Annotated in this window: 48 protein-coding genes (1 of these 48 running past the window's edge); 23 read left to right on the forward strand and 25 right to left on the reverse strand. The window is 61.8% G+C overall.

The features are described from left to right. Both mprF and AB7E19_RS04210 read left to right on the forward strand, forming a co-directional pair. Positions 1 to 1,211, forward strand: partial view of a bifunctional lysylphosphatidylglycerol flippase/synthetase MprF gene (gene mprF / locus AB7E19_RS04205; RefSeq protein WP_427934659.1) — the 3' end only. The gene continues 1,345 nt to the left of window position 1, outside the view; 1,211 of the gene's 2,556 nt are visible here — the last part of the coding sequence; its start codon lies beyond the left edge, outside the window; it ends in the stop codon at positions 1,209 to 1,211. A gap of 10 nt (positions 1,212 to 1,221) precedes the next feature. Next, the gene (locus tag AB7E19_RS04210) at positions 1,222 to 1,935 is read left to right on the forward strand and encodes an AcvB/VirJ family lysyl-phosphatidylglycerol hydrolase (RefSeq protein ID WP_322131938.1); all 714 of its coding nucleotides are present in this window, start codon (positions 1,222 to 1,224) and stop codon (positions 1,933 to 1,935) included. A 92-nt stretch (positions 1,936 to 2,027) separates the two neighbouring features. Here the strand turns inward: AB7E19_RS04210 and AB7E19_RS04215 are convergent, their stop codons facing one another. From AB7E19_RS04215 to AB7E19_RS04225, 3 genes are read right to left on the reverse strand one after another with little or no spacing between them, the layout of a single operon-like run. Beyond that, positions 2,028 to 2,798 carry an ABC transporter substrate-binding protein gene (locus AB7E19_RS04215; RefSeq protein WP_322131937.1) on the reverse strand — a complete coding sequence of 257 codons (771 nt, stop codon included), beginning with the start codon at positions 2,796 to 2,798 and terminating at the stop codon, positions 2,028 to 2,030. A 53-nt stretch (positions 2,799 to 2,851) separates the two neighbouring features. After that, the gene (locus AB7E19_RS04220; RefSeq protein ID WP_323886697.1) at positions 2,852 to 3,667 is read right to left on the reverse strand and encodes a carbon-nitrogen hydrolase family protein; all 816 of its coding nucleotides are present in this window, start codon (positions 3,665 to 3,667) and stop codon (positions 2,852 to 2,854) included. 8 nt (positions 3,668 to 3,675) lie between these two features. Further along, entirely contained in the window at positions 3,676 to 4,827 is a 1,152-nt protein-coding gene (locus AB7E19_RS04225) for a methionine aminotransferase (RefSeq protein ID WP_322131935.1), read from the reverse strand. Positions 4,828 to 4,942: 115 nt separating this feature from the next. Here AB7E19_RS04225 and AB7E19_RS04230 point away from each other — a divergent pair, with 115 nt between their 5' ends. Beyond that, complete coding sequence (locus AB7E19_RS04230; RefSeq protein ID WP_139737325.1) at positions 4,943 to 5,833, forward strand: LysR family transcriptional regulator; 891 nt, start codon at positions 4,943 to 4,945, stop codon at positions 5,831 to 5,833. 71 nt (positions 5,834 to 5,904) lie between these two features. Here the strand turns inward: AB7E19_RS04230 and araA are convergent, their stop codons facing one another. From araA to AB7E19_RS04245, 3 genes are read right to left on the reverse strand one after another with little or no spacing between them, the layout of a single operon-like run. Continuing rightward, positions 5,905 to 7,404, reverse strand: a complete 1,500-nt coding sequence (gene araA / locus AB7E19_RS04235) for an L-arabinose isomerase (RefSeq protein WP_322131934.1) — start codon at positions 7,402 to 7,404, stop codon at positions 5,905 to 5,907. 14 nt (positions 7,405 to 7,418) lie between these two features. Further along, positions 7,419 to 8,117: an L-ribulose-5-phosphate 4-epimerase gene (locus AB7E19_RS04240; protein ID WP_427934660.1), complete on the reverse strand. Its 699-nt coding sequence runs from the start codon at positions 8,115 to 8,117 to the stop codon at positions 7,419 to 7,421. Beyond that, positions 8,114 to 9,790, reverse strand: coding sequence for a ribulokinase (locus AB7E19_RS04245; RefSeq protein ID WP_322131349.1), 1,677 nt, complete (start codon positions 9,788 to 9,790; stop codon positions 8,114 to 8,116). Before AB7E19_RS04245 ends, AB7E19_RS04240 begins: the two co-directional genes overlap by 4 nt. Positions 9,791 to 10,150: 360 nt before the next feature. On the opposite strand from AB7E19_RS04245, the gene AB7E19_RS04250 reads away from it, so the two are divergent. From AB7E19_RS04250 to araC, 4 genes are all read left to right on the forward strand, one after another. Continuing rightward, complete coding sequence (locus AB7E19_RS04250) at positions 10,151 to 11,134, forward strand: arabinose ABC transporter substrate-binding protein (RefSeq protein WP_045524711.1); 984 nt, start codon at positions 10,151 to 10,153, stop codon at positions 11,132 to 11,134. A 66-nt stretch (positions 11,135 to 11,200) separates the two neighbouring features. Further along, the gene (gene araG, locus AB7E19_RS04255) at positions 11,201 to 12,697 is read left to right on the forward strand and encodes an L-arabinose ABC transporter ATP-binding protein AraG (RefSeq protein WP_182934977.1); all 1,497 of its coding nucleotides are present in this window, start codon (positions 11,201 to 11,203) and stop codon (positions 12,695 to 12,697) included. A gap of 48 nt (positions 12,698 to 12,745) precedes the next feature. Then, complete coding sequence (gene araH, locus AB7E19_RS04260) at positions 12,746 to 13,747, forward strand: L-arabinose ABC transporter permease AraH (protein ID WP_010674477.1); 1,002 nt, start codon at positions 12,746 to 12,748, stop codon at positions 13,745 to 13,747. A gap of 132 nt (positions 13,748 to 13,879) precedes the next feature. Then, positions 13,880 to 14,791, forward strand: coding sequence for an arabinose operon transcriptional regulator AraC (gene araC / locus AB7E19_RS04265; protein ID WP_039040092.1), 912 nt, complete (start codon positions 13,880 to 13,882; stop codon positions 14,789 to 14,791). 68 nt (positions 14,792 to 14,859) lie between these two features. Here araC and ykgO read toward each other — a convergent pair whose 3' ends face one another. Together ykgO and AB7E19_RS04275 are read right to left on the reverse strand one after the other, a co-directional pair. After that, positions 14,860 to 14,985 (reverse strand): type B 50S ribosomal protein L36, encoded by a 126-nt coding sequence (gene ykgO, locus AB7E19_RS04270; protein WP_010674479.1) that lies wholly within the window; start codon positions 14,983 to 14,985, stop codon positions 14,860 to 14,862. After that, positions 14,982 to 15,251 (reverse strand): type B 50S ribosomal protein L31, encoded by a 270-nt coding sequence (locus AB7E19_RS04275; protein ID WP_139737321.1) that lies wholly within the window; start codon positions 15,249 to 15,251, stop codon positions 14,982 to 14,984. Before AB7E19_RS04275 ends, ykgO begins: the two co-directional genes overlap by 4 nt. A 225-nt stretch (positions 15,252 to 15,476) precedes the next feature. Between AB7E19_RS04275 and AB7E19_RS04280 the strand changes: the two genes are divergently transcribed. Beyond that, on the forward strand, positions 15,477 to 15,731 hold the full coding sequence (locus AB7E19_RS04280) for a DinI family protein (protein ID WP_010674481.1): 255 nt from the start codon (positions 15,477 to 15,479) through the stop codon (positions 15,729 to 15,731). Positions 15,732 to 15,918: 187 nt separating this feature from the next. Here AB7E19_RS04280 and AB7E19_RS04285 read toward each other — a convergent pair whose 3' ends face one another. From AB7E19_RS04285 to dcuC, 5 genes are all read right to left on the reverse strand, one after another. Continuing rightward, positions 15,919 to 16,668: a DUF2927 domain-containing protein gene (locus AB7E19_RS04285; protein WP_113070659.1), complete on the reverse strand. Its 750-nt coding sequence runs from the start codon at positions 16,666 to 16,668 to the stop codon at positions 15,919 to 15,921. An 83-nt stretch (positions 16,669 to 16,751) separates the two neighbouring features. Next, entirely contained in the window at positions 16,752 to 17,255 is a 504-nt protein-coding gene (locus AB7E19_RS04290; protein WP_010674483.1) for a M48 family metallopeptidase, read from the reverse strand. 130 nt (positions 17,256 to 17,385) lie between these two features. Next, positions 17,386 to 19,029: a hypothetical protein gene (locus AB7E19_RS04295; protein WP_427934661.1), complete on the reverse strand. Its 1,644-nt coding sequence runs from the start codon at positions 19,027 to 19,029 to the stop codon at positions 17,386 to 17,388. Positions 19,030 to 19,308: 279 nt separating this feature from the next. Next, on the reverse strand, positions 19,309 to 20,958 hold the full coding sequence (locus AB7E19_RS04300; protein ID WP_336578849.1) for a bifunctional UDP-sugar hydrolase/5'-nucleotidase: 1,650 nt from the start codon (positions 20,956 to 20,958) through the stop codon (positions 19,309 to 19,311). Positions 20,959 to 21,048: 90 nt separating this feature from the next. Continuing rightward, a complete protein-coding gene (gene dcuC, locus AB7E19_RS04305; protein WP_010674486.1) occupies positions 21,049 to 22,401 on the reverse strand; it encodes an anaerobic C4-dicarboxylate transporter DcuC in 1,353 nt (450 codons plus the stop codon). 323 nt (positions 22,402 to 22,724) lie between these two features. Here dcuC and AB7E19_RS04310 point away from each other — a divergent pair, with 323 nt between their 5' ends. Further along, positions 22,725 to 23,330 carry a DUF922 domain-containing protein gene (locus AB7E19_RS04310; RefSeq protein ID WP_427934662.1) on the forward strand — a complete coding sequence of 202 codons (606 nt, stop codon included), beginning with the start codon at positions 22,725 to 22,727 and terminating at the stop codon, positions 23,328 to 23,330. Between the two features lie 118 nt (positions 23,331 to 23,448). Here AB7E19_RS04310 and mnmC read toward each other — a convergent pair whose 3' ends face one another. After that, entirely contained in the window at positions 23,449 to 25,464 is a 2,016-nt protein-coding gene (gene mnmC / locus AB7E19_RS04315; protein ID WP_427934663.1) for a bifunctional tRNA (5-methylaminomethyl-2-thiouridine)(34)-methyltransferase MnmD/FAD-dependent 5-carboxymethylaminomethyl-2-thiouridine(34) oxidoreductase MnmC, read from the reverse strand. A 90-nt stretch (positions 25,465 to 25,554) separates the two neighbouring features. On the opposite strand from mnmC, the gene fabB reads away from it, so the two are divergent. Next, a complete protein-coding gene (gene fabB / locus AB7E19_RS04320) occupies positions 25,555 to 26,766 on the forward strand; it encodes a beta-ketoacyl-ACP synthase I (protein WP_151027721.1) in 1,212 nt (403 codons plus the stop codon). 69 nt (positions 26,767 to 26,835) lie between these two features. On the opposite strand, the gene AB7E19_RS04325 is transcribed toward fabB, so the two are convergent. The 3 genes from AB7E19_RS04325 to AB7E19_RS04335 all read right to left on the reverse strand — a co-directional run bounded on the left by AB7E19_RS04325 (position 26,836) and on the right by AB7E19_RS04335 (position 29,152). Continuing rightward, positions 26,836 to 27,360, reverse strand: coding sequence for a GNAT family N-acetyltransferase (locus AB7E19_RS04325; RefSeq protein ID WP_427934664.1), 525 nt, complete (start codon positions 27,358 to 27,360; stop codon positions 26,836 to 26,838). 97 nt (positions 27,361 to 27,457) lie between these two features. Next, positions 27,458 to 27,772 carry a DUF4377 domain-containing protein gene (locus tag AB7E19_RS04330; protein WP_041215298.1) on the reverse strand — a complete coding sequence of 105 codons (315 nt, stop codon included), beginning with the start codon at positions 27,770 to 27,772 and terminating at the stop codon, positions 27,458 to 27,460. A gap of 93 nt (positions 27,773 to 27,865) precedes the next feature. Beyond that, positions 27,866 to 29,152, reverse strand: a complete 1,287-nt coding sequence (locus tag AB7E19_RS04335) for a citrate synthase (protein WP_010674492.1) — start codon at positions 29,150 to 29,152, stop codon at positions 27,866 to 27,868. A gap of 423 nt (positions 29,153 to 29,575) precedes the next feature. Between AB7E19_RS04335 and sdhC the strand changes: the two genes are divergently transcribed. The 10 genes from sdhC (at position 29,576) to AB7E19_RS04385 (ending at position 41,378) form a co-directional block, all read left to right on the forward strand. Then, positions 29,576 to 29,965: a succinate dehydrogenase cytochrome b556 subunit gene (gene sdhC / locus AB7E19_RS04340; protein ID WP_029314418.1), complete on the forward strand. Its 390-nt coding sequence runs from the start codon at positions 29,576 to 29,578 to the stop codon at positions 29,963 to 29,965. Beyond that, complete coding sequence (gene sdhD / locus AB7E19_RS04345; RefSeq protein WP_010674495.1) at positions 29,959 to 30,303, forward strand: succinate dehydrogenase, hydrophobic membrane anchor protein; 345 nt, start codon at positions 29,959 to 29,961, stop codon at positions 30,301 to 30,303. The genes sdhC and sdhD overlap by 7 nt, the downstream gene beginning before the upstream one ends. 1 nt (position 30,304) lies before the next feature. Beyond that, positions 30,305 to 32,071 carry a succinate dehydrogenase flavoprotein subunit gene (gene sdhA, locus AB7E19_RS04350; RefSeq protein ID WP_029314421.1) on the forward strand — a complete coding sequence of 589 codons (1,767 nt, stop codon included), beginning with the start codon at positions 30,305 to 30,307 and terminating at the stop codon, positions 32,069 to 32,071. Positions 32,072 to 32,088: 17 nt separating this feature from the next. After that, complete coding sequence (locus tag AB7E19_RS04355; protein WP_010674497.1) at positions 32,089 to 32,805, forward strand: succinate dehydrogenase iron-sulfur subunit; 717 nt, start codon at positions 32,089 to 32,091, stop codon at positions 32,803 to 32,805. Positions 32,806 to 32,919: 114 nt separating this feature from the next. Beyond that, on the forward strand, positions 32,920 to 35,730 hold the full coding sequence (gene sucA, locus AB7E19_RS04360) for a 2-oxoglutarate dehydrogenase E1 component (RefSeq protein WP_069785453.1): 2,811 nt from the start codon (positions 32,920 to 32,922) through the stop codon (positions 35,728 to 35,730). 86 nt (positions 35,731 to 35,816) lie between these two features. Further along, on the forward strand, positions 35,817 to 37,010 hold the full coding sequence (gene odhB, locus AB7E19_RS04365) for a 2-oxoglutarate dehydrogenase complex dihydrolipoyllysine-residue succinyltransferase (RefSeq protein ID WP_042863770.1): 1,194 nt from the start codon (positions 35,817 to 35,819) through the stop codon (positions 37,008 to 37,010). Between the two features lie 106 nt (positions 37,011 to 37,116). Further along, positions 37,117 to 38,283: an ADP-forming succinate--CoA ligase subunit beta gene (sucC, locus tag AB7E19_RS04370; protein WP_005300220.1), complete on the forward strand. Its 1,167-nt coding sequence runs from the start codon at positions 37,117 to 37,119 to the stop codon at positions 38,281 to 38,283. Further along, positions 38,283 to 39,155, forward strand: a complete 873-nt coding sequence (sucD, locus tag AB7E19_RS04375) for a succinate--CoA ligase subunit alpha (protein WP_005300222.1) — start codon at positions 38,283 to 38,285, stop codon at positions 39,153 to 39,155. The genes sucC and sucD overlap by 1 nt, the downstream gene beginning before the upstream one ends. A 273-nt stretch (positions 39,156 to 39,428) precedes the next feature. Then, a complete protein-coding gene (locus tag AB7E19_RS04380) occupies positions 39,429 to 40,457 on the forward strand; it encodes a hypothetical protein (RefSeq protein ID WP_143248371.1) in 1,029 nt (342 codons plus the stop codon). Between the two features lie 465 nt (positions 40,458 to 40,922). Further along, positions 40,923 to 41,378: a YcgN family cysteine cluster protein gene (locus AB7E19_RS04385; protein ID WP_005300228.1), complete on the forward strand. Its 456-nt coding sequence runs from the start codon at positions 40,923 to 40,925 to the stop codon at positions 41,376 to 41,378. A gap of 116 nt (positions 41,379 to 41,494) precedes the next feature. Here AB7E19_RS04385 and AB7E19_RS04390 read toward each other — a convergent pair whose 3' ends face one another. The 5 genes from AB7E19_RS04390 to phnR form a co-directional block, all read right to left on the reverse strand. Next, entirely contained in the window at positions 41,495 to 42,901 is a 1,407-nt protein-coding gene (locus AB7E19_RS04390; RefSeq protein WP_427934732.1) for an FAD-dependent oxidoreductase, read from the reverse strand. A gap of 18 nt (positions 42,902 to 42,919) precedes the next feature. Beyond that, positions 42,920 to 44,656, reverse strand: coding sequence for a putative 2-aminoethylphosphonate ABC transporter permease subunit (locus tag AB7E19_RS04395; protein WP_427934665.1), 1,737 nt, complete (start codon positions 44,654 to 44,656; stop codon positions 42,920 to 42,922). Beyond that, a complete protein-coding gene (locus tag AB7E19_RS04400; RefSeq protein WP_215801164.1) occupies positions 44,653 to 45,747 on the reverse strand; it encodes a putative 2-aminoethylphosphonate ABC transporter ATP-binding protein in 1,095 nt (364 codons plus the stop codon). The genes AB7E19_RS04395 and AB7E19_RS04400 overlap by 4 nt, the downstream gene beginning before the upstream one ends. 272 nt (positions 45,748 to 46,019) lie before the next feature. After that, positions 46,020 to 47,039: a putative 2-aminoethylphosphonate ABC transporter substrate-binding protein gene (locus tag AB7E19_RS04405; RefSeq protein WP_368211355.1), complete on the reverse strand. Its 1,020-nt coding sequence runs from the start codon at positions 47,037 to 47,039 to the stop codon at positions 46,020 to 46,022. 120 nt (positions 47,040 to 47,159) lie between these two features. Beyond that, positions 47,160 to 47,867, reverse strand: coding sequence for a phosphonate utilization transcriptional regulator PhnR (gene phnR / locus AB7E19_RS04410; RefSeq protein WP_029303195.1), 708 nt, complete (start codon positions 47,865 to 47,867; stop codon positions 47,160 to 47,162). A 266-nt stretch (positions 47,868 to 48,133) separates the two neighbouring features. Here phnR and phnW point away from each other — a divergent pair, with 266 nt between their 5' ends. Genes phnW through phnX form a run of 3 tightly spaced genes read left to right on the forward strand, consistent with a single transcriptional unit; the run spans position 48,134 to position 51,529 of the window. Continuing rightward, complete coding sequence (gene phnW, locus AB7E19_RS04415; protein WP_319894612.1) at positions 48,134 to 49,276, forward strand: 2-aminoethylphosphonate--pyruvate transaminase; 1,143 nt, start codon at positions 48,134 to 48,136, stop codon at positions 49,274 to 49,276. Then, the gene (locus AB7E19_RS04420; RefSeq protein WP_427934666.1) at positions 49,273 to 50,697 is read left to right on the forward strand and encodes an aspartate aminotransferase family protein; all 1,425 of its coding nucleotides are present in this window, start codon (positions 49,273 to 49,275) and stop codon (positions 50,695 to 50,697) included. Before phnW ends, AB7E19_RS04420 begins: the two co-directional genes overlap by 4 nt. Then, positions 50,690 to 51,529 (forward strand): phosphonoacetaldehyde hydrolase, encoded by an 840-nt coding sequence (gene phnX / locus AB7E19_RS04425; RefSeq protein ID WP_427934667.1) that lies wholly within the window; start codon positions 50,690 to 50,692, stop codon positions 51,527 to 51,529. The genes AB7E19_RS04420 and phnX overlap by 8 nt, the downstream gene beginning before the upstream one ends. A 121-nt stretch (positions 51,530 to 51,650) precedes the next feature. On the opposite strand, the gene pflB is transcribed toward phnX, so the two are convergent. The 3 genes from pflB to ycaO form a co-directional block, all read right to left on the reverse strand. Continuing rightward, the gene (pflB, locus tag AB7E19_RS04430) at positions 51,651 to 53,933 is read right to left on the reverse strand and encodes a formate C-acetyltransferase (RefSeq protein WP_103244647.1); all 2,283 of its coding nucleotides are present in this window, start codon (positions 53,931 to 53,933) and stop codon (positions 51,651 to 51,653) included. A gap of 41 nt (positions 53,934 to 53,974) precedes the next feature. After that, the gene (focA, locus tag AB7E19_RS04435; protein WP_010674505.1) at positions 53,975 to 54,823 is read right to left on the reverse strand and encodes a formate transporter FocA; all 849 of its coding nucleotides are present in this window, start codon (positions 54,821 to 54,823) and stop codon (positions 53,975 to 53,977) included. Positions 54,824 to 55,204: 381 nt separating this feature from the next. Then, the gene (ycaO, locus tag AB7E19_RS04440; protein WP_427934668.1) at positions 55,205 to 56,965 is read right to left on the reverse strand and encodes a 30S ribosomal protein S12 methylthiotransferase accessory factor YcaO; all 1,761 of its coding nucleotides are present in this window, start codon (positions 56,963 to 56,965) and stop codon (positions 55,205 to 55,207) included. Positions 56,966 to 57,036 lie beyond the last annotated feature (71 nt).

Below are 57,036 nucleotides of genomic sequence, written 5' to 3' on the forward strand. Positions count from 1 at the left end.
TGATGTCGGTGGGAGCCGTGCTGCTGGGGGCCTTGTGGTTGCTGCTCTTCTCCTACCGCCATGTGGATTACGACCCCTCCCTCTGGTTGCACGTCTCGGCCCACGGGCCCGGGGCCGCCTCCCGCGCCCTGCGCGCCATGGGGAGCGTCATCGGCGTGCTGGCGGTGGTCGGGGTGGCCCATCTGCTGGCCCCCTTGCGCCTCGCCGCCGGCAAGCCGGATGCCGAGGCGCTCTCCCGTGCCCATGGGCTGGTGATGCGGGCAGGGGGAGGCCACGGCTACCTGGCCCAGCTCGGGGACAAGTCCCTGCTGTTCCACCCAAGCGGCGAGGCCTTCCTCATGTACGGGGCCGAGGGCAGCAGCTGGATAGTGATGGGGGATCCCGTCGGCCAGCCCTCCCTCGTGGAGGAGCTGCTCTGGCAGTTTCGCGAGCGCTGTGACGAGCACGACGTCAGCCCGGTCTTCTACCAGGTGTCGGCCCGATATCTGCCTGTCTATCTGGATCTCGGGCTCATCCCCTTCAAGCTGGGGGAGGAGGCCATCGTGGATCTGCCGAGCTTCGATCTCGCCGGCAGTCGCCTGCGCAACCTGCGCCAGAGTCACGCCAAGGGCAAGCGGGAAGGGCTGCGCTTCGAGGTGGTGGCCCCCGGTGAGATTGCCCCCCTGCTGCCCGAGTTGAAGGGGATCTCCGACAGCTGGCTGCACAGCAAGCAGGGCAGGGAGAAGGGCTTCTCCGTGGGCAGTTTCGATCCCGCCTACCTCACCCTCAACCCGATGGCGCTGGTGCGGCGGGAGGGGCAGATCGTCGGGTTTGCCAACCTCTGGACCAGCGACAACAAGGAGAGCCTCTCCATCGATCTGATGCGCTACAGCCTGGACACAGGGGCGGCGCCCGTCATGGATTTCCTGTTTGTCGAGCTCCTGCTGTGGGGCAAGCAGGAGGGGTATGCCAGCTTCAACCTGGGGATGGCCCCCATGTCGGGCTTCAACGACAACCCCCTCGGCGGTTACTGGGCCCGCCTTGGCAACACCCTGTTCACCCGGGGCAGCCGTTTCTACAACTTCCAGGGATTGCGGCGTTACAAGGAGAAGTTCGGCCCAAGGTGGGAGCCCCGCTACCTGCTCTGTACCGGTCATCTGGTGCTGCCCCGCACCCTGACCCACCTCGTCTCCCTCATCAGTCGCGGCCCCTTTGGGCTCATGAAGAAATAGGAGTTGGCCCATGAGAGCCATGTTGTTGCTGTTGATTTGCTGTCTCGCCTCCTCGTTCACCCTCCCAGCGGTGGCCGCCCAACCGGGCCGGGTCGGCGCGGATCTGGGGCTGGTGGAGTTGCCCGTGGCGCAAGCCTCGTCCGCCCCCATGGTGGTCTTCATGAGCGGGGATGGCGGCTGGGCGGCGCTGGACAAGGGGCTCAGCGCCCAGTTGCAGGCCCACGGCATGCCGGTGGTGGGCTGGAGCTCGCTCTCCTATTACTGGAAGAAGAAGACGCCGGAGCAGGCGACGGCGGATCTGGTGCGCATCCTCACCGAGTACCAGTCCCGTTGGGGGCGCCAGCGCTGGTTGCTGGTGGGCTTCTCCTTTGGCGCCGAGATAGTGCCCTTCGTCATCAATCGTCTGCCGCCAGCCTATCGCGACAGCCTGGCGGGGGCCGTGATGCTCTCCCCCTCGACGGCATCGGATTTCGAGATCCACGTCAGCGACATGGTGGTGCACGACAAGGGGGGCCGCTATCCCACCCTGCCGGAAGTGACACGCATCCAGAGTCTGCCGCTGCTCTGCGTGCAGGGAGCGGAGGACGACTCCCCGGTCAAACTCTGTCCGCGCTTGCAGCAGCCGAACGTGACGACGGTGACCCTGCCGGGCTCCCACCACTTCGACGACAACTACCAGACCCTGTATCAGGAGATTGCCGGGAACCTGGGCCTGGCCCAATAACGGCGAGAGGCCGGGAAAACGACACAGGGCGGCCAATGGCCGCCCTGTTGCCGTGGCCCCATGCAACTGTCCAGGGGGCTGGCATGCCGGGATCAGAGCAGATCTTCGAGCTGGTACTTCTTGAGCAGGGTGTTGAAGGTGCCGTCGGCCTTGACGCTCTCGATGGCGGCATCGAAGCGGGCCTTGAGCTTGTCATCGTGCTTGCGCAGGGCCACCGCCACCCCTTCTCCCAGGATCTTGTCCTGGGTGCCGTTGAACTGGGGACCGACGAAGGCGAACTGCTTGCCCATCTCCTTGTCGAGGAAACCCACCTTCAACTGCACCATGTTGCCGAAGGTATAGTCGGCGCGGCCGGACTGCAGATCCAGCATGGGAGACTGGGCATTGACGTAGCGCTTGATCTTGGCCACCTCGCCATAGCGGGCGGTGACGAAGTTGTCCTGGGGAGTGCCCTCCTGCACCGCGATTACCTTGCCCTTGAAGTGGGCCGGATCGTCTGCAAAGTCGGCGGCCTTGTCGCTGCGCCCCACGAAGCGGTTCTGCATCATGTAGTAGACCTGGCTGAAGTCCACTTTCTGGCGCCGCTCGTCGGTGATGTTCATGGAGGACATGATGGCGTCGTACTTGCGCACCTGCAGGCCCGGCAGCAGGGCATCCCAGGGCTGGTTGATCACCTCGCACTCGGTCTTCATGGCCGCGCACAGGGCATAGGCGAGATCGACCTCGAAGCCGCCGAGCTGGCCGTTGCTGTCGACCATCTCGAAGGGGGGATAGGTGGCATCGGTGGCGATCACCATGGGTTTGGCGGCGGCCTGGCCGGCGGTGGCCAGGGCCATCAGCATCATCAGTGTGTTGAGTTTCATGGTCAGTCCCTTGAAGTGTGGTGTCATTCCTAGCGTGCTAAAGGGTGCCGGCCTCAAGGGCCGACGGCTATCTTGCGATGGGTGAGGGCCGGCAACTGGCTGCGCACCGTGCGCTGTGCTGCCAGATCCAGGGTGGCGATGGCCATGCCCTGACCCTCCTCTACCTGGGCCAGTATCCGGCCCCAGGGATCGATGATCATGCTGTGGCCGAAGGTGCGCCGCCCACCGGGGTGGTGCCCCCCCTGGGCACTGGCAAACACGAAGGCCAGGTTTTCCACCGCCCGGGCCCGCAGCAGCAGCGCCCAGTGCGCGAGCCCGGTGGTGTGGGTGAAGGCCGCGGGCAGGGCGATGAAATCGGGGGGGGGCCCCAGGCGAAACAGCTCCGGGAAGCGCAGGTCGTAGCAGATCCCGAGGCGCAGCACGCCCCAGGGCAGGGGATGGCTCACCACCTCCCGGCCCGGGGTCATGGTCGCGGCCTCGTCATACTGCTCCTGCCCGGTGCAAAAGCCAAACAGGTGCAGCTTGTCGTAGCGGCTTGCGAGCTGCCCTTGCGGGTCGATGAGCAGGCTGCTGTTGTGCATCTTGCCGGGCTCGTGGCTGGCAAGCGGCAATGTGCCGGCCAGGATCCAGAGCCCGAGCTCCCGGGCCAGCCTCTGTACCCAGGCCAGCAGGGGGTGATCGCCAGCGGGGGCGGCCAGGGCCACCCGCGCCCGCTCATCAACCGGCATCAGGTAGAAGTATTCGGGCAGCAGGGCCAGTTCTGCCCCCTCGGCCGCGGCCTGACGCAGCAGCGCCTCGGCCTGGGTCAGGTTGTGGTCAAGGTCATCCCCGGAGACCATCTGGAGGACGGCAACGCGCAGTGAATCCATGGAGCCCCCTAGACGGCGCACAGGCGCTCGGCGCCCGCCAGCAGGGTGTCGTCATCCTTGGAGAAGGAGAGACGGATGACTCTTTGATCCGTGCCGTCGTGATAGAAGGCGGAGACCGGAATGGTGGCGACCCCGTGATCGCGGATGAGCCGCTGCACGAACAGGCTGTCCGGCTCGTCGCTTACCCGCTCGTAGCTTGCCAGCATGAAGAAGCTGCCCGCCGAGGGGAGTAGGGTCAGGCGCGAACCGGCCAGGGCCGTGGCGAGCAGGTCGCGCTTGCGCTGGTAGAAGGCTGCCAGCCCCTGATAGTGGGCCGGTTGCTGCAACAGGTGGGCGAAGCCGTACTGCATGGGGGTGTCGGCGGCGAACATGGCGAACTGGTGCACCTTGCGGATCTCCTCCATCAGGGGACGGGGAGCCACGCAGTAGCCCACCCGCCAGCCGGTGACGTGGAAGGTCTTGCCGAAGGAGAAGACGGCGACGGAGCGCTCCACCAGCTCCGGATAGCGGATGACGCTCTGGTGCAGGGCGCCGTCGAACACCACGTGCTCGTACACCTCGTCCGAGAGGATCAGGATGTCGGTGCCGCGCACCAGGCGGGCGAGGCGCTCCTGATCCCCTGCCTGCCAGACGGTGCCGGTGGGGTTGTGGGGGGTGTTGAGCACTATCATGCGGGTGCGGGGGGTGATGCGGGCGGCCACCTCGTCCCAGGGAATGGCGAAATCCGGCGCCTTGAGGGCGATCACCACAGGGGTGGCTCCCTGCAACTGGATCATGGGGCGGTAGCTGTCAAACGCCGGCTCGAACATGATCACCTCGTCGCCGGGGTGAACCAGGGCGGTGATGGCGCAGAACAGGGCTTCGCTGGCGCTGGCGGTGATGGTGATCTCCTCGCCCGCGTCATAGTGATGGCCGTAGCTGGCTGCAATCTTGGCCGCCAGTTGTTCGCGCAGGGCAGGCAGCCCCGTCATGGGGGCGTACTGGTTTTCACCGGCCAGCATGGCCTCGTGGGTCACCCGGATGAGCTCGGGATCGCAGGGGAAGCTCGGCGCCCCCTGGGAGAGGTTGATGCTGGGATGGCGGGCGGCCAGATCCCCGATCACGGTGAAGATGGTGGTGCCCACCTGGGGCAGTTTGCTGGAAACCTGGGGGATGGACATGGCGCCGTCACCTGCGTGTGTGAAAGAGGTCCCTTTTTAGCCCCCCCAAGGCTTGCCGGACAACGGATTATTCGGCATGGTATGCATGAGTTTTTCTCAAGCATGGAGGCTTGTCATGTTGTCCACCCAGCCGCGTACTCAGTTGCCTCTCTATGGCCTGCAGGTCTTCGAGTGTTCTGCCCGCCACCTGAGTTTTACCTTGGCCGCCGACGAGCTGTGCGTGAGCCAGGGGGCGGTGAGCAAGCAGATCGCCCAGTTGGAAGCGCGCCTGGGCCACCTGCTGTTCGTGCGTGGCACCCGTTGTCTCACCTTGACCCCCGCCGCCGAGCGGCTGCTGCCTTTCGTTCGTGAAGGGCTGGCCCGCATGGGGGAGGGGCTCAGCGCCTTGCAGGCCCTGCCCCACGAGCAGGCGATCAGCATCAAGGTGCCCTCCTGCGCCAGCCGCTGGCTGCTGCGGCGGTTGCAGGCGTTCGAGGGGGAGGCGGTGGAGGTGCGTGGCAGCCACAGCCATGGCATCGACTTCTCCCGGGAGCCCTTCGATCTCGCCATCGTCTACCAGCCCTGCCTGGGGCGCTATCCCCACAGCCAGCCCCTGTTTCGGGAACGGTTGACCCCGGTCTGCGCCCCGGCGTTTGCTGCCAAGCATCGTCTGTTCGAGCGCGACCTGAACGAGCTGCCCCTGCTGCCCCTCATCCATGCCAGCGCCGATAGGCGGGACTGGCGCAACTGGTTTGCCGCCTTCCTCGACATCCCCTGGCAGCCCCAGGGGGGGCAGCTGTTCGATACCCTGGACTTGGCGATGAATGCCGCCTTGCAGGGGTTTGGCCTCTCTCTCGGGGATCCCACCATAGTGGCCGAGGAGCTGGAGAGCGGCGCCCTGGTCGCCCCCTTTGCCCCCGTGCTGGAGACGGACCACGAGTACGCCCTGCTCGCCCGCCCCGACAGCCGGCGCCACGGGGTACAGCGAGTCTGTCACTGGCTGCTGGAGGGGGAGGGTCATCCCTGAGGGGACGCGAAATGAAACAGCCCCGCGGGCGGGGCTGTTGTCATGGTGATGGCCGCTGGCCGATTAAGGGGTCACTGGCAGATCTTGTAGTAGACCTCGTTCCAGCGCAGTTGCTCCTTGAGCGCGGGGATGCGGGTATGCTCGTCGATGACCACAAACTCGATACCCATGATGTCGGCGAAGGTGCGCAGCTGCTCGATGTCCACCGCCTGGGTGAACACCGAGTGGTGTGCGGCGCCAGCCAGGATCCAGGCCTCGGCACTGGTCTGCAGGTCCGGCAGGGGTTTCCACAGGGCGCTCGCCACCGGGAGTTTCGGCATGGCCTCTGGTAGGTCCACCACCTCCAGCTGATTGACCACCAGACGGAAGCGGTTGCCGAGATCGATGAGGCTGGCGTTGACCGCCTTGCCCGCCGGGGCCGCGAACAGCAGGCGGGCCGGATCGGCCTTCTTGCCTATGCCTAAATGCTGGGCGTCCAGCACGGGTTTGCCTGCGGCGATGGAGGGGCAGACCTCCAGCATGTGGGCCCCCAGCACCAGGTTGTTGCCCGCCTCCAGATGGTAGGTGTAGTCCTCCATGAAGGAGGCACCCCCCGCAAGGCCATATCCCATCACTTTCAGGGTGCGCAAGAGGGCCGCGGTCTTCCAGTCCCCTTCTGCCCCAAAACCGAAGCCTTGCTCCATCAGGCGCTGGCAGGCGAGGCCCGGCAGCTGGTGCAGACCATAGAGATCTTCGAAGGTGGTGGTGAAAGCGCCAAAGCCGCCGTCGGTGAGGAACTTCTTCATCCCCAGCTCCTGGCGCGCCGCCTCGTACAAGGAGGCACGCAGCGGCCCACCCGCCTGCACCGCCTCGGTCAGGGTGTAGGTCGCCTCATACTCGGCCAGCAGCGCCTCGATGTCGCTGTCGGGCACGGCATCGATAACCTTGACCAGATCGCCGACCGGGTGGTAGTTCACCTGATAGCCGAACTGGATCTGGGCCTCAATCTTGTCACCCTCGGTGACCGCCACGTTGCGCATGTTGTCGCCAAAACGGGCGATCTTGAGGTGGCGGCTGTCGTGGATGGCGGCGGCGATGCGCATCCAGTTGCCAATCTTCTGTCTGGCCTCTTCATCCTGCCAGTGACCCACCACCACGGTGCGGGGCAGCCGCAGGCGGGCCCCCATGAAGCCGAACTCGCGCCCGCCGTGGGCGGTCTGGTTCAGGTTCATGAAGTCCATGTCGATCTCGCTCCAGGGGAGATCCCGGTTGAACTGGGTGTGGAACTGCAACAGGGGCTTTTGCAACTTACTCAGCGCCGGGATCCACATCTTGGCGGGGGAGAAGGTGTGCATCCACACCATGAGCCCGGCGCAGCGCTCGTCGTGGTTGGCATCCCGGGCCACCGCGCTGATTTCATCCAGGGTGGTGCCGGTGGGTTTGAGCACTATCTTGAGGGGCAGGTTCGCCCCTTCGTTGAGCTGGCTGGCGATGGTGTGGGCGTGATCGGCCACCTGCTTCAATGTGGTGGCGCCATACAGGTGCTGGCTGCCGACCAGGAACCACACTTCCAGCTGTTTCATCAATTCCATGAGTTTGTCCTCTTTTAGGCTTTTGTCTGGCCGTAATAGGCGTGTTTGCCATGCTTGCGCTGGTAGTGCTTCTCCAGCAGGTAATCGGGCAGGGGGCGGGCCCCAGGGTTGATCTGGCCGGTGAGCCAGGCCATGCGGGCCACCTCTTCCAGCACCACGGCGTTGTGTACTGCATCCTCGGCGCTCTTGCCCCAGCTGAAGGGGCCGTGGTTGGCCACCAGTACCCCCGGCATGGTGAGGATGGGGGTCTGCTTGAGGGTTTCGACGATGAGATGACCGGTCAGCCCCTCGTAGTCCTCCTCCACTTCGCCCGGGGTGAGCAGGCGGGAGCAGGGGATCTCGCCGTGGAAGTAGTCGGCCTGGGTGGTGCCGAAAATGGGGATGGGGCGCCCCGCCTGGGCCCAGGCGGTGGCATGGGTGGAGTGGGTGTGCACTACACCGCCAAGCTCCGGATAGGCGCGATAGAGCACCAGGTGGGTGGCGGTGTCGGAGGAGGGGCGCAAGGCGCCCTCAACCTGCTTGCTCGCCAGATCCAGCACCACCATGTCCTCGACCCGCATCCGCTCGTAGCTGACGCCGCTTGGCTTTATCACCACCAGATTGCGCTCTCGGTCGATGCCGCTCACGTTGCCCCAGGTGAAGGTCACCAGGCCATGGCGCGGCAGATCCAGATTGGCGGCGAGCACCTGCTCCTTGAGGGTCTTGAGGTTCATGCCGGTACCCCCCGGTTGTAGAGGGGTTCGGCGGCGGCGCCCCAGGCGAGGTAGCGCTGGTAGAGGCGCTCGTATTCGGCGACCCGCTCGGGGTGTGGCTGGTGGGTGCGCTCCACGGCGCTTGCCATGTGGTGCTGGGCCTTGGCCACATCGGGATGGATCCCGGCCGCCACGGCGGCAAAGATGGCCGCTCCCAGGGCGCAGCACTGATCCGAGGCCACCACCTGGATAGGCCTGTTCATCACGTCGGCGCAGGTCTGCATCACAGTGGTGGACTTGCGGGCGATGCCGCCAAGGGCGATCACCTGCTCCACCGGCACCTGCTGACTGGTCATGCACTCCATGATGCTGCGGGCACCGAAGGCGGTGGAGGCCACCAGGGCGCCGAAGAGATCGGGGGCATCGGTGCCGAGGTTGATCCCCGTGAGGGTGCCCTGCAGGCGCTGGTTGGCATAGGGGGTGCGCCGGCCGTTGAACCAGTCGAGCACCACCGGCAGGTGCGCCAGGTCGCGTTGCTGATCCCAGGCGGCGGCGAGGTTGGGTAACAAGGCCTGCTTGTGGCGCTCGATGGCGGTGCGAAGCTCCGGATACTGGGCGGCGAGGCTGTCCAGGGGCCAGCCGAGCTGGCGCTGATACCAGGCATAGATGTCACCGAACGCGGACTGTCCCGCCTCCAGCCCCACCATGCCCGGCACCACGCTGCCATCCACCTGGCCGCAGATCCCGGCAATGGCCCGATCACCGATGGTGGCCTCGTCTGCGATCAAGATGTCGCAGGTGGAGGTGCCTATCACCTTCACCAGGGCATTGTTGCCGGCCCCGGCTCCCACCGCCCCCATGTGGCAGTCAAAGGCGCCGCCGGCGATCACCACCTCGCAGGAGAGGTGCAGCCGCTCCGCCCACTCCGGGGTCAGGGTGCCGACCGGGAGATCGGCGGTCCAGCTGTCGGTAAAGAGGGGGAAGTCGAGATCCTCCGTCAGCAGGGGATCCAGGGCATTGAGGAAGTCGGCGGGGGGCAGGCCGCCCCAGCTCGGGTGCCAGAGGGACTTGTGGCCGGCGGCACAGCGCCCGCGCTTGAGGGTGGCCGGGGCCTGGGTGCCGCTCAGGACGGCGGGGACCCAGTCACACAGCTCGACCCAGTTGCAGGCGGCGGCGCGCACGGCGGAATCGGCGCGGGAGACGTGCAGGATCTTGGCCCAGAACCACTCGGAGGAGTAAATGCCGCCGATGTAGCGGCTGTAGTCGGGGAACTGGCCGCCGTGGCACAGGGCGGTGATGGCCTCCGCCTCCTCGATGGCGGTGTGATCCTTCCACAGCACGAACATGGCGTTGGGGTTGTCGGCAAACTCCGGACGCAGGGCCAGCACGCGCCCCTCTCTGTCGATGGGGGCGGGGGTGGAGCCGGTGCTGTCCACCCCGATGCCGCGCACGGCAGTGCGCTGACTCGGCGTGAGCTGGCTCACCACCGCCACCACCGCCTGCTCCATGGACTCCAGATAGTCGAGGGGGTGGTGGCGGAACTGGTTGTTGACCGGTTGGCAGTAGTGGCCTGCCTGCCAGCGCGGGTAATAGACGACATGGGTCGCCAGCTCGGCGCCGTCCTGGCAGCGCACGGCGAGTGCCCTGACCGAGTCGCTGCCGAAATCGAGTCCGATGACGATGTGCTCAGACATAAGTGCTCCTGACCATCAATGAGGGGTGACTGGGGGGAACCATAGGAGATGGGCAGGAGGGGCGGTTAGCCATTGGCTGCTGGAAATATGGATTTTAACGCTGTCAGTGCGACAGGGTGACGGCTCTCTAAAATTCAATATGTGACGAAATTGCTAATTATATAGACGAAATGGCTGCAATCTCATGGCGTGATCCTGCTCTCCATTTTTAATAGTGAAAACGATTACAACTTGGTTCGCTCAACCAGCAACAACAATAACGTCCTGTTTAAGCATGTTTTTATATGGCTGCGACTTGATTGACTCAACGAGCAGCATTGCGTGGATACATGGATTGATAGAACCGTTGGAGACATTCGCATGAACAAAATCGTTAAAGGCATGATCGCGATGGGGTTCGCCCTTGGTATGGCAAATTCTGCTTTCTCGGCCGAAGCGCTGAAGCTGGGCTACCTGGTCAAGCAGCCCGAGGAGCCCTGGTTCCAGACCGAGTGGAACTTCGCCGACAAGGCGGGCAAGGATCTGGGCTTCGAGGTGATCAAGATAGCCGTCCCCGACGGGGAGAAGACCCTCAATGCCATCGACAGTCTGGCGGCGAATGGCGCCAAGGGCTTCGTCATCTGTACCCCGGATCCCAAACTCGGTGCCGCCATCATGGCCAAGGCCAACAGCATGGATCTGAAGGTCATCACGGTGGATGACCAGTTCGTCAACGCCAAGGGCCAGCCCATGGAGCAGGTGCCGCTGGTGATGATGGCCGCCACCAAGATTGGCGAGCGTCAGGGGCAGGAGCTCTACAAGGAGATGCAAAAACGCCAGTGGGACGTGAAAGCGACCGGGGTGCTGGCCATCACCGCCGACGAGCTCGACACCGCCCGTCGCCGGGTCGAGGGCTCCTTGAGCGCGCTCAAGGCCGCCGGTTTCCCCGAGGGCCAGATCTTCCGCGCGCCCACCAAGAGCAATGACATTCCGGGGGCGCTGGATGCCGCCAACTCCATGCTGGTGCAACACCCCGAGGTCAAGAACTGGCTCATCGTCGGCATGAATGACAACACGGTGCTCGGCGGCGTGCGCGCCACCGAAGGGCAGGGCTTCAAGGCGGAGAACGTCATCGGTATCGGCATCAACGGGGTGGATGCGGTGAACGAGCTCTCCAAGTCCAGCGCCACCGGCTTCCTCGGCTCCCTGCTGCCCAGCCCGGACGTACACGGCTACAAGAGCATCCAGATGCTCCATGACTGGGTCGTCAACGGCGCCGAGCCTGCCAAGTTCACCGAGGTGACCGACGTGGTACTCATCACCCGCGACAACTTCAAGGCCGAGCTGCAAAAGAAAGGGCTGTGATCCCCATCCCTTGATACCCATGCCGGCATGGCGGAGTGCGCCGTGCCGGCTGGCTGGAGTCATCTCATGAATCAAGTTCCATATCTGGAGTTTTGCGGCATCAGCAAGGAGTTTCCCGGCGTCAAGGCGCTGCAGAACGTCTCCTTCGCCTGCCAGCAGGGCACGGTACACGCGCTGATGGGAGAGAACGGGGCCGGCAAGTCCACCCTGCTCAAGATCCTGAGCGGTTTTCAGGCGCCCACCCGCGGGGTGGTGAAGCTGGCGGGTCAGGAGAAAGTGTTCCAAAACACGGTCGATGCCCTTGAGAGCGGGATCGCCATCATCTATCAGGAGCTGCACCTGGTCCCTGAAATGAGCGTGGCGGAGAACATCTACCTGGGGCAGTTGCCGACCCGACGCGGCGTCATCGATCGGGAGAAGCTCTATCAGGATGCAGCCAGGCAGTTGGCGCGCCTCGGGATGGACGTCTCCCCCGAGACGCCGCTCAAGTACCTGTCCCTGGGTCAGTGGCAGATGGTGGAGATCGCCAAGGCCCTGACCCGGGACGCCAGCGTCATCGCCTTCGACGAGCCGACCAGCAGCCTGTCGTCCCGCGAGATTGAGCAGCTGTTTCGGGTCATCCGCCAGTTGCGGGACGAGGGCAAGGTCATTCTCTACGTCTCCCACCGCATGGACGAGATCTTCGCCCTGTGCGATGCCATCACGGTGTTCAAGGATGGCCAGTTCGTGCGCACTTTCGCTTCCATGGCCGAGGTGGACCGGGATCTGCTGGTCAAGACCATGGTGGGGCGCGAGCTGACCGACATCTATGGCTACAGCCCAAGGCCGCTAGGCGAGGCGGGCCTCAAGGTGGAGCACCTGATGGGGCCCGGCCTCAAGGCGCCGGTGTCGCTCGAGGTAAAGAGAGGGGAGATCCTCGGTATCTTCGGGCTGGTGGGGGCCGGGCGCAGCGAGCTGATGAAGCTTATCTTCGGCGCCGAGACACCTCGAGGGGGCGAGATATCGGTGTTTGGCAAACAGGTGGTCATTCAGAGCCCCATCGACGCCATTCGCAGCGGCATCATGCTCTGCACCGAAGACAGGAAGGCGCTCGGCATCATCCCCATCCATTCGGTGCAGGAGAACATCAACATCAGCGCCCGCCGCCACCACGCGTGGGGAGGCTTCTGGATCAACCAGCAGTGGGAAGACGAGAACGCGAGGCTGCGGATCCGCGACATGCGGGTCAAGACCCCGTCTCCCCAGCAGGCCATCATGAACCTCTCCGGCGGCAACCAGCAGAAGGCCATTCTGGGGCGCTGGCTGTCGGAAGACATGAAAGTGATCCTGCTCGATGAACCGACCCGGGGCATCGACGTCGGGGCGAAGAACGAGATTTACAACGTGATTTACGATCTGGCCAAGGTGGGCATTGCCGTGGTGGTGGTCTCGAGCGAGCTGCCGGAGGTGCTGGGCATCGCGGATCGGATCTTGGTCATGCGGGAGGGGGAGATCGCCGGAGAGCTTTCCCACGACGAGGCCAACGAGGTCAAGGCGCTCAATCTGGCCATGCCGGCCCGTTGATCTGCTGACCGCAACGAGATAGCACCCGGAATTTTCAGGAGAAATACCATGACAACAACGACCTCGGTCGGCCAAGCCGCCAACGACACCGCGGCGAGCGGTACCCGCCTGCAACTGACCCGCATCTGGGATCAGTACGGCATGCTGGTGATCTTCGCCATCCTGTTCCTGCTCGCCTGCGTGCTGGTCCCCAACTTCGCCAGCCTTATCAACATGCGGGGGCTCGGGCTTGCCGTCTCCATGTCGGGCATGGTGGCCTGCGGCATGCTGTTCTGCCTCGCCTCCGGCGAGTTCGACATGTCGGTGGGCTCCGTGGTGGCCTGCTCAGGGGTTGCCTGCGCAGTGGGCATCAACGCCACCGAGAGCATCCCCCTCGGCATTCTGGCCGGTCTCTCGGTGGGCCTTGTCTTTGGCCTCATCAACGGCATCGTCGTTGCCAAATTCAAGATCAACGCCCTCATCACCACCCTTGCCACCATGCAGATGGCGCGCGGGGTGGGCTACATCATCTCCGACGGCAAGGCGGTGGGCATCGTGGAGGAGGGCTTCTTCGAGCTTGGCAACTCCGCCCTGCTCGGCATCCCGACGCCCATCTGGCTGACGGCTGTCTGCTTCGTGCTGTTCGGGCTGCTGCTCAACAAGACCACCTTCGGGCGCAATACCCTGGCCATGGGGGGCAACGAGGAGGCGGCACGTCTGGCCGGGGTCAACGTGGTGCGCACCAAGATCATCATCTTCACCATGACCGGGCTCATCGCCTCGCTCGCCGGCATCATCCTCGCATCCCGCATGACCTCAGGTCAGCCCATGACCTCCATCGGCTTCGAGCTGGTGGTGATCTCCGCCTGCGTGCTGGGTGGGGTCTCCATGAAGGGGGGGATCGGCAAGATCTCCTACATCATCGCCGGGGTGCTGATCCTGGGGCTGATGGAGAACGCCATGAACCTGCTCAACATCTCCCCGTTTGCCCAGTACGTGGTGCGTGGCCTCATCCTGCTCGCCGCCGTGCTGTTCGACCGCTACAAGCAGGTGCGCAAAGCCCGTATCTGAGCGATGTCTTTCCTCGTCACCGGGCCGGCCTCGCGTCGGCCCGGTGTTTTCCCCGGCAAGCTGTGAGCCAGTTCAACAATTTCACAACGAACAGCTTGCGAACATAGGGGGTTCCTACGCCGGATCTCTACAATGGCCCATGTCGACTTTTTTACCGAAACCCTGTTTTCCGCCATGTCCTCGATGCAAAAAGAGAAGCCGAAACAACTCAATCCCCTGCTGCCTGGCTACGCCTTCGACGTCTTCCTGGTCTCGGGGATGACTCCCATCGAGCAGGGGAGCGCGCTGGATTTCACCATCGACAGGCCCCACGGCATGAAGGGGTTCATCGTCAATCTGACCATCAAGGGCAAGGGGCAGATCTTTCAGGGGGACAAGGCCTTCACCGTGGAACCCGGCGACCTGCTGCTCTTTCCACCAGCGGCGGTGCACCATTACGGCCGGGCGCCGGATGCCCGGGAGTGGTATCACCGCTGGGTCTATTTCCGGCCGCGGGCCTATTGGGCTGACTGGCTCAAGTGGCCCCAGGTGACGGAGCAGGTGGGGCGGCTGCAACTGGCGGACAACCAGCTGCTCACGGAATTCGACGCCCTGTTCCTCGACATCGAGGAGACCCACAAGCAGCTGCGGCCCATGTCGGAGCAGCTCGCCATGAACCTCTTGGAGCGGCTGCTCATCCGCTGCTACGAGGCATCGTCCCAGAATGCCTATCCAGCCATCGATCACCGGGTCCACGAGGCGTGCCAGATCCTGAGCGAGTCCCTCTCGGCCGAGATCTCGGTGGAAGCGCTGGCGGAGCAGGTGTTCTTGTCCCCCTCGCGCCTCGCCCATCTGTTTCGCGAGCAGGTGGGGGTGAGCATAGTGCGCTGGCGCGAGGATCAGCGCATCATGCGGGCCAAGTTGCTGCTGCAGACCACACCGCTGTCGGTGGCCACCATCGGCCAGCAGGTGGGCTATGACGATCAGCTCTACTTCTCGCGGGTGTTCCGAAAGCGGGTAGGGGTCAGCCCCACCGAATACCGCAAGTGCGCCACCCCGCTGTGAGCAGAGCCCAGAGATGACAAAGCCCTCATGACGAGGGCTTTTGTTATCCATGAGGGGCGGATGCGCAATCAGCCCTGACGAGCCTTGAACCTGGGATTGCTCTTGCAGATGACGAACAGCTTGCCGCGTCGACGTACGATCTGGCAATCCGGGTGACGCGACTTGGCGGATTTCAGGGAGGCGAGGACTTTCATTGTTTCTCTTTTCCTTTGCTGAAGAACTGACCGAATCGCTGGCCGAAGCGAGCGACCTGACCTTCCTTGCCGACCTGCTTCTGTTTGCCGGTATAGAAGGGGTGGGACGCGCTGGAGACATCCAGCGTCACATAGGGGTAGGTGTTGCCATCTTCCCACACTCTGGTGCGATCGGTAGCCAGCGTGGAGCCGATCAGAAAGTAGGTATTGCTGGCGAGATCGTGGAACAGAACCTTGCGGTATTCAGGGTGAATATGGGGGCGCATGATTGCCTCTGTTGTTATGTTATAACAAGACATAAATGATGCGATGGATGAGAATCAATATCAACTGTTTTTTCCATGATGACAGCGATGGGGGAAAATCGGGGCCGTTCGGCTGCACATCGTCAGCGAGAAGGTGTGAGCGGTGAGGGCCTATGTGCAGCCACCACCTTTACTTTTCAAAATTACTGTATAAAAATACAGTAAACTATCATGGAGACGTACCCTATGCGCCTGGAAATCATCATCGACAGAAAACACCAGATCCCCACCTCGACCATGGAGGCCTTGCGCCAGGAGCTGCTCAAGCAACTGGGTGAGCGCTTTCCCGATCTGCATGTGCGGGTGGCACCGGGTAGTGCCATGGCTCTGACGGTCAGTCGCGCCAGCAAGGAAGACAAGGAGCTGGCCGAAGCCATGGTGCAGGAGGTGTGGGAAAACGCCGATAGCTGGATGCCGGAAGAAGAGGCTCTGGAAGCCTGAAGATAAGCTCTCAGCGGCAAGCATCGTCGTGATCTGCAGGCCGAGAGGAGGAACCTCCAGTCGGGTGATGATCCCTGTACCGGCTTTGCCGAACCGCTCTTCAAAACACGCAGCCATGGGCTGCGTGTTGCGTTGATGGGGGAGGCGCATGACCATGAAGGCGAAAGAGTAATGTCTCTGGCTGCGCTCAGAGTCCCGCCCAACGCTTGAGGCTGTCGACTTGCACCCGTTGGGTGGCTTGTGCGATGTCGCCATTGGCACGCAGTGCCTTGAGGGCGGTGGGGAGCGCCGCGCGTACCTCGTCTGACGTCATACCCGGTTGCAATGCCGGGTGGTAGGCAAGCTTGAGCAACACGTAGTCGAGCCCGGTCAGAAAGCTGTCGATGCTGCTGTCATTGAAGATGGAGGGGAACACCTTGTCCGAGTCGTTGGGCAGCCCCATCACCTGGCTCAACTCTTCCACTACGCAATCCAGAAAACGGCCCTTTGCCCGGCTGTAATCCACCGGAATGATGATGGTGGCACGGGTGATCTCGTAGCGAGCGTTGGTGGCGAAATTGGCCAGGCAAATCCCCTCCTTGAGGGCGATGCGCACCGACTCGTCCTGGCGCATGGTGCGCGCAGCCCAGCTCGCCATCTGTTTGTGCCGGGTCATGATGAGGGTGAGATTGGGGTTGTCGTTGACAATCTCGATGGGGTGACCGGTGATCCTGCTCAGGTGACGGGTCTGTACCTTGACGACCTCGGCCTGCAGCGGCTTGTCGCCGAATTCGTTGACGAGCTTGAGACGCACGGGGCCCGGCCAGCGGGAGAAGTGCTCCTGTTGTTCATGGCCATACTCCCGTTTCATGGCGATTTCCATGAAGCTCTGGACAAGGTAGTCATCACGCTGCCAGCGTTCGGTGGCCGACAGCGGCAGGGAGAAGAGCCAGAGCATCAGCCCCGGGAGCAACCAGTGCCCATGGCGAACGGGCTGGACAGGTGTGTGCCATGGGCGCATCTTACCTCCTTGCAAGGGGATCAGCGGGCGGTACGCTCGATATCACGCCAGGTGAGCCAGAGCCTGAGATCGAACTCCAGTTGATGATAGTCCGGTTCCATGTGCTGGCAGAGCTGGTAGAAAGCCTTGTTGTGATCCTTCTCCTTCAGGTGGGCCAGCTCATGCACCACTATCATCTTGAGAAAGGCGGGATGGGCCTCCTTGAACAGGGCGGCGATGCGGATCTCGTTCTTGGCCTTGAGCTTGCTGCCTTGCACCCGGCTGACATAGGTGTGCAGTCCCAGGGCATCCTTGATCACGTTGATCTTGCCGTCGAAGATCACCTTGGAAAGCGGCGCCGAGCTTTTCAGGTAGCGGTTCTTCAGCTCCATGGTATAGGCGAGCAGCGCCTTGTCGCTCTGGACGAGGTGGGTTTGCGGGTAGCGTTTGGCCAGCATCTCGCCGAGTTTGCCCGCCGCAATCAACTGCTGTACCTGAGCCTTGAGTGGCTCCGGATAGCCCCCCAGATAAGTCAGCTCCGCCATGATTCTTCCCTCTGCCGCGAAAAAGAGCGTCATTGTAGTCAGGATGGGGCCCCTTGAACATGGTCGGCCCCCTCTTTGTGACGGCAACGAAAAGGGGCCATCACCAGGATGGCCCCTTCTGTGTGCCTGATTAGCGGCGCCGGTACAGGCCCGGGTCCACCTCTTCATACTGACCTGCCAGATACTGGTAGAAGGCAAGGTGGGAGGGGGAGGTCGGAGTCTTGAGCTCCTGTGCCACCCGCTCCGGTTTGGCGATGATGAATTTGGGGTGTTGGCGCTGGATGTCAGCCAGCACCCGCTCGCGCACATCGTAGGGCGGGTTGACGTTGGCAAAGAACAAATAGGCGGAGGCCGGCTGGCGATCGGTCCAGAGGTAGTATTGCGGCTGGATGCCATCGACCCAGATCTTGTCGGTGGGGGTCGTCTCGGCGAGGATACGGTCGACCCTGACCTGGGCGGGGGGATTGAACGGCCTGCCCTTGAGATTGCCTTCCCAGGCGTTGTTGACCAGCAGCGCCAGCATGGCCAGCGAGGCGAGCCAGGGGGTGGCGCTTCGCACGTCCCAGGCGCGCCAGAGCGGGACCAGAATGAGCACGGGCAAGGCCCACAGCAGGCTGTTGCCGAGCACCTCGCGCACCCGCTCCAGAGACCACTCCTTGGTGCTCCAGCCATAGCCGAGCTGCTGGGCCAGCAGCCAGCTGGCGGTCAGCACCACCAGGGAGATGCAAAGCAGCCCCAGGGCATCGGATCGCTGCTCGCTTCTGTCCAGCAGGCAGGCGAGCGGCAGCAGGCCAAGCTGCAGATAGAGCACGTCATAGTGATCGAACACATGGCCGGAGACCGAGTTGGCGATCAGGGTGAACAGCACCCCCAGGAGGGTGGCGCACAGCGCGGGGAGATACCACTCCTGGCGGCGCCCGAGCATCAGCACGAGGAAGGCGGGCAGCAGCATGATGAGGCCGGTGCGCAGCAGACCGACGGCGCCCACCTCAGGAGAGAAGCCGTTGCCGTAGCTCCCTTCAAAGAAGATGCCGAAGGCGTAGTATTTGAACTCTGCCAGCACGTCGTGGTGCTGGAAGTAGGCATAGAGCGGGCCGCCGACGAGGGCCAGTCCAAGCAGGCTGGAAAAGAGCAGGGCAAAGGCGCAGCGCCACTGCTCGCGCAGGCACCAGTGACAGAAGAGCACCAGATACCAGGCACCCCAGAAGGCGCCGTTGTTGGTGCGCATCCAGGCCACGATGGCGAAGGTGAGTGCGGCGACCAGGGCCGGTCCCCAGCTGAATCGCTTGTCCAGCAGCAAGGTGATGAAAGCCCACTGGGCGATGAGGGCCAGATGGAATGTCCAGTCCTCTGTCATGTTGCCGTAGTAGTAGCGAGTGCTGTAGAACGCAAGCAGGGCCAGCATGCTGCCAAGTCGCGCCCGCACCGAGAGCCCGAGCTGCGAAAAAGCCTGCCAGCTCGCCATGAGGCCCAGCCAGCAGAGCACCCACTCCAGCAGCCAGATCCCGAAGAAGCCACCAAGGCCATAGCCCAGTGCATCGAGAGCGAAGATCATGGGACCCTTGATGTCGATCATGTCCCGATAGAGTACGCCCCCCTCGCTCCACATCTTGCCCATTACCGCAAACAGGGAGGCATCAAATCCCGGGGCCATGCCGTGGAACAGCGGATTGCGCAGACAGAACAGCAGAGCCATCAGGGCGGTGAGCAAGATGACCGACGGCCTGATCCCGGGATTGTGGCGGTGCGGGGTAAAGCGGATGGCATGATTCATGGGTGACCTGTTCCTGCGGGAAAGACTGAAAAAGCGGGCTTATCTTGCCGAGCCGGGCTGCACGATGCAATGGAAGAAGTGTAGGCACCTGAAATAATTCGTAAAAGTATCGTTTTCACGCCTCTGGCTGCACTGGCAGGCCCCATCACAAGACAGGGCTGGCACAGTCGGGCGTCACAGCCTGAGGTTGCATGGTAGGGGGCCTGCGCCTGGGAGCGGACCAGGATTCCCGTATGCGGGGGAAAGGCGGCACCGACCCGGGATGGGTCGGTGCCAGATTCACTGGCCGTGATACTCCACCAGGGCCGGCAGGGGGCTGAGTTCCGGCAGGTGGCGTGCCCAGCGCAGGAAGGCATCCGCCAGGGTGATGCCGAGCTCCTGATTGTGCTGGGTCAGGGTGCGGGCAAGGGCCGTGTAGCCCTCCTTGCCGGAGGCAGTATAGGCACTGGAGACCCCGCGATAGATGGCATCCGGCTCGACGTGCTGCCACTGACCCGGGCTGGCTTCCCATTCCAGGCGAGTGATCCTCTCCCCTTTGGGCCTGTCAGCCTGATAGCAGAAGCGCACCCCGGCGGTGTAGGGGAAGCTGCCGCTGCCATTGCCCGTCACCCCGTTGTTGGTGGCGTTGTCGATGGCCCCCTCCAGCGCCTCGGCCAGTTCATGGCCGTGCACCCGGTAGAGGGTAAGGGGGATGGCAAAGGGCAGCAGGCGTCCGGCAACGTCTGCTTCGGTCAGGGGGCCGGGCTCGAGGGAGCAGCGCACGCCCCCGGCATTGTGCAGGGCAAAGTCCACCTGACCCACCTGTTCGCGTGCACTGGCCAGCATGGCGCTCGCCACCAGGGGGGCGACCTGGCTGCCGGCGGGCAGGGTGGCATCGGGCAGCCGCTGATGGTGCAGTGGCCCGGCGAGGCGGGTCACCACGCGCCGGGTCATGGTTTCGAGCTCGGGGCGATAGCGTCTGGCCAGATGCTGCTCGAGCTCGGGGGCCGGTTCGCAGAAGTGCAGCCCCGCAGGAGGCGGGGAAGCAAAGGGCCAGGGATCCCAGGGTAACCACTCCAGCTGGCCGCGGCTTTGGCACACGCGTCCCTGCTCGTCGAAGGTGAGTTCGCACACCCCGAGACAGAGGGCGCTGTGGGCGGCGTGCAGGATGGCCACCCCGTTCACCATGAGGGGATAGCTGCCTTCGCTGTCGAGCCCGAGCGGCGCCAGATCCCCCAGCAGGCTGTGGGTGTGCCCGCCGACGATGAGGCTGAGCTCGGGGAAGCGTTCAGCCAGACGTCTGTCCTGCGCCAGACCCAGGTGGCTCAGCAGGATGATGTGCTGGATGCCGGCGGCCTTGATCTCTTCGAGGGCGCGGCTCAAGGTCTCTTCGATACCGTGGAAACGGGTGTGGGGATCGGGGCTCGCGATGGCGGCCATCTGCGGCAGCGTGATGCCGAGCAGGGCGAAGGGCACGTCGTCGATGACGCGCTTGTGCCAGGGGCGGCTCGCGTCAAACAGCTGCAGCAGTCCCTGCAGCCGCAGCGGGGCATCGGCGGGCTCCTGACGGTTGTCGATGTTGGCGGCGAGCACCGGGAAATCGAGCTGGCGCAAAAACTCCACCAGCGGCCCGTTGCCCAGATCGAATTCGTGGTTGCCGATCACCATGGCATCCGGTCGCAAGAGGGCCAGCAGGTCCGCATTGGCCCGCCCTTTGAAACGGTTGAAGTAAAGTGACCCCTGGAAGGTATCGCCGCCATGCAGCAGCAGGCAGGTCTGGCCGGCTGCCTCGGCCTGTTGGCGCAGGGCGGTGAGCCGGGTCAGGATGCGGCCATAGCCGCCGCACTGGGTGCGCCATTCGGACTCGCCATCGGGGGAGAAGCGCATGGGGGCGCCATCGAAATGGGAGTGGCAGTCGCTGAAGTGGGCAAGTTGAACCGTCATACTCAAGGCTCGGTCCTCCTTAGGAAAAAAGAGCACCGAGTCTACTGCATGGGGTGGGGGGGATACCAGCCCGGCGGCAGCCGGGCCGGTAAAGAGTCAGGCGGGAACCATGATCTGGGTGGCGAGGATCACTACCAGCAGGCCGACGGCCACCGGCAGCGAGGTACGTTTGACCACCTCGAACGGAGAGAGATTGCCCATCCCCGCACAGGCGACCACCACCCCGGAGACCGGCGAGATGGTGCGGCCGAGGTTGGATGCCTGCAGCATGGGGATCACCAGATAGGCGGGGTTGACGCCGAGGCTGGTGGCCAAATGGGGGATGAGCTCCACGAAGGCGTAGAAGGGGGCGTTGCCGGAACCCGTGGTGAAGGCCGCCAGGGTGGTGATGACCACCAGCACCAGCATGATGACGATGCCGCCGGTACCGAAGCTCTGGGCCAGATCCAGGAGGTTGGCGATGAAACCGAGTCCCATCAGACCCTGGGCAAAGACCCCGGCACCCACCAGCAGCATCACCACGCCGGCGAAGGCGTCGGCCATGTTGCGCCAGCACACCTGCAGCCCGTCCAGCAGCTCGCGGCCGTTGCGCTTGCGCACCAGCTCCAGCAGGGCAGCCAGCACCAGGCAGATGACGATGATGGTGACGATGTCGAGCTTGGGCCCCAGTTTGCCGTCAAACAGCAGCACACCGATGATGGGGGTGAAGGGCAGGATGGCGTAGAAGCCGGGGGCGTCGGTGACGAGATCGCTCGGGGCGACCGCGGCGTTGTGCTCCCCGGCCTTCTGATCCAGATAACGCTGCCAGAAGAAGTGGGTCACCGCCATGGCTGCGATGGCCACCAGGGAAATGGGCAGGGTCAGCTTGAAGGCAAACTCGATGAGCTCCATGTTCGCGGCCTGGGCTGCCATCACCACGTCCCCCGAGGTGGGTGAGAGGATGATGGCGGCCGGCGAGGCGCACACCGCCGCCGCCGCGCCACGGGAGATCCCCATGTTGACCATCAGCGGGAAGAGGGTGGCCATCAGCAGAACCCCGAGGCCGGTTGCGGAGCTCACCGCCAACGACATGGCGCAGGCGACCAGATAGGCGGCCACCAGCAGGATGTAGGGGGACTTGATGACACCGAGGGGTTTGCTCGCGAGCTTCACCAGTATGGTGTTGGCGCCGATGTGGCTCATGTAGCCGGCAAAGCCGCACAGCACCATGATGAGCATGCCGAGGCCACCCCCCCTGTCGACCAGCAGGAAGCGCACGTATTCGAAGATGTCGGTGGCCATGTGGCCGGTGGAGGGGACGCTCGCCGGCAGCACCGCCTTGCCCATCAGGGCGGTGATCGCCAGCAGCAGCAGGCCGCCGCTGAGCAGTACCCCGGTGGCGGAGTAGCCCTTGAAGATGTAGCGACCCACGGCCAGGGTGACCAGGGTGCCGATCAGGAGTTCTATCATAAAACCTTCCCAAGAGTTGAAATGAGGGGGTGGCCTGCCAGGGCTCACCAGAGGGTTGCGCTGGACTATCCGGCATCGGCCAACAAAAACACTGCGGATATTACCCACTAAGGAGTATTTCACCATCCATTCGATGGCAGCTTGTGATCTCGACTGCAAATCCCCGCCTGAGCCGGGGTGATGACTCGCACGTTTGCAGCAACCGGGTGCCAAGAGCGGATGACAGGGGGCTGGATCAGGGGTAATCTCCCAATCGGGTTATTAATTCATTGATTATTAATTGAAATTAAGCCGGGACTCACAAGGAGCAAAGCCGCGGACAGATGGGACTCTTCAGCAAGACAGGGGTGACGGTGGCCCTCATTTATGCCGCCTCAATCGGTGCTGTACCTTCCCACTATGCCGGTGTGAAGGTCGCCCCCGATATCAAGGTCGACTTCCAGTTCTATCGGGTCTCCGGGGCCGATGTGGGGGCCGTGATGCGCCAGATCACCGCCTTGTCCCCCACCCAGGCGGACGGGCACATCGGGAAGGCCAGCTATCAGCTCTCCTGGCAGTTGCAGACGAAGGCGACGGTGACACGCTGCGAGCTGGAGCAGGCCAGCGTTCGTGCCCGCATCCAGATCAGGGTGCCCAACTGGATGGACAAGGCCCGTGCGCCCGCGAAGGAGCGCCAGAAGTGGGACAAGCTGGTGGCCGCCATGTTTGACTATGAGAGCCGTCACAAGGATATTCTGCTGGAGAGCGTGAGCCAGCTTGGCACGCGCCTCGCCCAGTTGCCGGTGACCCGGGATTGCCCAACCCTGGAGCATCAGGGCTGGCAGGCAGGGCAGGCGGTGCTGGAGGCAACCCGGGCGCGGTTCGACACCCTGGCCAGCCAGACCGATCAGGGGCGCAAGCTGGGGGTCGTCTGGCCCAGGGCTGGCTGATAACACGTGTACAGGCCCATGGCCACTCATGGGAAACATAAAAAAACGGGCTGATTGAGCCCGTTTTTTTGTTGGTGCGCCAATAGCGTGGAGGCCGGCAGCCCCGGCTCCTGGGTGGCTAGTCGCGCAGTGGCTTGCCCCTGCGCAGTCTTCGCACCCAGTAGCGGGCGGGGTGGAGCGCCTCCAGCAGATCGGCGGCCAGCGGCAGGGGATCGCCGCAGATCTCGCTGGCCAGCAGCTCGCCGCACAGGGGCGCCGAGCACAGACCCCGGGAGCCGAGCGCCCCCAGCACGTAGAGGCCGGCGTGCAGGGGCAGCGCGCTCTGCTGATCCGCGGGGGCGTTGACGTCATGATCCGCCAGCGCCGCCAACCGGGCGACGGGCCCGGCGACCGGCAGGTGATCCCGGCTGGCGCAGCGCACCCCGACACGGGCCTGAGCGCCGCTCACATCCACCTCGGCAGGCCAGCGCTGCTGGGGCACACAGGCTTGCAGCCGTGCCCTGTTCTGCTCCTGCTCGTCGGCGCGGTAGGCAAGGTCGGTCTGGTTGCGGCCATAGCTGGCCCCGATGCAGTGCGCGCCGTTGTGGGCCGGGGTGAGGTAGCCGTCGTAGCAGAGCACGGTCTTGAGCTGGCTCAAGCCAGCCGTGGTTGGCACATGGCTCACCTGACCGCGCACGGGATAGAGCGGCAGCTCCGCGAAGGGGAGCAGGGCGGGCAGCTTGTGACCGGCGGCCACCACCAGGTTTGGCGCCTGCCAGGCTCGGCCATCCTGGCTCTCCACCCGCCAGCCATCGTCCTCCTCGGCAATGCGGGTCACAGCGGCATTGAACACCACTTCCAGCCGCCCGCTGGCCTGCGCCTCCCTGATGGCGGCGCGGGTGAGATCCGCCGGACAGAGCCAGCCCCCCAGGGGATAGCTCACGCCATCCGCATCGCAGGGCAGGCCGACCACCTGCTCAACCTCCGCTGCCGAGAGTGGGTGCATCAGCTCGGGGGGGAAGGGTCCCTGACCCATCTTGGCAAGCTTGGCGGCGGATTTGTCGTCGTAGCCGAGTTGGGTGACACCACACAGAGAGAAGGCGACGGGGTGGCGCTTTGCCAGGGCCAGCAGCCGGTTTCTGGCAAAGCCGAAGGCCAGCGAATAGAAGCGCGACAGGGCATCGTGCTCGCCGTTGAGCAGGGGGTAGAGGGCTCCTTGTCGATTGCCGGAAGCGCCGCTGGCCGGTTCGCCATCTTCGCACAGCAAGGTGACGTGCCGACCCCGCTCCACCAGAGAGAGCGCCGTCATGGCGGAAGCGATGCCGCCACCGATGATGAGCACCTCTCCCTCCCGCCCTGCGGGGCGGGCATACCAGGGGGCGATGCTCTGCTGCGGCACTTTGCCTTCCCGAACACCCGCCAGCATCTCCCGCTTGCTGCCGTGGCCCTTCACCTTCTTCATGGCAAAGCCGGCGGCAATCAGCCCTCGTCGCACGAAACCGGCGCAGGTAAAGGTCGAGAGGGTGGCATCGGGTCGGGCGAGGCGAGCGAGATCGTCGAAGAGATCCTGGGTCCACATCTCTGGGTTCTTGGCAGGGGAGAAACCGTCCAGATACCAGGCGTCCACCAGACCGGTTGCCGGATGGGGCACCTGGGGCAGCATCTCCTTGATGTCGCCAAACCAGAGATCGAGGCGGATGCGGCCATCGGCAAAGAGCAGGCGATGGCAGCCGGAGACCGGCAATGGCCACTGGTCGATGAGAGGCTGGCTCAAGGGGGCAAGCTCGGGCCAGGCGGCCAGGGCCTTGCGCAGATCGGCCTGGGTAAGAGGGTATTTCTCGACGCTGATGAAGTGCAGCCGGGATCCGTTGCCGGACAGGGGGGCCTGTTCCAGAAAGGCGGCCATTGTGGCCAGAAAGTTAAGTCCTGTACCGAAACCTGTTTCACCAATCACGAAACTGTCACTATCGTGGTGCGAAAATCGCTCTGGCAGTCGATTTTGCTGCAAAAAGACGTAGCGGGTTTCACTTAGACCGTTATCATTGGAAAAGTACACATCCCCGAACTCACTGGAGACTGGAGTTCCCGCTTCGTTCCAGTCCAATCGGGCATGATGTAAGGATGTTTGACTCACGTTTTCCTCGGCTCGCGTCACAAAATCGCGGGCATTCTACGTGAAAGCAGACCAGTTTGGCAGCCGAAAGCGGGTAGACTCGGTGCCAGTTTTTCCAGACGAGATGAATTAATGAGAAGAGCAGTGATCACCGGTATCGGCGTCATCTCCAGTATCGGCAACAACAAGGAAGAGGTGCTGGCCTCCCTGAAAGCAGGCAAATCCGGCATCACCTATTCCGAGCAGTTCGAGCAGTACAACCTGCGCAGCCGTGTCTGGGGTAACATCAAACTCGATCCGTCTGAACTGATCGACCGTAAAGTCATGCGTTTCATGGGTGATGCCGCGGCCTACGCCTACCTCTCCATGCAGCAGGCCATCGAAGATGCCGGCCTGCCGGAAGAGATGGTCTCCAACGAGCGTACCGGCATCGTGACCGGTTCCGGCGGCGCCTCCGGCAAGAACACCTCCGAATCTGCCGATATCGCCCGTGAAAAGGGCGTCAAGCGGGTGGGTCCCTACATGGTGCCGCGTACCATGTCCTCCACCACCTCCGCCTGTCTTGCCACCCCATTCAAGATCAAGGGTGTCAACTACACCATCAGCTCCGCCTGTGCAACCTCTGCTCACTGCATCGGTCACGCCCTGGAACTGATCCAGCTTGGCAAGCAGGACATCATCTTTGCCGGTGGCGGCGAGGAGCTGGACTGGTCTTCCACCATCCAGTTCGACGCCATGGGCGCGCTCTCCACCAAGTACAACGACAACCCGGAAAAAGCGTCCCGCACCTATGATGCGGACCGCGACGGCTTCGTCATCTCCGGTGGCGGCGGCATCCTGGTGGTCGAGGAGCTGGAACACGCCCTGGCCCGTGGTGCCCACATCTACGCCGAAATCACCGGTTACGGTGCGACCTCCGACGGCTACGACATGGTGGCCCCGAGCGGTGAAGGCGCCGTGCGTTGCATGAAGATGGCGATGCAGGGTGTCGGCAAGGTGGACTACATCAACACTCACGGTACCTCTACTCCGGTTGGTGACACCAAGGAGCTGGAAGCCATTCAGACCCTGTTTGGCAGCAATGCACCCAAGCTCTCCGCCACCAAGGCGATGACCGGTCATGCCCTGGGCGCCGCCGGCGTGCACGAGGCCGTCTACTCCCTGCTGATGATGGAACACGGCTTCATCGCCCCCAGCATCAACATCGAGAACCTGGACGAGAAGGCCGTGGGCCTGCCCATCGTACGCGAGTACGAAACCGCGGATCTCAATACCGTCATGTCCAACAGCTTCGGCTTCGGCGGTACCAACGCCTCTCTGGTGTTCAGCAAGTTCAAGGCTTGATCTCCCTGTGGGGAGCGCAACGCGAAATAGAAAAAGGCGCCGAAAGGCGCCTTTTTTATTGAACTCTTTTTATTGAACTCTGCTGATGGTTCCCGGTTCTGGACCGCTGTCTGCCAGGGGCAACCGCATATAGACAGCCCCGTCACCATACTCCACCAGCGATTTGCCGGTGTCGGCGGGCACAAACCCCTGCTTGCGCCAGAAGGCGGGGGCATCCTGAACCGCCACCAGGCCTGCATGGCGATATCCTGCATGGCTCGCGAAAGCGAGCGCCCTTGCCAGCAGTCGCTGTCCGACACCCAGGCCGCGTGCCTTGCTCGAGACAGCGAGATCGTGCAGATAGAACTCGTCGTGACTGGCCAGCGCCTTCATCTGCACCGAGAGGGGCGGGGGCTGGTGGGCACGCCAGGGGTGGCAGAGCAGGTAACCCAGCACCTTGCCCTGACGCTCGGCCACCCAGCAGCAGGCGGGGGCCAGCTCGGTTTTGTTCTGCATCACCTCGAGGGGCTCGGGTTCGAACTGGTGATAACACTCGTGCTGGATGGCCATGATGGCGGGCCAGTCTGGCGTGCGGATGGTGCGGATGGTGATCATGATGCGGGTCGAGTCCGTACTCAAACCGTGGCAAAAAGGGGTGACAGCATACCCCAGAGAGCACACAAACGAAACCGGGTCACCTGCCAGCGACTCGTCAGCGAACCGGTTCTTTGCTCACGACCTTGATCAGCTGGTAGCGCAAGGAAGGGGCATCGGCCGGCACATCGGCAAGTTGCTCCTTGCTCACTTCGAGTTGATAGCGAAAGCCCGGTTCAAAGGTGAAGCCTTCGATCTGCTGATAGAAGAGGCTCCAGCTCTCGCCCGGCTGACTGCGTACCTGCATGCACTTCATGGGGGCGACACCGACGCAGTCTGCCAGCTTGTCCTGGATATAGAGGGTTTCGGTGGTCGGGGCGCTCTGGCAGGCGCTGAGCAGGAGGGCGGAGCTGAGGAGCAGGGGAGATTTCATGATGAGTGTCCTTGGCGTAAAAGGGCGCGATTAAACCTGCAAAAGAAAAGGCGGTCAATGACCGCCTTTGTAACAAACCATGACAGATCGGGCTCAGCGCTGGTCGAGGGGCACGAACTCGCGCAGGGGCTGACCGGTGTAGAGCTGACGCGGACGGCCGATCTTCTGATCCGGGTCTGAGTGCATCTCGTTCCAGTGGGCAATCCAGCCGATGGTACGGGAGATGGCGAAGATCACGGTGAACATGGACATGGGGATGCCGATGGCCTTCATGATGATGCCGGAGTAGAAGTCCACGTTCGGGTAGAGCTTCTTCTCGATGAAGTAGGGGTCGGACAGCGCGATGCGTTCCAGCTCCATGGCAACGTCCAGCAGCGGATCCTTGATCTGCAGCTCGGTCAGTACCTCGTGGCAGGTTTCGCGCATCACGGTGGCACGGGGATCGTGGTTCTTGTAGACCCGGTGACCGAAGCCCATCAGACGGAACGGATCATTCTTGTCCTTGGCGCGGCCGATGTACTCGGGAATGCGATCCACGGAGCCAATCTCTTCGAGCATCTTGAGGCAGGCTTCGTTGGCACCACCGTGGGCCGGGCCCCACAGGGAGGCGATCCCCGCGGCGATACAGGCAAACGGGTTGGCACCGGAAGAACCGGCCAGACGCACGGTGGAGGTGGAGGCGTTTTGCTCATGATCCGCATGCAGGGTGAATATGCGGTCCATGGCGCGCTCGACGATGGGGTTGACCTTGTACTCTTCGGTCGGCACGCCAAACATCATGTGCAGGAAGTTGCCTGCATAGGAGAGGGCGTTGCGCGGTTGCATGAAGGGCTGGCCGATGGAGTACTTGTAACACATGGCGGCCAGGGTCGGCATCTTGGAGAGCAGACGGAAGGCACAGATCTCGCGATGCTCCTCGTTGTTGATGTCGAGGGCGTCGTGATAGAAGGCGGACAGCGCGCTGACCACGCCGCACATGACGGCCATGGGGTGGGCGTCGCGGCGGAAGCCGCGGAAGAAGAAGGCGATCTGCTCGTGCACCATGGTGTGGCGGGTGACCAGACGTTCAAATTCCGCATATTGGGTCTTGGTGGGGGCCTCGCCGTACAGCAGGATGTAGCAGACTTCGAGGTAGCTGGCCTGGGTGGCCAACTGGGCGATGGGGTAACCGCGGTGCAGCAAGACACCCTGGTCGCCATCGATGTAGGTGATGGAAGATTTGCAAGAACCGGTGGCCATGAAGCCGGGGTCGAAGGTGAAATATCCTTGCGTGCCCAGCTTTCTGACATCGATCACATCGGGTCCAACGGTACCGGAGAGGATCGGCAGTTCAACCGGCTCTTTTCCGGGCAGATGTAGGGTGGCTATCTTATCAGCCATAGCACGTCTCCTTTGCTCTTTTATAATTTGGTTCCAGCCCTACTTTATTACGACTGTTATGACGCTGGCAAAGGTTCTTACCCGTACCACGGCGGCTGGAGCGCCTTATTTGAACCAGAGAACCATGTCTTTGTCAATTTTTCTGGATGATCATTAATGACTTGTTAAAGCTGTTGTGAGATCTGGTTTACGGTTTTGGATTTTCTGTGTAGCTATTTGATTGTCATTGGTTAAGGCCGCCGATATACTGCGCCACGTGGGTGATGGTCGTCGGTGTTTGAAACGCTTTCGCAAAGCCAGATGTGATATCGAAAATGTTATTTTTGGCTTTCCTGAGTTGTTTTGGTAACAAAAACCTAACAAATGCCACTCCTCGCCCTCAAAGCGTGTGAAAACAATAACTAACGTGCTCAATGGAGCTGAGTGGGCAAAGCCGTGAAAAACAAACAGAGACCTGTAAACCTCGACCTACAGACGATCAGCTTTCCTGTCACCGCCATCGCTTCCATCTTGCATCGTGTCTCAGGGGTCATCACCTTTGTGGCACTGGCCATCTTGCTGTGGATGCTTGGTACTTCACTCGCCTCTCCCGAAGGATTTGAATCGGTCGTTGCCATCATGGACAACTTCCTGGTCAAGTTCGTGCTGTGGGGGATCCTGACCGCGCTGGCTTACCACATCGTGGGCGGTCTGCGGCACCTGGTCATGGACATGGGCTATTGGGAAGAGCTGGAATCCGGTAATCAGAGTGCCCGTGTGGCCTTCGTGATCACCGCGGTTTTGGCGGTATTGGCGGGGGTACTGGTATGGTAACCAATTCTGCAACTTTCGGGCGCAGCGGTGTTCATGATTACATCCTGATCCGCGCCACCGCCCTCATCATGACGTGCTACGTCCTCTATCTGGTTGGCTTTGTCGCGTTCAACGACATCACCTACGAGGTGTGGACCGGCTTCTTCTCCAACACCTTCACCAAGGTCTTCACCCTGCTGACGCTCGTATGCGTCTTGATCCACGCCTGGATCGGTCTGTGGCAGGTGCTGACCGACTATATCAAGCCGGTCGGACTGCGCGGTGCGCTGCAGTTTGTGCTGGTGGTGGTGCTGTTTGTCTATGTGATGACTGGTTTCGTCGTGCTGTGGGGTGTGTAAGGTGACTATTCCAACTCGTGAATTTGATGCGGTCGTGATCGGTGCCGGTGGCGCCGGTATGCGCGCCGCGCTGCAGATTGCCCAGTCCGGCAAGAGCTGCGCCCTGTTATCCAAGGTTTTCCCGACCCGTTCCCACACGGTCTCCGCCCAGGGCGGGATCACGGTCGCCCTGGGCAATGCCCACGACGACAACTGGCAGTGGCACATGTATGACACCGTCAAGGGCTCCGATTATATCGGTGATCAGGAAGCCATCGAATACATGTGCAAGACCGGCCCCGAGGCCATCTATGAGCTGGAGAACATGGGCTTGCCTTTCTCCCGCTTTGACAACGGTACCGTCTACCAGCGTCCGTTCGGCGGTCAGTCCAAGAACTTCGGCGGCGAGCAGGCTGCCCGCACTGCGGCGGCAGCCGACCGTACCGGTCACGCCCTGCTGCACACCCTGTATCAACAAAACGTCAAGAACAAGACCACCGTCTTCTCCGAGTGGTATGCCCTGGATCTGGTGAAGAACCAGGATGGCCATATCGTCGGCTGTACCGCCATCGACATGGAGAGCGGCGAAGTCGTCTACTTCAAGGCCAAGGCCACCGTGCTCGCCACCGGCGGCGCCGGTCGCATCTATCAGTCCACCACCAACGCCCACATCAACACCGGTGACGGCGTCGGCATGGCGCTGCGCGCCGGGGTCGGCGTGCAGGACATGGAGTTCTGGCAGTTCCACCCCACCGGTATTGCCGGGGCAGGGGTACTGGTGACTGAGGGTTGCCGTGGTGAAGGCGGCTACCTGCTGAACAAGGACGGCGAGCGCTTCATGGAGCGTTATGCGCCAAACGCCAAGGATCTGGCCGGTCGCGACGTGGTGGCCCGTTCCATCATGATCGAGATCCGCGAAGGCCGTGGCTGTGACGGTCCCTGGGGCCCGCACATCAAGCTCAAGCTGGATCATCTGGGCAAAGAGGTGCTGGAATCCCGCCTGCCGGGCATCTGCGAGCTCTCTCGCACCTTCGCCCACGTGGATCCGGTCAAAGAGCCCATCCCCATCATCCCGACCTGCCACTACATGATGGGCGGCGTGCCGACCAGCGTGAACGGCCAGTGCCTGACCCAGGACAAGGATGGCAATGACGTGCCGGTGGTCGGTCTGTTCGCGGTGGGCGAGATCGCCTGCGTCTCCGTGCACGGTGCCAACCGTCTGGGCGGCAACTCCCTGCTGGATCTGGTGGTGTTCGGTCGTGCTGCCGGCATGCACCTGGTGGAGACCCTTGGCTCGATGGAGCACGGCGTGGAAGCCACCGACGCCGACATCGCCAAGGCACTGGAGCGCTTCAACCGCTGGGAAAACAACCGTGACGGGGAAGACCCGGCCCAGATCCGCAAGGACCTGCAGCGCTGCATGCAGAACAACTTCTCCGTGTTCCGGGAAGGGGATGCCATGGCAGAAGGGCTGGCCGAGCTGAAACTCATCCGCGAGCGTCTCAAGAACGCCCGTCTGGACGACACCTCCAAGGAGTTCAATACCCAGCGCATCGAGTGCCTGGAGCTGGACAACCTGATGGAGACCGCCTATGCCACCGCGGTGGCGGCGAACTTCCGTACCGAGAGTCGTGGCGCCCACAGCCGCTTCGACTTCCCGGAGCGTGACGATGAGAGCTGGCTGTGCCACAGCCTCTATCATCCGGACACCGAGTCCATGACCCGTCGCGCTGTCAACATGTCACCCAAGACCCGTGAGGCGTTCCCGCCCAAGGTCCGGACTTACTGATTGCGGAGCCAAGCACAATGAACGTCACATTCTCTGTCTACAGATACAATCCGGACGTTGATAACGTCCCGTATATGAAGGATTATCGTCTTGATATTCCTGAAGGTTCCGACATGATGGTGCTCGACGCACTGATCCAGCTCAAGGAGCTGGATCCCACGCTCGCCTTCCGCCGCTCCTGCCGCGAAGGGGTCTGTGGATCTGACGGTCTCAACATGAATGGCAAGAACGGTCTGGCCTGCATCACGCCGCTCTCGGATCTCTTGAAGAAGGGCAGCAAGGTCGTCATTCGGCCCTTGCCCGGTCTGCCGGTGATCCGGGATCTGGTGATCGACATGACCCAGTTCTACACCCAGTGGGAGAAGGTCAAACCCTTCCTCATCAACGACGAAAAACTGCCGCCCGTGCGTGAGCACCTGCAATCCCCCGAAGAGCGCGCCAAGCTGGATGGCCTGTACGAGTGCATACTCTGTGCCTGCTGCTCCACCTCTTGCCCCTCCTTCTGGTGGAACCCGGACAAGTTCATCGGTCCGGCCGGCCTGCTCGCCGCCTATCGCTGGCTGGCGGACAGCCGCGATACTGCGGCCAGTGAGCGACTGGGCAACCTGGATGACGCCTTCAGCGTGTTCCGCTGCCACGGCATCATGAACTGCGTGAACGTCTGTCCCAAGGGCTTGAACCCGACCAAGGCCATCGGTCAGATCAAGTCGATGTTGCTCAACCGGGCCGTGTAGTATCGGGGCCAGGGCGCCTTGCGCCGGGCCCGACCTCTGGATAGCCATCCCGCTCCGGGATGGCTATGACCCTACAAGCTGCAGTGCAGCGAACAAGATGTACAAGGGATAGAAATGCATAACGGCGTGATGAAGGCCTGGTTGGAGTCATCTCACCTGGCTGGTGCGAATGCAAGCTACATTGAGGATTTGTACGAATCCTTCCTGGAAAACCCCGACTCCGTTGCCGACGAATGGCGCAGCCTGTTCCAGTCGCTGCCCCAGGTCAACGGACATGCAGTAGAACAACCCCACTCCCAGGTTCGCGACTATTTCCGCCGCCTGGCCAAGGACTCCTCCCGTTACAGCGCTCCCGTCTCCGATCCCCAGGTGGATGCCAAACAGGTTCGCGTACTGCAACTGATCAACGCCTTCCGCTTCCGCGGTCACCAGAACGCCAACCTGGACCCCCTGGGTCTGTGGCAGCGCGAGCCGGTCGCCGAGCTGGATCCGGCCTTCCACAACCTGCAAGGTGCAGACATGGAGGCCACCTTCAATGTGGGCTCCTACGCCATCGGTCGCGAGACCATGGTGCTCTCCGATCTGTATGCCTCGCTGAAGAAAACCTATTGCGGCAGCATCGGCGCCGACTACATGCACCTCACCTCCACCGAGGAGAAGCGCTGGCTGCAAGACAGGCTGGAATCCATCGAAGGGACGGGCAACTATACCCTCGAAGAGAAGACCCGCTTCCTCGAGAGCCTGACCGCCGCCGAAGGGCTGGAAAAATACCTGGGTGCCAAGTTCCCGGGGGCCAAGCGATTCTCCCTGGAAGGGGGCGATGCCATGGTGCCCATGCTCAAAGAGTTGATCCGTCGCGCCGGTGAGCAGGGTTGCAAGGAAGCCGTCATCGGCATGGCCCACCGCGGTCGCCTCAACGTGCTCATCAACGTGCTGGGCAAGCGCGCCCAGGACCTGTTCGACGAGTTCGCCGGCAAGCACGGCGAATCCTGGGGCACAGGGGACGTGAAGTACCACATGGGCTTCTCCTCCGACTTCGCCACCCCGGGCGGCAACGTCCACCTGGCGCTCGCCTTCAACCCGTCGCACCTCGAGATCGTCAACCCCGTGGTCATCGGCTCCGTGCGTGCCCGTATGGACCGCCGCGGTGACAAGGACGGCTCCAGCGTCCTGCCCATCACCATCCACGGTGACTCCGCCATCGCGGGGCAGGGGGTCGTTGCCGAGACCTTCAACATGTCCCAGACCCGTGCCTATGGCGTGGGCGGCACGGTGCGCATCGTCATCAACAACCAGGTGGGCTTCACCACCTCCTATATCCGTGACCTGCGCTCCACCGAATATTGCACCGACATCGCCAAGGCGGTGCAGGCCCCTGTGCTGCACGTCAACGGGGATGACCCGGAAGCCGTGGTGCTGGTGACCCAGATTGCCCTGGATTACCGCAACACCTTCAAGCGCGACGTGGTGATCGAGCTGGTCTGCTACCGTCGTCACGGCCACAACGAGGCTGACGAGCCGAGCGCGACCCAGCCCCTGATGTATCAGAAGATCAAGCAGCACCCGACCCCGCGCAAGATCTACGCCGATCAGCTGATCGCCGAAGGAGCCATCGCGCCGGAGCTGGCCACCACGCTAGTCAACGACTATCGCGACACCCTGGATCGGGGCGAGCGGGTGAGCAAGGAGTGGCGCCCCATGGAGCTGCACTCCGTGGACTGGACGCCGTATCTGGGTCACGACTGGGCCATGGCCTATGACAGCACTGTGCCCATGGATCACCTGAAGGCCCTGGGTGAGCGCATCAGCCAGTACCCGGCCACCCATGTGCTGCAACGCCAGGTCGAGAAGATCTACGAAGACCGTCGCCTGATGGCCGCCGGTGAGAAGCTGGTGGACTGGGGCTTTGCCGAGACCCTGGCCTACGCCACCCTGGTGGACAAGGGATCCCGCATTCGCTTTACCGGGGAAGACTCCGGCCGCGGTACCTTCTTCCACCGCCACGCCGTGCTGCACAGCCAGACCGATGCCAGCACCTACACCCCGCTGTGCAACCTGCACGACGAGCAGGGCCCGTTCGAGGTGTACGACTCCGTGCTGACCGAGAACGCGGTACTGGCGTTTGAATATGGCTACGCCAGCGCGGAGCCGGCCGGTCTCACCATCTGGGAAGCCCAGTTCGGTGACTTCGCCAACTGCGCCCAGGTGGTGGTGGACCAGTTCCTCTCCTCCGGCGAGCAGAAGTGGGGCCGGATGTGCGGCCTGACCATGCTGCTGCCCCACGGTTACGAGGGCCAGGGCCCGGAGCACTCCTCTGCCCGTCTGGAGCGTTACCTGCAGATGTGCGCCCAGCACAACATGCAGGTGTGCGTGCCCTCCACCCCGGCGCAGGTGTTCCACATGCTGCGTCGCCAGGTGGTACGCCCCATGCGCCGTCCGCTCATCGTGATGACGCCCAAATCCCTGCTGCGCCACCCGCTGGCGGTGAGCAAGCTCGAAGAGCTGGCAGAGGGCACCTTCCAGAACGCCATCGGCGAAATCGATGCGCTGGATCCCAAAGGCGTCAAGCGCGTGGTGTTCTGCTCCGGCAAGGTTTACTACGACCTGCTCGATGCCCGTCGCAAGGCCGAGCAGCAGGACGTGGCCCTGGTACGGATCGAGCAGCTCTACCCCTTCCCGGAAGAGGAAGTGCGCGCCATCCTGGCCGATTACAGCCATGTCACCGACTTCGTCTGGTGTCAGGAAGAGCCGCAGAACCAGGGCGCCTGGTACAGCACCCGTCATCACTACGACAGCGTGCTGCCAAGCCATGCCCGTCTGCGTTATGCCGGTCGCCCGGCCTCGGCCTCACCGGCCGTCGGTTACATGTCCGTCCACGCCAAGCAGCAAAAAGCCCTGGTGGAAGACGCCCTTACCCTGGAATAACGAGTTGTGGATGAGAGGGCCCGTGTCGGGACCCTCTCTGACCTGGAACAAGCCTGCTGGCCAAGAAGTAACAAGGAACTGATTACATGACTATCGAGATCAAGGTACCGGACCTGCCGGAATCAGTGGCGGATGCCACCATCGCGACCTGGCACAAGAAACCGGGTGATCTGGTTGCCCGTGACGAAGTGCTGGTTGACATCGAAACCGATAAAGTCGTGCTGGAAGTGCCCGCGCCGGAAGCCGGCGTACTGGGCGACATCCTGCAGAGCGAAGGGGCCACCGTGCTCTCCCGCCAGCTGATCGCCATGCTCAAGCCGGCCCCCGTTGCCGGTGAAGCGACCAGCGAAAAGCCGGTGGAAGCTGTGGCCGATGACGCTGCCGATGGCCTGAGCCCTTCCGTGCGCCGCATGGTGGCCGAACACGACATCGACGTCGCCAAGCTGACCGGCACCGGCAAGGGTGGTCGTGTCACCAAGGAAGACGTGGAAGCCTTCATCAAGAATCTGGGCAAGGCTCCCGTGGCTGCGCCGACTGCTGCCGCTCCCGTGGCTGCCGCACCGGTTGCGCCGCTGGCCGGTCGCACCGAGAAGCGCGTGCCCATGACCCGTCTGCGCAAGCGCATCGCCGAGCGTCTGCTGGAGGCCAAGAACACCACCGCCATGCTGACCACTTTCAACGAGATCAACATGGCGCCCATCATGAAGCTGCGCAAGCAGTACGGCGAGATCTTCGAGAAGAAGCACGGCATCAAGCTCGGCTTCATGTCCTTCTATGTGAAGGCCGTGGTCGAATCCCTCAAGCGCTACCCGGAAGTGAACGCGGCGCTGGACGGTGACGACATCGTCTACCACAACTACTTCGACGTCAGCATCGCCGTCTCCACCCCCCGTGGTCTGGTGACCCCGGTGCTGCGCGACTGCGACAACATGAGCCTGGCGGACATCGAGAAGGCCATCAAAGACCTGGCCGGCAAGGGCCGTGACGGCAAGCTGACCGTGGATGAACTGACCGGCGGCAACTTCACCATCACCAATGGTGGCGTGTTCGGCTCCCTGATGTCCACCCCCATCATCAACCCGCCCCAGAGCGCCATTCTGGGTATGCACAAGATCCAGGACCGCCCCATGGCCGTTGACGGCAAGGTCGAGATCCTGCCGATGATGTACCTGGCACTCTCCTACGATCACCGCATCATCGACGGCCGCGAGTCCGTGGGCTTCCTGGTCTCCATCAAGGAGCTCCTGGAAGACCCGACCCGTCTGCTGCTGGATGTCTGAGCAAGCGTGACTGAAAGATAACGAGGGGCCGCCCAGGCCCCCATTCACAGGGGATTGAGAAACACGAGCCCCGGACGGAAATACCTACAACACGGATAGAGCATCTATGAATCTGCATGAATATCAGGCAAAACAGCTGTTTGCCGAGTATGGCCTGCCGGTCTCCGAAGGTTATGCCTGTGCCACCCCGCAGGAAGCGGCCGAAGCGGCCGACAAGATTGGCGGCAACACCTGGGTCGTCAAGTGCCAGGTCCACGCCGGTGGCCGCGGCAAGGCGGGCGGCGTCAAGCTGGCCAAGAGCAAGGACGAGATCCGCGCCTTCGCCCAGAACTGGCTCGGCAAGAACCTGGTGACCTATCAGACTGACGCCAACGGTCAGCCGGTTACCAAGATCCTGGTGGAGTCCTGCACTGACATCGCCAAGGAACTGTACCTGGGCGCCGTGGTCGACCGTGGTTCTCGCCGCGTGGTCTTCATGGCTTCCACCGAAGGTGGCGTGGAGATTGAGAAAGTCGCCCACGAAACCCCGGAACTCATTCACAAGGCTGCCATCGATCCCCTGGTAGGCCCGCAGCCCTACCAGGCCCGCGAGCTGGCCTTCAAGCTGGGTCTGGTCGGCGATCAGATCAAGCAGTTCACCAAGATCTTCATGGGCCTGGGCCAGATGTTCCTGGACTGCGACTTCGCCCTGCTGGAGATCAACCCCCTGGTCATCACCGACAAGGGCAACCTGCACTGCCTCGACGGCAAGATCAACATCGACGCCAACGCCCTGTACCGTCAGCCCAAGCTGCGCGAGATGCACGATCCGTCCCAGGATGACCCCCGCGAAGCGCACGCCGCCCAGTGGGAGCTGAACTATGTGGCCCTCGATGGCAACATCGGCTGCATGGTCAACGGCGCGGGTCTGGCCATGGGCACCATGGACATCGTCAACCTGCACGGCGGTTCCCCGGCCAACTTCCTGGACGTCGGCGGCGGCGCCACCAAGGAGCGCGTGACCGAGGCTTTCAAGATCATCCTCTCCGACAGCAAGGTACAAGCCGTGCTGGTCAACATCTTTGGCGGCATAGTGCGCTGCGACATGATCGCAGAAGGCATCATCGGCGCCGTGAAGGAAGTGGGGGTGAAAGTGCCCGTGGTGGTGCGTCTGGAAGGCAACAACGCCGAACTGGGTGCCCGTAAACTGGCCGACAGCGGCCTCAATATCATCGCCGCAACGAGTCTGACTGACGCAGCTCAGCAAGTGGTAAAAGCAGCGGAGGCCAAATAATGAGCGTTCTGATCAACAAAGACACCAAGGTGATCTGCCAGGGCTTTACCGGCGGTCAGGGCACTTTCCACTCCGAACAGGCGATTGCCTACGGTACCCAGATGGTCGGCGGCGTGTCGCCGGGCAAGGGCGGCACCACTCACCTGGGCTTGCCGGTGTTCAACACCGTTCGTGACGCCGTGGAAGCCACCGGCGCCACCGCCTCCGTCATCTATGTGCCGGCGCCGTTCTGCAAGGACGCCATCCTGGAAGCCATCGATGCCGGCATCAAGCTCATCGTCACCATCACCGAAGGCATCCCGACCCTGGACATGCTGGACGTCAAGGTGAAGCTGCAGGAAACCGGCGTGCGCATGATCGGCCCCAACTGCCCGGGCGTCATCACCCCGGGTGAGTGCAAGATCGGCATCATGCCCGGCCACATCCACAAGCCGGGCAAGGTGGGCATCGTCTCCCGCTCCGGCACCCTGACCTACGAAGCGGTCAAGCAGACCACGGACGAGGGCTTCGGCCAGTCCACCTGCGTCGGTATCGGTGGTGACCCCATCCCGGGTTCCAACTTCATCGACATCCTCGAGATGTTCCAGAATGACCCGCAGACCGAAGCCATCGTGATGATCGGCGAAATCGGCGGCAACGCCGAGGAAGACGCGGCGGCCTACATCAAGGCCCACGTCACCAAGCCGGTGGTCTCCTACATCGCGGGTGTCACCGCCCCGGCTGGCAAGCGCATGGGTCATGCGGGCGCCATCATCGCCGGTGGTAAAGGCACCGCGGCCGAGAAATTTGCCGCCCTGGAAGATGCTGGCGTGAAAACCGTGCGCTCCCTGGCCGACATCGGCAAGGCCCTGCGTGAAGTAACTGGCTGGTAAGTTCTTTAGCCTGTTATCTCGGATAGCAAAATGCCGCCCTTTGGGGCGGCATTTTTTATGGGGATAGTTTGCTTTTTCGCCTGCGTAACTTAATTCAGTACACATCTCAGCTCAAAGGGGCGCGATGAAGGCGCTGGTCTCTGCGTGCGATGAATTGAAGACCATTATGTAAACAATACAGTCATAATAATAAAATTTGCACATGCTGAATGGCGGGCTATATTCTTATGGCTTGCAAATGATATCAGTGTCAATACTGCTGGGGAGGGTAATATGATGACTTCGAAAAGTATGTTTTTATTTTGTTTTTCTTCTGCACTTATTTCTGGCTGTTCTAGTAATCTAAGTGCAGTAGATAAACTGACTAGCTCGACTCAAAATGATGGCGGTATTTCATCTTACTTTAATGACATTCCATTTCAAAGTCGCTTTCTTGCAATAAATGGCCAACTTCCTATAGATACTGTTGGAATGCCTTGCGTTGCGAGTAGTTATCGTGTGCCATATTCAATGATATGTCTGAGTACAGATAAGTCGAAAGTCATCGAATATGACTACCCCGTGACAGGAAATCCTGGTAAAAAAATAAAAGACATTAAAAACAGCCTCACTAATTTAGAGAAAAAATCACAAGACTTAGTTACCAAATTGCTTGTTAAGGCTACTTGCAAAAATGCAGGAAAAGAAGAGTGCACAGCGGAGATTGAGAGTGCATCTACTGCTCAGTCAGAATTTCAATCTTTACAGGCGGAAGTATTATCAAAGTTGTCAGATGGTAATACGTTTATATTTCAGTGGAGCAGCACAGCCGGTGGTGGATTCGATGTAGAAGCTGACCCCTATGGGAAAATTGATGGGCAGGGTGGCTATCAGAATAGTGGAATTACAATCGTGTCTGGTTTACGCATATCCCAATTTTTAGTGGGAAATGATATCAGCAGTATTTATCAGAATTTGCCAAAGGATACTAAATTAGCAACATTTGTCATGCAGGCACAAGGAATTGCATATATAAGTACTCGAAGCATTAGTGCTACGGTGCAAGCTCGTTTAGGGCTAACGCCCACTCAATTTAGTGACATAATAAGCACTTTGTCTGGCGCTCAGAAAATACAACTGGCAGCAGCTTTCAATTATGTAAGTAGCCTGAGTAATGAAGGTCAATTTCACACTGTAAATAAAAACATTAAAGATGTTCCGACGTGGCATACAACAGGTAAGATAGAAGACCATGGATATCAAACTTTCTATGCAACCATGACAAAATTAGATGAGCTTAAAAAAATGATTGAGAGAAAATAGTAAATTACCTACAGACCATATCTGCATATGCAGTGTGATTATATATGGTTGTTTTATAGTTTGGTTTGTGAACCACAGAGTCATTTTAACAACTTTTTTCAATATATTTTGACAGTTTTTGTGGTTGTATTATCGCAGTGTAATTGGATGCTTGAAAAACATTGTTGATGCTTTCCAATTTATTCGAGTGAAATGCCATTTTTGACATTGCAATTGTTTGATGTGGCTATTGATAGAGTAATGCCTTGACCAAGAAAGTCTGATACTCATACTCAATAGGGCAATTCAACCCATCATGGGAACATTAGAATTTCAAAATTTATTGTCTTGTATCTATTTGTCTCCCCTTGTTTTACCGACAGCTACTAGTGAGTAGGCGAGCAAGGTTCTTCTGCCAACCTTGAAAAATCAGGCCATAGGGCGTATAACCACGCGCTTGTCAGTGTATTGAGTGAGCCAATTTTTATGCAGCAGAGTGAACCCGTGCAGAACGCCCCCTTTTGGCAGGTGAAGAGCCTGCAGCAGATGACTATGACCGAGTGGGAGTCCCTGTGCGACGGCTGCGGCAAGTGCTGCCTGAACAAGCTGATCGACGAGGACACCGAGGAGCTGGTGTTCACCAACGTGGCCTGCAACCTGCTCAATACCAAGACCTGCCAGTGCTCCGACTACGGCAACCGCTTTAAAAAAGAGCCGGACTGCCTGCAGATCACCCACGACAAGATTGCCGAATATGACTGGCTGCCGTCGACTTGCGCCTACCGCCTGCTGGCGGAGGGGCAGAGCCTGCCAGAGTGGCATCCGCTGATCACCGGCAGCCGCAGCGCCATGCACCAGGCCGGCCAGTCGGTGCGCGGCAAGGTGGTGCACGAGGTGGATGCCGGCGACTGGATCGATCACATCATTACCTGGGCCAGCTAACGCCAGGCCCGCCTATCGGGCCAGCCGCGAGCCGTACCAACTGCAAAGGGGCAGGGGAGTCATCACTCTCCTGCCCCTTCGGCTTCTGGGCTCCTTCCGAAGCGCCGTGAAGGCGCCTATTTGTCCGCCTTGCCGGCCGCATCGGCAAGTTTGGCCAGCTGTTTGTCATACCAGGCCACCGGGCGGTTCTCATCCTCTGCCCGCTCCTTGCGCCGGATGGCGTTGCGCACCGCCATGGCGCCCAGCCAGCGAAACGGCTCTGGCGGGAAGTAGCCGCGTGGGCCGCTCACCAGCGCGCAGTCGCGCCACGGCTTGTCTTCTTCCCGCACCTCATCTCTCACCAACGCCGCCAGGATCTGGCCACCCATCCAGCTCTGTGCCACCCCGTTGCCGGAATAGCCGAGGCCATAGACGATATTGGGCTGCCCTCGCCAGTGGCCGAAGAAGGGGAGGCCATCCACCGAGCGGTCGGAGGCGCCGCACCAGCTGGCGGCGATGGGGACCTCTTTGAGCGCCGGAAAGAAGCGGCGCAGGGTGCGGGTGAGGGGGGCAAGATAACGACTCGGCGCATCGAACTCGGCCAGATGGCGGTTAGCAAAGGCGAAGGTGTTGCCCCCCTTGCCCAGCATCAGCCGCCCTTGCGCGGTGGATCGGTAGTAGTGCACAAAGGTGCGGCCATCCACCACGGTGCGGCCGTGATTGAGCTGCTGGGCGGCAAGCGCCTGTGGTGCCGGCTCGGTGATCACCATATCGGAGGAGACCAGCACGATACTGCGGCGAAACTCGCGAAAGTGCGCCGTCATGGCGCTGTTGAGGGCCAGCACCACCTTGCGGGCACGCACCTCGCCCTGCGGCGTTTGCACCCGCGCCGGCTGGCCCGCCTCAAGGCGCTGCATGGGGGAGTGTTCATAGACCTCGACCCCCAGCTCCCGCGCCACCCGCAGCAAGCCGCGCACCAGCAGTGCCGGTTGCACCGAGCCCGCGTGGGGGCTGTAGAGCCCCTCCAGATGAACGTGAGAGCCGCTCTGGCTCGCCAGTTCACCCTCCGCAATCGCCTGCCACTGGTTAAGGTCGGCTCGCTGTAGCTCACGTAATACCGGCTCCATCAGGCCGCGCTGCGCCTCGCTGGTGGCGGTGTAACAGGTGCCCTCGACCCTCAGCTGTGCCTCAATATTGTGCTGTTCGCAGAAGCGGGCAATCTCGTGCACCGCCTGCTCGGATCTTTGTACCAGCCAGGCGGCCTGCTGCTCGCCAAAGAGGCGCTTTAAGGTCAGGTATTTGGCCGACCAGGTGAGCAGGCAGCCGCCGTTGCGCCCGGAGGCGCCGCTGCCGCAGCGATCTTTCTCCAGCACCAGGATGCGCAAGTGTGGCTCGGCCTGTTTGAGCGCGATGGCGCTCCAGAGCCCGGTAAAGCCGCCACCGACGATGCAGACATCGACCTCGTGGTGGCCGACGAGGGGCGTGGGGGCCGCGGGTTGTTCGGCGGCGAGCGCTTCGGCCAGCCAGAAGGGGAGAGTGGACATCATGACTCCTCCACAAGGTTATGGGTGGTGCCAGCGCTGGGTGCGATCCAGCAGGGCGCGGCTCAAAAAGAGCTGGAGCAGCTTGACGGTAGCGGCGGCCAGCAGGATCAGGGTGGCCATGGCGGCGGCCGCGGCGGTATCGCCGGAATCCTCCATGTTCAGCACGGCGATGGAGGCGAGCACGCTGTCGCTCGAATAGAGGAAGATCACCGCCGAGGTGGTGGTCATGGCGTTGACGAACAGATAGATAAAGATCTCCAAGAGCGCGGGCAGGGAGGCGGGCAGGGTGACTCGCCAGAACGCCTTCCAGAGCGGAATGCGCAATGAGATGGCCACCAGCTCCAGCTCCTTGGGCAGTTGCTTGAGGCTGGTCAGCGCCGTCATATGGCCCACCGTGTAGTAGTGGATGACGCAGGAGAGCACCATCAGCGGCAGAGTGCCATAGAGGCTGCCAAAGAGCGGATTGCCGTTGAAAAAGAAGATGTAACCCAGCCCCAGCACCATGCCGGGTACCGCCAGCGACAGCATGGCGAGCAGATGCAACAGCTGGCGCAGCCATGGGAAGTGGCGCCCCTTCTCCTGTGCCCAGGCCAGCACCATCACCAGCACGGTGCCGATCAGCGCGGTATAGAGGCCCAGCTGCAGGGTGTTGGTAAAGGGCTGCCAGCCATAGACGCTGTTGCTGTCAAAGGCGTAGTGATCCAGCGTCAGAGCGAGGTTGTAGGGCCAGAACTGTACCAGCGAGCCGTAAACGGCCATCCCCACCAGCGCCAGAAACAGCAGGGCCCAGAGCGTGCACCAGCCGAGCGCCAGCAGATCCCGCAGCCGATGGGGTTTGGGCTGATAGGGCACCGCCTTGGTGCTGCTCTGCTCCTGCATCTTGCTGCGCACCCTGTGCTCCAGCGCAAAGCTCATGAGCGCCGGCAGCAGCAGGGTGACGCTAGCCACTGCGCCCAGCGAAAAGTTCTGCATCCCGATCACCTGCCGGTAGATATCGGTAGCCAGCACGCTGTACTGGCCGCCAATCACCTTGGCAACCCCGAAGTCGCAGATGGTGAGAGTGAAGACCGCGATGGCGGCGCTGAGCAGGCCATAACGGGCGGTGGGCAGGGTGACGGTGACAAAGGTGCGCCAGCCGCTGCTGCCGAGCACCCGGGAGGCTTCATAGAGGCGGGCGTCGCTCTGACCGAGCGCCGTGATAAGGATCATCAGGGCGTGGGGGAAGCACCAGAAGCCCAGACCAATGACGATACCGATGGGGCCGTAGATGCTCTCGCCGCCGAGCAGCCCCTTGGCGATCCCCTGATTGCCAAACCAGTAGACCAGACTGATGGCGGGCAGCAGGGAGGGCATCAACAGCGGGATCAAACCGATGAGGCGAAACAGGGGCTTGCCCGGCATGCAGGTGCGGGTGAGGGCATAGGCGTAGCCAAAGGCGATGGTCACCACCAGCGCGGTGATCAGCACCCCGAGCCAGAGGGTATTGCCGATGGTGCGCCCCAGATGAGGGGAGTCGAAGTAGGCGCTGAAGTTGGCAAGCCCCACCCAGAGGCCGTTCTCATCCTGCAGACTCTTTTGCAGCATGGTGAGCAGCGGCAGCAGCAAGCCGCCGATAAGCAGGGCGATGCCGAGCACCAGCAGGGTCAGTTGCAGCAGCTGATCCCGGCTCCAGCCGCGACAAAGCCGCGACCAACGAGAGTCTTGGCGGGCTGTCGCTGGCGGCAACAGGGAGGAGGTCGCAAGGGGGGCTGTCATGGGCGCTCTCCTTCAAACAGCTGCATCGCTCCGGCGGGCCAGTGCAGCGAGCAGCGCATGCCGCTGCGCCAGCCCCCCTGTTCGTGGCGGGGCAGCTCGTGGGTCGGGCGTTCCACCAGGATCTGCTGCGGGCCCAGATAGGTGTCGGCGGTGCAGATCAGGCGCTGAGCGGCGCCGAGAAACTCCACCTGATCGATGGTTGCTTCAATGCCATGTTGCCCAAGATACGGCTCGCTCGGCGCACTCAGGGTGATCGCCTCGGGGCGGATTGCCACCTGCAATTTGCTGCCGGCCGCGGCCCGGTTGGCAAGTGTCAGCGGTTGTTCGTTTAGGCGCACCTGAGTGGGGCTGAGCACCAGGGTGTCGAGGAAGTTCATGGTGCCGACAAAGCTTGCCACGAAACGGCTGGCAGGCTGGTGGTAGATCTCCTGCGGGGTGCCCACCTGCACGATGCGGCCGCCCTCCATCACCACGATGCGATCGGCCATGGTCAGCGCCTCTTCCTGATCGTGGGTCACCATGATGGTGGTAATGCCAAGGCGCTGCTGCAGGGCGCGGATCTCGCTGCGAAGGTGGGTGCGAACCAGCGCATCCAGCGCGCTGAGCGGTTCGTCCAGCAGCAACAGGCCGGGGGAGAGGGCCAGTGCCCGGGCCAGCGCCACCCGCTGCTGCTGGCCGCCGGAGATCTGGCTCGGGTATTTGTGGGATTGGGCAGTGAGATCCACCAACCCCAGCCAGTGATCGACCCGCTCCTTGATGAGATCCCGTGCCAGCCCCTGATTCTCAAGGCCGAAGGCGATGTTCTGGGCCACCGTCAGGTTGGGGAAGAGGGCGTAGGATTGAAACACGATGCCAAAGTCGCGCTGCTGGGGCGGCAGGCGGGAGATGTTGCGCCCCCCTTGCCAGATCTCGCCGCTGTCCGGCAGATCCAGCCCGGCGATGGCTCTGAGCAAGGTGGTTTTACCGCAGCCGGAGGGGCCGAGAAAGCAGATAAACTCCCCCGGCTCAATGGTCAGAGAGATCCCTTTAAGGGCCTGAAACGCACCGAACTGCTTGTTGAGATGTTGAATGTCCAGATAGGGCTGGGTCATGGTTCGACTCGCTACTGATTTGGTATATACCAGTCTGCGAGTGAAGTGTGACGGTCAGGTGACCGGGGGATGACAGCTTGATGACAGTCAGATGACGAAGGGTCACCAGCAAGTGGTTGGGCCCTGTGTGGATGGGCGAAGCGTCGCTAATTGAAGGCAATACAAACTCGGGAAGTTAAAACCAAAAAGCGAAGGCCAACACCTGTTGGCCTTCGACTGGCAGTTCATTGGTGGTTGTGTGTGGGGCGTGAACAAACCGCAGCCCTTCACGCTTACTGCTTGGCTTCGGTCTTGCCGTCGAAGTTGGCACTCCACTGGGCCAGGATGGCGTTACGCTCGCGGGCTGCCCAGCTAAAGTCGTTGTCGATCATCTGGCCTTTGATATCAGCCGGATAGCCCGCTCTCGGTTGGGCTACATCGGGGATGGCGACCACTGCGAACGACTTGTTGTAGAGGGCGTTGGCCTGTTCGGTGGCGGCAAAGTCGAGCAGCTGTTTGGCGGCTTCCAGCTTGGGGGTGCCCTTGATGATGGCGGCGGCTTCCATATCCCAGCCCGACCCCTCTTTCGGGAACACCACCTCAATGGGGGCCCCCTTGGCCTTGAGGCTGGTGGCCGGGAAGTCGAAGGAGATGCCGATCACCGTCTCGCCGCTGGCGGCCAGCTTGCAGGGGGCGGAGCCCGAGTGGGTGTAACGGTCGATGTTCTGGTGCAGGCCGTTCATGAATTGCCAGCCCTGCTTCTCACCCATGGTCTGCAGCCAACCAGCGACGCTCAGGTAACCGGTGCCGGAGGAGCTGGGGTTGGGCATGATCACCTTGCCCTTGTAGATGGGCTTGGTGAGGTCGGCCCAGCTGGTGGGCGCCGGGATCCCCTGCTTTTCCGCCTCTACCTTGTTGAAGCAGATGGCGCTGAAGAAGGCGTCCAGACCGATCCAGTGCGGCTCGGCCTTGCTGTCGCGAAAGCGGCTGTCGAGCTTGTCCAGCCCTTTCGGTGCATAGGCATTGAGCATCTGCTGCTGATCGAGCTGCATCAGGCTGGTCGCCGCCAGTCCCCATACCACATCCGCTTTGGGCTGGGCTTTTTCTGCCAGCAAGCGGGCGGTGACCACGCCGGTGGAGTCACGCACCCACTTGATGTTGATATCCGGATGCTGGCGCTCGAACGCGGTTTTCAGCTCGTTGAGCTGCTCCGGTTCGAAGGCGGTGTAGACGGTGAGGTCGGTCGCGGCCAGTGCCGGGGCGGTCATGGCAGCCAGTACGGCGGCGGCCAGCAGATGGGTTCCCTGTTTCATCCTCTTCTCCAGTTAAATTGGTTTGGTATAAACCAGATTGGTCGAGAGAGAGGCTAGGGGATCTTTATGACGTGACCGTGACAGCCCTGTGACGTTTTGCCGTCCCTGATTTGTCCGTGACTAATCCTGGGTATCCACCTCGATCTCCAGACTGTCGTGGCGCCAGTACTCCAGATCGAAATCGAGCACCCGGCCGTGCTGATCGAAGTTGAGTCGCTCGAGGCGCAGGGCGGGCAGACCGGCGGTGGCCCCGAGCGCCTTGGCCACTTCGTCCGGCAGGGCGGTGGGGAAGAAGCGTACCTGCATGCGGGCGTAGTGGAGGTCGTAATGGGCCTGGTAGATCTCGGTCAGACTGCCGTTGAGATCCAGCTCCAGCAGGCCGGGCACCCGCTCTGGCAGGCAGTGGTTCTCGCAGTAGCAGATGGCGCGCCCGTTGGCGTAGCGCAGTCGCTTGAGCAAAAAGAGGCTGTCAAACGGCTTGAGTTGCAACTGCGCCATCAACGCGGGCGGCACCGCCTGGCGGCTTTTTTCCAGCAGCTCGGTGCGCGGCTCGCCCCCTTGCTCCCGCACTATCTGGTGAAAGTTGGAGGTGCGTCTGGGGTTGAGACTGAAACGCGGCGGGGTGACGAACCAGCCGCGGCGATCCTCCCGATAGATAAGGCCGTTCGCCTCCAACTGCACCAGCGCCTCGCGGATGGTAACCCGGGTGGTGCCATAGAGTTCCCCCAGCAGCCGCTCGGAGGGGAGCTTGTCGTTGGGGGCCAGGCCCCCCGCCAGGATCTGGTTGGCGAGGGCATCCTTGATCTGCAGGTATTGGGGTTTGCTCATGAAAATCCCTGGTTTTGCAATAAGTTGTGCAATGAGTTGGGCAATAGGCTGGGCACAGGGCAGGTCATCTGCCCGGTCGTTAAACGGCGACATCAACATGCGTTGGTAGATACCAGAATAACCCCTGCTGTTCAGGCTTCCTAGATTATCGCGATCCCGGCGCTGAAAATGAATTTTTTGTTGCATGTAGTGCCACGCCTTTGACCTTGGCGGGGCAGTTATCCACAATGCGCTCATTCTGGTATATACCAAAAAGGAGCGAAGTCATGACCCATATTCCTGCGGCCCCCGCCGCCGTCGATTACCTGCTGCTGACCCCGGGCCCCCTCTCGACCACCGCCACGGTGCGCGCCGCCATGCTGCAAGACAGCTGTACCTGGGATACGGACTACAACCAGGGCGTGGTGGAGCCCATCCGCCGCGAGCTGGTGCGCCTCGCCACTGGCCCGGAATATCAAAGTGACTACAGCGTCGTCTTGCTGCAGGGGAGTGGCAGCTATGTGGTGGAGAGCGTGCTGGGCTCGGCGATAGGCGTCGATGAGTGTCTGCTGATCATAAACAACGGCGCCTACGGTGCCCGCATGGGGGAGATGGCCCGCTGTCTTGGCCTGCGCCACCACGAGCTGGATTGCGGCGAGACCAACCGCCCCGAACCCGCCGCCATCGAGGCGATGCTGGCGCGCCACCCCGAGATCACCCATCTGGCCATGGTGCACTGCGAGACCACCACCGGCATGCTCAATCCGCTCGATGAGGTGGCTGCGCTCTGCCAGCGCCGCGGCATTCGCCTGATCGTCGATGCCATGAGCAGCTTTGGCGGTATCCCCATCGACATGGGACACCTTGGCATCGAGTTTCTTATCAGCTCGGCCAACAAGTGCATTCAGGGGGTGCCGGGCTTTGGCTTCGTCATCGCCCGCCGCGTGGCGCTCACGGCCTGCGCCGGTCGCGCCCGCTCGGTCTCCCTCGACCTGCATGCCCAGTGGCAGACCATGGAGCAGCAGGGGGGCAAGTGGCGCTTTACCTCGCCCACCCATACCGTGCTCGCCTTTGCCCAGGCGCTGCGTGAGCTGGAAGAGGAGGGCGGGATCGACGCCCGCTATCAGCGTTACAGCGAGAATCAGCGCACCCTGGTGACGGGGATGGCCGCTCTCGGCTTCGCGCCGCTGCTGCCAGAACAGTGGCAATCCCCCATCATCACCGCCTTCTACTCTCCGGCCCACCCTGATTACCGCTTCGCCGACTTCTACCAGCGACTCAAGGCTCAGGGTTTTGTCATCTACCCGGGCAAGGTCTCGCAGGCCGATTGCTTCCGTATCGGCAATATCGGTGATGTGACCCCAGAGCGGGTGCGCGACCTGCTCGCCGCCATGGCCAGCGCCTGTTACTGGCAAGGGGACGCGCGATGACGAGCCAAGCGCCTCACGGTTGCGATCAGCACGAGCATAAGCTGCACGGCAGCGGCCGCGCCGACAGCGAAGGGGATATCAACCTTGGCGAGGGTCGGGCGCGCTGGTGGGCAGGTCAGAGCGAAGAGGTACAGGCCGGATTGGCGGAGGATAGCCGCTACTTCCTCCATCAGGCCCTCTCCACCCCCTGTCTCGATCTGCTTGAGGGGGCGCAGGGGAGCTGGCTGACCAGCGTATCGGGCAAGCGTTACCTCGATTTTCACGGCAACAGCGTCCATCAGCTGGGCCACGGCCACCCCAGGGTGGTGGCCGCGGTGCAGCAGCAACTCGCCGATCTGCCGTTTGCGCCCCGGCGCTACACCCATCAGGTTGCCATCGACTGCGCCCGCACCCTGGTCGAGCTGGCCCCCGGCGATCTTAACCGGGTGCTGTTCGCCCCCGGTGGCAGCGAGGTGGTGGGGATTGCTCTGAAGCTTGCCCGCTTTATCACAGGCAACAGCAAGGTGGTGTCCCTGTGGGATGCCTTTCACGGCGCCTCCCTCGATGCCATCTCGGTCGGCGGCGAGGCCTGCTTTCGCGCCGGTATGGGCCCCTTGATGGCCGGAGTGGAGCGCATCCCGCCGCCCACCCGTTATCGCGGCGTCTGGTATCGCGGGGAGGGGGATGACCTGCACTACGCCGATTATCTGGAGTACGTCATCGAGAAGGAGGGAGGAATAGGCGCCTTTATCGCCGAGCCCATCCGTAACACCGACGTACAGGTGCCCTCGAAAGCCTACTGGCAGCGGGTGCGGGAGATCTGCGATCGCCACAAGGTGCTGCTGATCGTCGACGAGATCCCCAATGCCATGGGGCGCACCGGCCACTGGTTCAGCTTTGAAGAGTTCGGCATCGAGCCCGACATCATCTGCCTGGGCAAGGGGCTGGGGGGCGGGGTGGTACCGTTTGCGGCGCTCATCACCCGTGACCGCTTCAATCAGGCCGCAGCTATTTCGCTCGGTCACTACACCCACGAGAAGAGCCCCATCGGCTGCGCGGCGGCCCTTGCCACCATCAGTACCATCCGTGAAGAGGGGTTGCTGGCCAAGGTGCAGGAGGATGGCCGTTTTATGGCGGCAGAGCTCGCTGCGCTTGCCGAGCGTCACCCGCTGATCGGGCAGGTGCGCGGTATCGGTATGCTTTGGGCGCTCGATCTGGTGGTCGATCACCAGAGTCGCACCCGCAACATCCAGGCCGCCGAACGGCTGCTCTACCGCTGTCTGGAGCTGGGGCTCAGCTTCAAGGTCTCCCAAGGGAACGTCATCCAGCTCTCGCCACCGCTCAATATCGCCCGCGCCGATCTGGTGCGCGCCATTTCCATTCTCGATCGCGCATTGGGCGAGATCGCACTTTCACCGAAACAGGAACACCACCATGACTGACTTGCAGACTGCCATCCACCCGACCACCGACGTGGAGGCGCTGATCCTCGACTGGGCCGGCACCGTCGTCGACTTCGGCTCCTTCGCCCCCACCTCCATCTTCGTCGAGGCCTTCGCCCGCGCCTATGACTTTCCCGTGACCCTTGACGAAGCACGCCAGCCCATGGGCCTTGGCAAGTGGGATCATATCGCCGCGCTGGGCCGTCTGCCCTCGGTGGATGTGCGTTGGCAGGCCCGCTTCGGCCATCCTATGAGCCACGCCGAGGTGGACCACCTCTATCACACCTTTATGCCGCTGCAGATCGCCGCCGTGACCCGCTTTGCCGCCCCCATCCCCGGTGTGCTGCCGGTGTTGGACGCTCTGCGGGGGCAGGGGATGAAAATCGGCTCCTGCTCCGGTTATCCCCGTCCGGTGATGGAGGCGCTGGTGCCAGCGGCGGCCGATCACGGCTACCGCCCGGATCACTGGGTCGCCACCGACGATCTCAAGGCTGGTGGTCGCCCCGGCCCCTGGATGGCGTTGGCCAACGTAATTGAGCTCGGAGTGAGCGCCGTGCATCGCTGCATCAAGGTGGATGACGCCGTACCCGGCATCAGCGAAGGGCTTAACGCGGGCATGTGGACGGTGGGATTGTCGGTTGCCGGCAACGAATTTGGCGCCACCTGGGAAGCGTTTTCCGCCATGAACGAGGCGGAGATAGCCGCCAGGCGCGCACCGGCCGAGGCCAAACTGCGGGCGGCGGGGGCGCACTATGTGATTGATACCTTGGCCGACATCGCCCCGGTTATCGCCGATATCAACCGCCGTCTGGCGGCAGGAGAGCGGCCCTGAACAAGGCGGGATGAGAGGAGGGGAGAGCCGGTCTTGCCGGCAGGTTCAGGCCGATGCTCCCTGACTATCAGGCATAAAAAAACCGGCGCCTGGGCGCCGGTTTTTGTTCTCCGAGACTCTATTACAGAGAAGCGGTGAAGGTACGGGTGATGACGTCTTGCTGTTGCTCCTTGGTCAAGGAGTTGAAGCGAACGGCATAACCGGATACGCGGATGGTCAACTGCGGATATTTCTCCGGGTTTTCCATGGCGTCCAGCAGCATTTCACGGTTCATCACGTTGACGTTCAGGTGCTGACCACCTTCCAGGTTGGCTTCGTGGTGGAAGTAACCATCCATCAGGCCGGCCAGGTTGGCTTTCTGGGCTTCCATGTCTTTACCCAGCGCGTTCGGCACGATGGAGAAGGTATAGGATATACCATCTTTGGCGTAAGCGAACGGCAGCTTGGCAACGGAAGTCAGGGAAGCAACGGCACCCTTCTGGTCACGACCGTGCATCGGGTTGGCACCCGGGCCGAACGGCGCACCGGCACGACGGCCATCCGGGGTGTTACCGGTCTTCTTGCCGTACACCACGTTGGAGGTGATGGTCAGCACGGACTGGGTAGCCACGGCACCACGGTAGGTGTTCAGCTTCTGAATCTTCTTCATGAAGCGCTCGACCAGGTCGCAGGCGATGTCATCGACGCGAGCGTCGTTGTTGCCGAACTGCGGGTACTCGCCTTCGATTTCGAAGTCGATGGAGACGCCATCGGCATCACGTACCGGCTTGACCTTGGCGTACTTGATGGCAGACAGGGAGTCAGCGGCTACGGACAGACCGGCGATACCACAGGCCATGGTGCGATAGACGTCACGGTCGTGCAGCGCCATCAGGGAGGCTTCGTAGCTGTACTTGTCGTGCATGTAGTGGATGATGTTCAGGGCGGCGACATACTGCTTGGCCAGCCAGTCCATGAAGTGATCCAGTCTGTCCATCACGTCGTTGTAGTCGAGGTACTCGGAGGTGACCATTTCGGTCTTCGGACCGACCTGGATCTTGAGCTTCTCGTCCATACCGCCGTTGATTGCATACAGCATGGTCTTGGCCAGGTTGGCACGGGCACCGAAGAACTGCATCTGTTTGCCGACGATCATCGGGGACACACAGCAAGCGATGGCGTAGTCATCGTTGTTGAAGTCCGGACGCATCAGGTCGTCGTTCTCGTACTGAACGGAAGAGGTCTCGATGGATACCTTGGCGCAGTACTTCTTGAAACCGACCGGCAGCTTCTCGGACCACAGGATGGTCAGGTTCGGCTCAGGGGACGGGCCCATGGTGTACAGGGTGTTCAGCATACGGAAGCTGTTCTTGGTGACCAGGGTACGACCGTCAACGCCCATACCGGCCAGGGTCTCGGTAGCCCACATCGGGTCGCCGGAGAACAGTGAATCGTATTCCGGGGTACGCAGGAAGCGAACCATGCGCAGCTTCATGACCATGTGGTCCATCAGCTCCTGGGCTTCTTGCTCGGTGATCAGACCCTTTTGCAGGTCACGCTCGATGTAGATGTCCAGGAAGCTGGAGGTACGACCGAAGGACATGGCCGCGCCGTTCTGGGACTTGACCGCCGCCAGGTAGGCGAAGTAGGTCCACTGGACGGCTTCTTTGGCGTTTTTGGCCGGTACGGAGATATCGCAACCGTACTTGGCAGCCATCACCTTCATCTGTGCCAGGGCACGGTGCTGCTCGGAGATCTCTTCGCGCAGACGGATGGTGGCTTCCAGGTTGACACCGTTTTCCAGGTCAGCCTGCAGGGACTTGAACTGAGCCAGTTTGTCGGCCATCAGGAAGTCGATACCGTACAGGGCAACACGACGGTAGTCACCGATGATACGGCCACGGCCGTAGGCATCCGGCAGACCGGTGATGACGCCGGACTTGCGGCAGTTCAGGATGTCTTTGGTGTAGACGTCGAACACGCCCTGGTTGTGAGTCTTGCGGTACTCGGTGAAGATCTTCTCGACCATGGGGTCAAGCTGGCGACCGTACACTTCGCAAGAGGTCTTGACCATCTTGATACCGCCGTTGGCGATGATGGCGCGCTTGAGCGGTTTGTCGGTCTGCAGACCAACGATTTGCTCCAGGCTCTGGTCGATATAGCCGGCATCGTGAGCGGTAATGGTGGAGGGCAGGTCGGTATCAAAATCGACCGGCGCGTGAGTGCGGTTCTCGATCTTGATGCCTTCCATGACCTTGTCCCACAGCTTGGTGGTGGCTTCGGTCGCGCCAGCCAGGAAGGACTCGTCACCTTCATACGGGGTGTAGTTCTTCTGGATGAAGTCACGGGTGTTGACAGAGGTCTGCCATTCACCGGCTGCGAAGCCTTCCCATGCTTTTTGGAACTGTTCGTTAAGTTCTGCCATTTTCATTACCTCTCAAGGTATTTATGTGTCTGCCGCCATCCTTAATGATGGCGACGGAAGATAAACCAGTAAGTCAGCCCAACCATGACGCCACCACCAATGATATTACCGATGGTGACAGGGATGAGGTTGTGCAGGACGAAGTTGGACACGGTCAGGTCGGCAAAGGTCGCCGGATCCTGGCCGATGGCCTGCCAGAATTCCGGGCTCGCGACGCTGTGGATGGCGATACCGACCGGGATCATAAACATGTTTGCGATGCTGTGCTCAAAACCGGAGGCCACGAACATGGCGACGGGGAGCAGCATCACCATCACCTTGTCGGTGGCGCTGCGGGCGCCGAAGGCCATCCACACGGCGAGACACACCATGAGGTTGCAGAGGATGCCAAGGGCCACGGCCTCGAAGAAGGTGTGATGGATCTTGTGCTGGGCCACTTTCATGGCGTTCAGCCCCCACTGACCATCCGCTGCCGTGTATTCCGCCGACATGATGATGAGGCCGACGATGATGAGACCGCCGATGAGGTTGCCGAAGTAGACCAGTCCCCAGTTCTTGAGCAGCTGGGCCCAGCTGATGCGATTCGCCGCCTTGGCTACCAGGGTGAGGGTCGTGGAGGTGAACAGTTCGGCGCCGAGCAGGACGCAGAGGATGAGACCGAGGGAGAAGCAGATGCCGCCCACCAGCTTGGACATGCCCCAGGCCATGCCGCTTGAGCCCGTGGTGACGGTGATATAGAAGACGAAGGCGATGGCGATGAAGGCGCCAGCGGTGATGGCCAGGGGAATGACCTTGTATGCGGGCTTGGTGGCCTTGGCATAGGTAATGTCTTCGGCCAGGGCGGCGATGGCTTCGGGCTTCAGACAATCAAAGGGAGATTCTGCTTTCAATTCTCAGTACCTGCATATTTTGCCTGTGGAAATCATAACAAAGGGGCTGATCCCCAAAATTGACTCCGATCAAGAATTACAGATTGTGAATGTAATTTTACTACAGAATTTTTCGCCATCCGGAAGCGTTTCTTTACACCAGGTTTCAGGTGAAACAGAAATGAGTCTGTTATTAATTTTATGATTTTTAAGAACTTATAAAGGACAACCTTAAAAAAGTACCGGCCAGGCACCTTTGCGGCCGCACTGCACCATGAGTGCCAAATTAACAACCCCCTAAGAGGTATTTTTTGTCTTTTATTTCATCTTGTGGCACGGCCAGCCAAAGCGTAGACCATAAAACAGAAGGGGCCCTCAGGGCCCCTTCGTCATATCAGCATATCAGTTCCAGGTGTGGATTCGTTTGGCTTTTTGCAATTTCTCGTAAGCGGCCAGCAGTTTCTGGTGCAGCGGGAACTGGGAGAGGGAGAGATCGGCGGCTTCCAGACCGTGGAAGCGCGCCTCGCCGCGGGCGTTGGCCCACGCCTGCGCCAGGGTCTCTTCCCCGAACATGCGGGCGAACACCGGGCGGTACTGCTCGGGGTCGCGATCCTCGTCGAGGAAGAGCTCGACGCAGGCGCGCAGGGCGCGGTAGTAAGCGGCGCGATCTGCCGGGAACACCGACTGGTTGAACTCCATGGTCCAGTCGATGAGGTCGAGGGCGCTCTCCAGGTCGCCTGCGGCCAGCGCCAGCATGGCTTTGAGCTCACCGACGCGCAGGGTGTGCAGGGCAGTGCCCTTGGCGGCGGCGATGCCGAGCAGCTCGCGCACCCGGGTCCGCTCGTCGTGACCCTCTTCATCCAGCTGGTCGAACAGGGCCATGTACTGCTCTGCGTCCCACTCGAGCGCCGGCAGCGCCAGGATGGTCTCCCGCAGGTGGGCCCCCATGGTGTTGTTGGCCAGCAGCAGATCTTCCACCGGATAGATGTCGGACATGCCGGGCACCAGAATACGGCAGGCGTAGACACCCAGGTGCTCATAGTCGGCGATGTAGACCGGCTGCTCCAGCTCGTGGAAGATGCCGATCAGGTGGTCGAACTCCTCTTGCGAGGTGCCACGGAAGTCCCAGTCGGCAAACTCGAAGTCGGACTCTTCCTTGAACAGATCCCAGCTGATGAGGCCGGAGGAGTCGATGAAGTGGGTCTCCAGGTTGTGGTGATCCGCCACCTGCTCGTTGTCGAACGACGGCGGCACGAAGACGTCCAGATCCTTGAGGCTGCGCCCTTGCAGCAGTTCGGTGACGGTGCGCTCGAAGGCGACCTCGAAGCGCGGGTGGGCGCCGAAGGAGGCAAAGCAGGTGCCGTTGTTCGGGTTGAGCAGCACCACGCAGATGACCGGATAACGGCCGCCGAGGGAGGCATCGAAGCTGTAGATGGGGAAGCCTTCGGCCTCCAGTGCATCGATGGACGCCTTGATGCCGGGGTAACGGGCGATGACCTCGCCCGGGATCTGGGGCAGGCTGATGGCCTCGGCGATGATCTTGTTCTTCACGTGGCGCTCGAACACCTCCGACAGCCCCTGGGTGCGGGCTTCGGTGCGGGTGTTGCCGGCGCTCATGCCGTTGGAAACATACAGGTTGCCGATGATGTTCATCGGGATGTAGACGGTCTGGTGATCAGACTGGCGCTCGAAGGGCAGGGCGACGATGCCGCGTTCCTCGTTGCCGGATTGCAGGTCCACCAGCATGTCGGCGGTCACTTCCCCGTCCGGGTTGTAGAACTTGCGGGTGAAGGAGTCGAGCAGCCCGGCGGGCAGCTGATCCCCCTCGATGGGGAACCACTTCTCGTTCGGGTAGTGGACGAAGTCGCCATTGGCGACCTGCTCGCCCAGGTAGAAATCGGCGAAGAAGTAGTTGGTGGAGAGACGCTCGAAATATTCGCCAAGGGCGGAGGCGAGCGCCGCCTTCTTGCTGGCACCCTTGCCGTTGGTGAAGCAGAGGGCGCACTCCTTGTCCCGGATGTGCACGGACCAGACGTTGGGCACGGGGTTGAGCCAGGAGGCCTCTTCGATATCAAACCCCAGGGCTTGCAGCTTGGTCTGGAAGCGTTCGATGGAGTCTTCCAGCGCTGCGTCCTTGCCGGGAATAAAAGTGTGGTCGGTCATCACAATGTCCTGATTTTATGGGCTCATGTTTGGACGCAGATAATAGCATGAGTGACGGGGAAAGCGGCCAG

Source organism: Aeromonas sp. (assembly GCF_050252055.1).
Lineage (GTDB): Bacteria > Pseudomonadota > Gammaproteobacteria > Enterobacterales > Aeromonadaceae > Aeromonas > Aeromonas caviae.

What these genes read in the sequence shown, in the direction of transcription:
- AB7E19_RS04210 (WP_322131938.1), top strand. Translation starts at nt 1,222, where the DNA reads ATGAGAGCCATGTTGTTGCTGTTGATTTGCTGTCTCGCCTCCTCGTTC.
- AB7E19_RS04215 (WP_322131937.1), bottom strand. Translation starts at nt 2,798, where the DNA reads ATGAAACTCAACACACTGATGATGCTGATGGCCCTGGCCACCGCCGGC.
- AB7E19_RS04220 (WP_323886697.1), bottom strand. Translation starts at nt 3,667, where the DNA reads ATGGATTCACTGCGCGTTGCCGTCCTCCAGATGGTCTCCGGGGATGAC.
- AB7E19_RS04225 (WP_322131935.1), bottom strand. Translation starts at nt 4,827, where the DNA reads ATGTCCATCCCCCAGGTTTCCAGCAAACTGCCCCAGGTGGGCACCACC.
- AB7E19_RS04230 (WP_139737325.1), top strand. Translation starts at nt 4,943, where the DNA reads ATGTTGTCCACCCAGCCGCGTACTCAGTTGCCTCTCTATGGCCTGCAG.
- araA (WP_322131934.1), bottom strand. Translation starts at nt 7,404, where the DNA reads ATGGAATTGATGAAACAGCTGGAAGTGTGGTTCCTGGTCGGCAGCCAG.
- AB7E19_RS04240 (WP_427934660.1), bottom strand. Translation starts at nt 8,117, where the DNA reads ATGAACCTCAAGACCCTCAAGGAGCAGGTGCTCGCCGCCAATCTGGAT.
- AB7E19_RS04245 (WP_322131349.1), bottom strand. Translation starts at nt 9,790, where the DNA reads ATGTCTGAGCACATCGTCATCGGACTCGATTTCGGCAGCGACTCGGTC.
- AB7E19_RS04250 (WP_045524711.1), top strand. Translation starts at nt 10,151, where the DNA reads ATGAACAAAATCGTTAAAGGCATGATCGCGATGGGGTTCGCCCTTGGT.
- araG (WP_182934977.1), top strand. Translation starts at nt 11,201, where the DNA reads ATGAATCAAGTTCCATATCTGGAGTTTTGCGGCATCAGCAAGGAGTTT.
- araH (WP_010674477.1), top strand. Translation starts at nt 12,746, where the DNA reads ATGACAACAACGACCTCGGTCGGCCAAGCCGCCAACGACACCGCGGCG.
- araC (WP_039040092.1), top strand. Translation starts at nt 13,880, where the DNA reads ATGGCCCATGTCGACTTTTTTACCGAAACCCTGTTTTCCGCCATGTCC.
- ykgO (WP_010674479.1), bottom strand. Translation starts at nt 14,985, where the DNA reads ATGAAAGTCCTCGCCTCCCTGAAATCCGCCAAGTCGCGTCACCCGGAT.
- AB7E19_RS04275 (WP_139737321.1), bottom strand. Translation starts at nt 15,251, where the DNA reads ATGCGCCCCCATATTCACCCTGAATACCGCAAGGTTCTGTTCCACGAT.
- AB7E19_RS04280 (WP_010674481.1), top strand. Translation starts at nt 15,477, where the DNA reads ATGCGCCTGGAAATCATCATCGACAGAAAACACCAGATCCCCACCTCG.
- AB7E19_RS04285 (WP_113070659.1), bottom strand. Translation starts at nt 16,668, where the DNA reads ATGCTCTGGCTCTTCTCCCTGCCGCTGTCGGCCACCGAACGCTGGCAG.
- AB7E19_RS04290 (WP_010674483.1), bottom strand. Translation starts at nt 17,255, where the DNA reads ATGGCGGAGCTGACTTATCTGGGGGGCTATCCGGAGCCACTCAAGGCT.
- AB7E19_RS04295 (WP_427934661.1), bottom strand. Translation starts at nt 19,029, where the DNA reads ATGAATCATGCCATCCGCTTTACCCCGCACCGCCACAATCCCGGGATC.
- dcuC (WP_010674486.1), bottom strand. Translation starts at nt 22,401, where the DNA reads ATGATAGAACTCCTGATCGGCACCCTGGTCACCCTGGCCGTGGGTCGC.
- AB7E19_RS04310 (WP_427934662.1), top strand. Translation starts at nt 22,725, where the DNA reads ATGGGACTCTTCAGCAAGACAGGGGTGACGGTGGCCCTCATTTATGCC.
- fabB (WP_151027721.1), top strand. Translation starts at nt 25,555, where the DNA reads ATGAGAAGAGCAGTGATCACCGGTATCGGCGTCATCTCCAGTATCGGC.
- AB7E19_RS04325 (WP_427934664.1), bottom strand. Translation starts at nt 27,360, where the DNA reads ATGATCACCATCCGCACCATCCGCACGCCAGACTGGCCCGCCATCATG.
- AB7E19_RS04330 (WP_041215298.1), bottom strand. Translation starts at nt 27,772, where the DNA reads ATGAAATCTCCCCTGCTCCTCAGCTCCGCCCTCCTGCTCAGCGCCTGC.
- AB7E19_RS04335 (WP_010674492.1), bottom strand. Translation starts at nt 29,152, where the DNA reads ATGGCTGATAAGATAGCCACCCTACATCTGCCCGGAAAAGAGCCGGTT.
- sdhD (WP_010674495.1), top strand. Translation starts at nt 29,959, where the DNA reads ATGGTAACCAATTCTGCAACTTTCGGGCGCAGCGGTGTTCATGATTAC.
- AB7E19_RS04355 (WP_010674497.1), top strand. Translation starts at nt 32,089, where the DNA reads ATGAACGTCACATTCTCTGTCTACAGATACAATCCGGACGTTGATAAC.
- sucA (WP_069785453.1), top strand. Translation starts at nt 32,920, where the DNA reads ATGCATAACGGCGTGATGAAGGCCTGGTTGGAGTCATCTCACCTGGCT.
- odhB (WP_042863770.1), top strand. Translation starts at nt 35,817, where the DNA reads ATGACTATCGAGATCAAGGTACCGGACCTGCCGGAATCAGTGGCGGAT.
- sucC (WP_005300220.1), top strand. Translation starts at nt 37,117, where the DNA reads ATGAATCTGCATGAATATCAGGCAAAACAGCTGTTTGCCGAGTATGGC.
- sucD (WP_005300222.1), top strand. Translation starts at nt 38,283, where the DNA reads ATGAGCGTTCTGATCAACAAAGACACCAAGGTGATCTGCCAGGGCTTT.
- AB7E19_RS04380 (WP_143248371.1), top strand. Translation starts at nt 39,429, where the DNA reads ATGATGACTTCGAAAAGTATGTTTTTATTTTGTTTTTCTTCTGCACTT.
- AB7E19_RS04385 (WP_005300228.1), top strand. Translation starts at nt 40,923, where the DNA reads ATGCAGCAGAGTGAACCCGTGCAGAACGCCCCCTTTTGGCAGGTGAAG.
- AB7E19_RS04390 (WP_427934732.1), bottom strand. Translation starts at nt 42,901, where the DNA reads ATGTCCACTCTCCCCTTCTGGCTGGCCGAAGCGCTCGCCGCCGAACAA.
- AB7E19_RS04395 (WP_427934665.1), bottom strand. Translation starts at nt 44,656, where the DNA reads ATGACAGCCCCCCTTGCGACCTCCTCCCTGTTGCCGCCAGCGACAGCC.
- AB7E19_RS04400 (WP_215801164.1), bottom strand. Translation starts at nt 45,747, where the DNA reads ATGACCCAGCCCTATCTGGACATTCAACATCTCAACAAGCAGTTCGGT.
- AB7E19_RS04405 (WP_368211355.1), bottom strand. Translation starts at nt 47,039, where the DNA reads ATGAAACAGGGAACCCATCTGCTGGCCGCCGCCGTACTGGCTGCCATG.
- phnR (WP_029303195.1), bottom strand. Translation starts at nt 47,867, where the DNA reads ATGAGCAAACCCCAATACCTGCAGATCAAGGATGCCCTCGCCAACCAG.
- phnW (WP_319894612.1), top strand. Translation starts at nt 48,134, where the DNA reads ATGACCCATATTCCTGCGGCCCCCGCCGCCGTCGATTACCTGCTGCTG.
- AB7E19_RS04420 (WP_427934666.1), top strand. Translation starts at nt 49,273, where the DNA reads ATGACGAGCCAAGCGCCTCACGGTTGCGATCAGCACGAGCATAAGCTG.
- phnX (WP_427934667.1), top strand. Translation starts at nt 50,690, where the DNA reads ATGACTGACTTGCAGACTGCCATCCACCCGACCACCGACGTGGAGGCG.
- pflB (WP_103244647.1), bottom strand. Translation starts at nt 53,933, where the DNA reads ATGGCAGAACTTAACGAACAGTTCCAAAAAGCATGGGAAGGCTTCGCA.
- ycaO (WP_427934668.1), bottom strand. Translation starts at nt 56,965, where the DNA reads ATGACCGACCACACTTTTATTCCCGGCAAGGACGCAGCGCTGGAAGAC.